The following is a 57671-nucleotide window of genomic DNA, read 5'->3' as shown; positions in this document are numbered from 1 at the left end:
CAACACTAATAATAAAATACGCATCAGACGTCCCCTTAGGTTTTTAATACAACAGATTAATGGATAAAAACTAAGCCACACTGATTGAGATTACTACGTTATAAAAGCTTTGGTATATAAGCAAAATCGGCTCATACATTGGTAATATATCGGTATGATATCTTATATTACGTCAACTGGCTTACTGTCCGCCTGCTACTTTTTCGTTTACCGCTTCACGCAATGCTTTGCCCGGCTTAAAGTGCGGAATGGCTTTTGCAGGTACTGGTACGCTTTCACCGGTTTTAGGATTGCGCCCCATACGAGCACGGCGATGATGAAGACAAAAACTGCCAAAACCGCGCACCTCTACTCGACCATCATTGGCGAGCGTGTGAGTCATCAAGTTTAATATTTCGCGTACGGCATCATCGACAACGGTATCTGTCATCGTGTCACAATTTGCACTCAGATTGCTAATAAATTCGGACTTATTAATTGTTTGCTGCATTATCATACTTGCCTTGTTCATTGATAGATAAGATGATGGAAATAACTAAAATGATCACCACAGATATTATAAAACACTAGCTGACAACCATGCGATTGCTGACCAAATATCTGTTCATTTATAATGACTTGGATCTAATTTTACATCTCGTTACTCGAAGTTGCAAATGATAGCGGATATTGAGGCAAATTGGAAACAAGAGTTCCTCCAGCAAGTGAAAAACTGGCGTAATTAGCGTTAATAGCAAATTTTAGCCATAAAAAAAAGCGACCGAAGTCGCTTTTTTATAACATCATAATATTAGCGGTAAATAGCTTACTGCATTTGCTCTTTGATCAAATCACCAATCGTTTTTGGCTGTGCATCAGAACCGGCAGCAGTACTAGTTGTGGTAGTGCTACTTAGCTCTTTAATCGCTTGACGCTCTTCAGCTTCGTCTTTTGCTTTGATTGACAAGCTGATGTTACGAGTTTTGCGATCTACACTGATGATTTTCGCTTCAACGTCATCACCAACGGTTAGATGCTTAGTCGCATCTTCAACGCGGTCACGTTGAATCTCAGAGGCACGTAGATAAGCTTCAACTTCATCAGCAAGTTCGATAGTAGCGCCTTTAGCATCTACTTCTTTTACTTTACCATTAACAATAGCACCACGGTCATTGTTAACTAAGTACTCGTTAAATGGATCTGACGTCAATTGCTTCACGCCTAGGCTGATACGGTTAGCTTCTGAATCTACAGACAATACCATTGCTTCAACGGTGTCGCCTTTATTGTAGTTACGGATAGCGTCTTCGCCAGTTTCGTTCCAAGAGATATCAGATAAGTGAACCAAACCATCGATACCACCGTCTAGACCGATAAAGATACCGAAATCAGTGATAGATTTGATCGTACCAGTGATTTTATCACCGCGCTCATGTTTCTTATCAAACTCATCCCATGGATTGGCTAGAGTCTGTTTGATACCTAAGCTGATACGACGACGTTCTTCATCGATATCAAGGATCATTACTTCCACTTCATCACCCACTTGCACAACTTTTGATGGATGGATATTTTTGTTGGTGTGATCCATTTCTGATACGTGTACTAGACCTTCGATACCTTCAGAGATTTCAGCAAAACAACCATAGTCAGTCAAGTTGGTTACGCGAGCTTTAACAACGCTACCTACTGGGTATGTGCCGCCAACGTTATCCCAAGGATCAGTACCTAGCTGTTTTAGACCTAGGCTGACGCGATTGCGCTCACGGTCAAACTTAAGTACTTTAACTTTAAGGTCTTGACCAACTTCAACCACCTCAGATGGGTGCTTGATACGGCGCCATGCCATATCAGTGATGTGCAATAGACCATCAATACCACCAAGGTCAACGAATGCACCGTAATCAGTTAGGTTCTTAACGATACCTTCGATCTCGATACCTTCTTCAAGCTTGTTCAATAGCTCTTCGCGCTCAGCTGAGTTTTCAGCTTCCATAACGGCACGGCGACTAACTACCACGTTGTTACGTTTTTGATCAAGTTTGATAACTTTAAATTCTAACTCTTTACCTTCTAGATGCGTCGTATCACGGATAGGACGTACATCTACTAAAGAACCTGGTAAAAACGCGCGTACTGAACCGATATCTACGGTAAAGCCGCCTTTTACTTTACTAGAAATAATACCTTTAACGATCTCATCATTGTCAGAGATTTTTTCAAGGAAATTCCAAGTCTCAACGCGTTTGGCTTTTTCACGTGACAGTAAGGTTTGACCCATACCGTTATCAACCGCTTCAACCACGACGTCAACAGTATCGCCAACTTCAACTTCAAGTTCGCCTTCTTCGCTTAAAAACTCTTCACGAGCGACGATACCTTCAGATTTTAGACCCGTATCAACAGTGATCCAGTCGTTATCGATGGCCACAACAGTACCGGTGATAACCGAGCCACGCTCGATATCCAGACCTGTTTCTTCGATGCTCGCTTCAAATAGTTCAGCAAATGATTCCATTATGTCTACCTTTGTATAGCCGTATCCTGTCCAGCACAGTACGGATCAAATTTATGACTGTATAAAACGAGAATACTGGTTTTATATCCTATGCAGTCATATATAAAAACGTTTGTTGCTAATAAGCGAATGGGTCTGCGAACTCATTAGCAACAACTGTCTTCTATTAAAATGCGTTGTTTTTATTAATTGATATCCTTTAAACGATATTTTTATCGCTCGCTAAAGAATATCAGCATCTACTACTGTAATTTTATACTAAAATCAAGCCTATAGGAAACCTTTTCATACTTACCAACTTGTTTTTATTAACTATTAAAGCAGATACCCTTGTCCTGACAATACTGTTTTACCTGCTCATAAACCGCATCAGCGTCTAAATCAGAGCTGTCTAATAACAGTGCATCTGCTGCAGGCTTCGATGGTGCCGTCGACCGGTTTTCATCACGCTCATCGCGTTCTTTAATCGTCGCTAGAATTGCTTCAAAATCGGCTGTTTGTCCAGCATTTGATAGCTGTGTGACACGGCGCTCGGCACGCGCGTCAGCACTAGCAGTCAAGAATACCTTGACGTCAGCGTCTGGGAACACAACTGTACCCATATCACGACCATCAGCAACCAATCCTGAACGCGTTGCCATATCTTGTTGTAGCTTGAGCAATGCTTGACGTACCTTAGGAAACACGGCTATCTGTGAGGCATAGCCGCCGATCGTCTCGTTACGAACCTGTTCACCGACTGCCTCACCATTAACGACAATATCAACACGCCCTGACTCATTGTTCGGTATAAACGATATTTCTAGACTTTCGGTCAAGGTCAATACCGCATCTTCATCAATTGGTTGACTGGCATCAGCAGCAATCAATCCAGCTTCGAATGCTTTCAGTCCAACAATACGATACAACGCACCCGAATCAAGCAGTTGATACCCTAGTGCCTGTGCTAAGCGCCACGTAACTGTACCTTTACCTGCCCCACTTGGTCCATCGATACAGACCACAGGATAGCGTAATGAAGTCATTTCACTATTATTGTTCGTATTAGGGTTAGCAGCAGTCATAACACTCACTTAATAGTCGACATTTTTATAACGAAATAAATAACAATAGAAGCGCAAATAAGGTCTCTTTTACTTATTTATCAAAGACATACAAATAAAAAAATTTCATCAACAACTAAATAGAGCGACATTATAGCAAACAAAGCGACCTATCACTAGCAGCAAGAATCATATCTTGTTAATCACTGCTGTTACACTTAGCTTTTGCCGCTTTTCTGCGCTGACGAAAAAAATCTTTTAGCATCTGGCTGCTGTGCTCACGGCACAGGCCCGTATCAACTTGCATATGATGGTTATAAAAAGGCTGTCCAGCCAAGTTCATTTGGCTACCAACCATGCCAGCTCTTGGCTCATGCGCTGCATATACCAATCTATCTACGCGCGCATGAATCATCGCGCCCACACACATAGTACAGGGCTCTAGGGTCACATATAATGTCGTCTTTGATGGCAAACGATAATTCTGTATGCGTGCACAGGCATCTCTTAACGCAACTATCTCAGCATGCGCTGTCGCATCCCAGCGTCCGATCGGCTCATTAAAGCCTTGGCCAATTATTTGCTGATTATGTACCAATACAGCCCCAACTGGCACCTCTTCTCGCTCAGCACCTTGCTTGGCAAGTTTTAACGCCTCTGTCATCCACTTAATATCTTCAACTGACCAAAATATAGCCGTTTTAATCTGCTCACCTAGCAGTAGATTAGCATGGTTACCTAGGCTATCTACTGGATGGTAAGGTAATGTATAAGTGTTTATAAAATGCCTCATTACTGTGGTAGTTGCCAGTCGATAGGCGTCAATCCATATTGCACCAGATAATCATTGGTTTTGGAGAACGGTTTAGAACCAAAAAAACCACCACGATTAGCAGCAAGCGGTGATGGATGCACAGCGGTCAAAATCAGATGTTTGTCAGTATTGATATACTTACCCTTCTTCTGAGCTTTACTGCCCCACAAAATAAACACCGTATGCTCAGTTTGCTCGTTAATGACATCAATGACTGCATCAGTGAACTGCTCCCAGCCTTGGTTTTGATGGCTATTTGGCTCCCCCTCTCTTACGGTCAATGAACTATTTAGCAGCAATACCCCTTGCTGCGCCCAATACGTTAGGTCGCCATGTTTTGAGGGCGCGATACCGATATCGTCTGCCATCTCTTTTAATAGGTTGTTAAGGGACGGTGGCTTAGGGATAGCTTTAGGGACAGAAAAGGACAGTCCCATTGCTTGCCCAGGGCGATGATAAGGGTCTTGCCCCAAGATAACTACCTTCACTTGCGATAAAGGCGTCAAATTAAAGGCATTAAACATCAGCTGTGCTGGAGGATAAATACTATCCTTTGACTGATACGCTTCTTTCAAAAAAGCGCGCAGGCTATCCATATTGTCGGACGTCAATTCTTCAGCCAACGCCTGCTTCCAATCTTCTGGCAAGCGCACATTGTCCAGAATCGCTTGCTTTTGCGCGACTGTTTTTGTGGCTTGTACGTCAAATAATTCCATGATGAATCCTTTTTTATTTGTTATCAGGATGCGTTAAGGTTGATATTAACAAAATATCGGGGTTGCAAGGTCATATATATTAGCAATAAAAAAACGGCTACTACAGTAACCGTTTTATCATGGCTCAAAAAACAAACTAACTGGCTAATGATTCAGAGTCGGGACGCGGCTCATGAGTCTCAACCACCGTCAGCACAATACGACTGTCCGATGATCCTTTATCTGACGACTTATCAAGCTTCACCGTATCACCATTTGCTTCAGACTCTAAGGTTAAATGTACAACCCCGCCATTGACCAAATCACCAAATAAAATCATATTTGCCAAAGGCTTTTTGATTTCATCTTGAATCAGGCGTTGCATAGGGCGTGCGCCCATCAAGCGATCATAGCCTTTGTCTGCCAAGTACTCACGTACCTCATCGTCAATCTCTAAGGTCACTTGTTTATCATCAAGCTGTACTTGTAGCTCAACCAAGAACTTATCGACTACAGATACAACAACTGAGGTATCAAGGGGATTGAACTGGATAATCGCATCAAGACGGTTACGGAACTCAGGCGTAAACACACGTTTCAGCGCCTCAGTATTATCGCGGCTATGATCTTGCTGCGTGAAGCCCATAGAAGATCGACTGATACTTTCAGCACCGACGTTGGTTGTCATGATAACAATGACCTGCTTAAAGATTGCCACGCGACCATTATTATCTGTCAATGTACCGTGATCCATCACTTGTAATAACAAGTTAAAGACATCCGGATGGGCTTTTTCAATCTCATCAAACAGTAATACACAATGCGGATGCTGATTGATTTTCTCAGTCAATAGACCGCCTTGGTCGTAACCAACATAACCAGGAGGGGCACCTATCAAACGTGAAGCAGTATGCGCTTCCATATACTCTGACATATCAAAGCGCACTAGCTCAACGCCAAGCAAATTTGCCAATTGACGAGACACTTCCGTCTTACCAACCCCTGTCGGACCAGCAAACATAAAGGAGCCGATTGGCTTATCTGGTGCTTTCAGACCAGCACGAGACAACTTAATTGCATCGGCTAAAGTTGCAATCGCTTCATCTTGCCCAAACACCAGATGCTTTAGATCACGATCTAGATGCTGAAGAATGCTCTTATCATCGCTCGATACTGATTTGGGCGGAATACGGGCAAGCTTGGCTATAATTGCCTCGATATCTGCAACATCAATTTTTATCGGCGCGCGCTTGCCTTTTACATGCTTATCAGCAGACGATTTTGCACGATCATTGGCTTTTGCAATATCTGCCTCATCCTGCATCTCGTTATCATCATAAGCATCACTATCAGCCTCAATCTGCGCGTCAAAATCTTGCTCTATATCCGCAATAAAGCTTTCTTCTGCTGCAATATCATCGGCATCAGCCACGACCCCTAAACGCTTATAAGCGCCCGCCTCATCGATAACATCAATGGCTTTATCTGGCAAAAAACGCTCATGAATATGTTTCGCTGATAATTGTACCGCAGTCACTAATGCTTCATCGGTATATTCAACGTTATGAAATTCTTCATAACGTGGTTTAAGACCGCGTAAAATATCAATGGTGTCATCAACACTGGGCTCTTTAACATCGATTTTTTGGAAACGGCGTGATAAAGCATGGTCTTTTTCAAATACCTGACGGTACTCAGTAAAGGTCGTCGAACCAATACAGCGCAGCTCACCATTGGCAAGGGCTGGCTTAATGAGGTTCGATACATCCATATTGCTGCTCATTGACGAACCGGCACCGATAATCATATGAATCTCATCGATAAATAAGATCGCATTGGGCTTTTTCTTCAGCGCATCAAGCAGCGATTTCATACGTTTTTCAAAGTCACCGCGATACTTGGTGCCAGCAATTAACGAGCCGATATCAAGGCTATAAATCACGCAGCCATTCAACGGTTTCGGTGCTTTATCATTGATAATCAGCCATGCCAAACCTTCAGCAATAGACGTTTTACCAACACCTGGCTCACCGACCAGCAATGGATTGTTTTTACGGCGGCGACATAATACCTGCGCGGCGCGTTCAATTTCAGGACCACGCCCAATCAATGGATCCGTTTTACCTTCAGCTGCACGCTGATTTAGATTGGTTGCAAATTCAACCAACGGATCTTTACTGGTTTTCTCTGAGGCACTACTACGGCGCTCACCTGTCATAGAAGCACGCGGCTCAGAGGATTCATCTTTATCTTGACCATGTGATAGGTACTGAGTCAACTCAAGACGACTGATACCCTGTTTTTTGAGCAAATACACTGCATATGTATCATGTTCTGAGAACATCGATACCAAAATATCTGAGCCTTCAACCAAGCGACCGCCACCAATAGACTGCACATGAAAAATAGCCCGTTGCAGAATACGATCAAAGCTTTGAGTCGGCTGCGGTGATTGTTCCGTATCCGGATCGACCGTTGGCGTATGCTTATTAATATACGCCTCAAGCTCAGTACGTAGTGCTGTGACATTTGCATTACAGGCCGTCAAGGTATTGGCAGCGTGCGTATTTTCTAAAAGTGCCAGTAACAGATGTTCAACAGTGAGATACTCATGCGATTTTTGGCGCGCAAGTGTCATTGCTAAACGCAAAGAAACTTCAAGATGACGACTTAACATAACGGCTTCCTACGGTTATACCTATCTTTATAATTGATAGCTTTATGAATGAGTTAGTAAGTAAATCAGGGCGGTAGGTGGATTGTTCAAGGGCAATATAAGTATTATTAAAAGACCTGGTTAAATACTGACTTGCATAACTTGGCTATGAGCTTCACTTTTCTTTATCTCAACATGATACTCAGATATAGTCAATCTATTAACGCATACTAAAATGTATCGAAGTGTCCCTAGAGCATTTATCAATGACAATATACACTCAAAAATAATAGCGTATAGCTGATAAAACTACAGACAATTTAAGAATTTGGATAATGCAAAAAGAGAATAAAGACAGGCAATAATGAGACAAACAACGATATAAGGAGAAGTAAACCAATTTAAAAAGAGGAGCAGAGCAAGTTTGTGATTAAATAAACTTGCTCTAAAAATGTTGAAACACTATGTTTTTTAGAAAAATCAAAGATGTACAGCTAGGAGATAGTAGGATTAAGACAACCAAATATCATCAAACATGCGGGTAAAGCTTTATTCGCCTTGATGCGGTTCAATTTGGGTCAATAACGGATAACCTTCACGGTGCGCCAGACTGTTAACTTTTTTGGCTTTGGTCTCAGCAATATCTTTTGGATAAATACCCGCAATACCTTTACTGCTATTATGAATCGTCAACATAATCTCAACGGCCGAATCCATACTATGACGGAATTCAGACTGTAAAATATAGACGACGAACTCCATCGGCGTATAATTATCATTGTACATCACCACCGCATACATCGGCGGCTTGGCCAATTCCGGCTCTGCCACCAATACATCAGCCTGCGGCGCTGTTTCACCATCAGGCGCGTCCACTTGCGCAAGACGCACGGGCAGATGTGGAAAATGCCAATCAGATGTGATTGGCGTCGCTATTGCTATCGCTTGTTTTATCATAATTAGAATACAGATGAATCAATAGGTTTAATGAATGCTTGTCTTTACAAAATATAAAATTATCAAAGACAAAGGGTAATAATCGGTTGTTGGCAATCAGCTACGACAACTGATGCTTAGTAAGACTTAAGACTAAATAAAACTTAAGGCTCAATAGGGCTTTCATCGACTTCTGGCAAATCTAATAGTGATAATGGCATATTATCAACTTTAGCACCAAGCTTCCAATCATATAGCTGCTCGACTTCTTGACCAGCGGCTTTTAAATTCAGCTTCACTTGCAGCGGTTTAAAACCTGCTGGCATTGTAAAGCGACCACGTATACGTGTTATACCTTCAATGGTGTAGCTGACAGGGTCTAATGGCACTTCCACAAAATCATCGTCATCAAGTAATGTCAACGTTGGATTTAAACGCTTGGCTTTACCATCGCTTGCCAGCATCCCAACATCAAAACCATATTCAAAGGCATTTTCAGGCAAGGGTTCAATCTTTGCACCCAATATCTGCAAAGGCATGCCGCCCTTATCACTTACAATCTCAGCATAAAGCTCATTTAGCTGCGCCACTTGTTTGTTTTCAACCATAATAGCTTGTTGGTTCTCACGTAACTCTTTTAAACTTGCCAGACTGATTTCCAGCTCTTGTTTAGAAGTAGCAACTTCATTGATCGCTATTTTATGACTGACACGCAAATCTTTTAGCTCTTGGAGCGACTCTTTACTGTTGATGACAGCTTGCTGGGTTTCATTTTGCATTGAATAATAGCCACGTTGGTAACCAAGCTTGTGACCAAATAATAGAGCAACAACTGCCGTCACCAATATCGCAATGACAAATAACGCTAATACCATTGTAGAGGCGCCCTGCTGCGAGTGAGTAATGCTATAATGCTTCACAGCATGATGCTGACTGTCAGAGTCCAGCAATGCACCCTGTAAGCTACGCTCCAATTCATAAGAAACAGAGGTTTGGCACGATGGGCGTGCTGGCGGTGAGCAAAAGCGTAGTACACTCTTAAAACGCATTTAGGCAGGATCTCTTAACAGGAAAGGCAAGTTATTATAGCGGAATTTATAATCAATACCTAGTATCATAAATGGGGATCATTTAATCGCAAATAAACATCTGTTAGGGAACAATGGGCGCAAAATTTAAACCAAGAGACTCATCAAAGCCAAACATGACATTCATGTTTTGCACCGCTTGCCCAGCTGCCCCTTTGACTAAATTGTCTTGTACGACAATAACAGTTAATTCAGCACGCTCATTATTTTGATGGATAGCAATACGCAATCGATTGCTAGCACGGACACTACGGGTATCAGGATACAGCCCTTTTGGCATTACATCGATAAATTGCTCTGATGTATAGCTTTGCTCAAACACCTGTTGCCAATCTATCAAAGTACCAGCATCAGTTAGCTCCATATGAATAGAGCTCAGCATACCGCGTATCATCGGCACCAGATGCGGCAAAAAACGAATACGATGATTAAATTGACTGTCTAATAACTGGGCAACGCCTTGCTCAATCTCTGGCAGATGACGATGACCTTCAACACTATAGGCTTTAAAATTGTCTGTGCTTTCAGCATAATTCAATGCAAGACTAGCTTGGCGACCAGCACCAGAAACGCCAGACTTGGCATCGATAACAATACGAGGTTCAATCAATGCTGTCGCCTGTTGATTCTGCAAATCTATAATGGGTTTTAAGCCCAAAATAGCGGTGGTTGGATAACAACCAGGGTTACCAACGACCAAGGCATTGGCAATTTTGTCGCGATTGACTTCAGGCAAACCATAAGCGGCGGTTTTTAGCAGCTCAGGACAGGCATGTGACTGCTGATACCAGTGCTCAAACTCACTCAATGACTGCAAACGAAAATCTGCCGCCAAATCAATGACCTTTACCCCCGCCTTGGTCAACGCTTCTGCTTGCTTCATTGCAACGCCATGAGGGGTTGCAAAAAACACCACATCGCACTTTTGCAAGGTGGATAGCGTTTCATCACCTAAGTCACTAAAGACAATGTCTGAGATACCACGTAAGCTTGGATATATTTCATCAGCGCGCGTGCCTGCTTCGCTACGCGAGGTTAGCAAATCAATAGACACTTTAGGATGGGCAGACAATAGACGTATCAACTCAATACCTGTATAACCTGTGCCACCGACAATCGCTGCTGAAATCATAACATGTCCTTTTTTGCTACTTTGCTATTGCTTAATGAATACGAGAGGCAGGATCAGCCATATCGCCAATCCCCCCTCAAATCTTACTGTTTAAATCTTATAATCATGAACCGCATCGATAAAGACCTTGGCATTGTCAGGATTGACCCACTGGGTAATACCGTGACCTAGGTTTGCCACATAGCCGGTCTTTTCGCCATTTGCATAAGCGCTATCGAGCATCGCATTGACTTCAGCACGGATGGTTGCAGGCGAGCCATACAAAGTGGCTGGGTCTAAATTACCCTGAATGGCTTTGCTACTTTGTAGTTTTTTATAGTGCTTCGTTAACTGACGCTGGCTGTCAGTTAATACTTGACGAGCACGATCAATCGGCATGGTCCAGTCTAAACCCAAGGCATCCGCTTCACTATCCGCTTGAATATCAAGCCACAAGCCGCCGCCTTTGGTAAACAATACCACAGGCACTTCCGGATGGCGTCGCTTTAATTCAGCGACAATACGCTTATTATAAGCATGTGAGAAATCGACAAATTGACGATGACCTAGCGCGCCGCCCCAACTATCAAAGATCTGTAATATCTGCGCACCAGCAACCACTTGCGCATCCAAATAATCAATCACAGACGTTGCCAGTTTATCTAACAACTGATGTAAAAACTCAGGATTACTATACAAAAAGCCTTTGGTATAACGATAATCCTTTGAGCTACCGCCTTCAACCATATAAGTCGCTAGCGTCCATGGGCTACCAGAAAAACCAAATAACGGCACTTGTCCATTTAGCGCCGTACGAATACTGGTGACTGCACGCATGACATAATCTAGAGAATCATTGACATCAAGTACAGGCAGTCTATCCAAATCAGCCTGCGTACGGATAGGATGTTTAAATTTTGGACCTTCGCCTGTTTCAAAATACAGACCCAAGCCCATTGCATCAGGAATAGTGAGGATATCACTGAATAAAATAGCAGCATCCAAATCATAGCGACGTAATGGCTGCAAGGTAACCTCTGTCGCACGTGCTGTATCTTTACACAGGCTCATAAAATCACCTGCTTCAGCACGGGTCGCTTTGTACTCTGGTAAATAACGACCCGCTTGACGCATCATCCATACTGGCGTGGTGTCTATCGGCTCAAAACGCAGCGCTCGTAGCAATCTGTCGTTTTTTAGTGGCGCAAAGTTTTGCTCAATCGAATGATTATTATCTACAGCACTCATGTACAAATCTCCAAAACAGCAATATATCTAATGAACATAGCGCTGAATAAATGACGTTAAAGAAAAGAATAGTAAAACGCTTACTATAAAAACACTTATTGAGCAATAAATACTAAAAGTGTTACATGGTTAAAGCCAAATTATCACGGTGTACCATCACCACTCGCTCTTCTTTGTTACCAAAAATACGATCAAACTGCTCAGTACGCTCACGCGCAACGCGGCAAGCATCGCGTGAGGAGAAGTTAACTTGTCCAACCGCGATGCGCTCACCGGTATCTTGATGGACAATTTCAACCACATCGCCTTCATCAAAATCACCGCGCACTTCAGAGACACCAACTGGTAATAAGCTTTTTTGATGCTCAACCACTGCTTTGGCCGCGCCTGCATCAACGATTAAAGTACCTGACATGCGCAAATGCGCAGCAAGCCACTGTTTACGTGCAATGATTTTATCTTCATCATTGGTGGTCAATAACGTACCAACCGCTTCGCCTGAAACCACGCGAGTAATGACATCATCGATAGCGCCGCTTACGATGACAGTTGGGCAACCACCCATAGCAGCCAAGCGCCCTGCACGAATCTTGGTGAGCATACCACCGCGACCAAGCTTGCCACCATCACCAGCAATATCGAACAAATAATCTGCCATTGCACGCTCTTGACGAATCATTTTGGCATCAGGATTATCACGAGGATTGTCAGTAAAGACACCTTCTTGATCGGTTAAGATAATGTATAAATCGGCATTGACCATCGCCGCTGCCATTGCACCTAGCGTATCATTGTCACCGAACTTAATCTCATCGATGGTAATGGTATCGTTTTCATTAATCACTGGTAATACACGCCATTCTAACAGCTGCGTTAGTGCGCCTGTAGTATTAAGGTAGCGGCTACGGTTGGACAAATCATCATGAGTTAATAGCAACTGCGAGCTTTGAATACCATGTTGAATAAGGGCTGACCACCATGTCTCAATCAAACCCATCTGACCAATAGAGGCGCAAGCTTGTAGCGCCGCCAATTTTTTTGGACGCTCGTCAAGATCCATACGTACCACCCCTTCAGCAACTGCACCTGAAGATACTAACAATACCTCAACGCCTTTTTTATGCAGCTTGGCAATCTGCTTTGCCCATTCGTATATAGCAGTTCGATCAAGCCCTCGACCATTATTGGTTAATAACGATGAGCCAATCTTGACAATAACGCGCTGAATATCAAAGTTACGAGCTTGCTTAACAAACCTTGCTTCTTCTATCGTGTTCTCTATGCCAACTGCCATATAAACTCCTGTTTCTAGGCCAAATTAAGGTAAATTAATTACGGGGATGGGTACATAAAAACGAAATCCCATTAAGGGACATAAATGACTTCGACGCCATCATCATCATCGTCATCAAAGCTACCATCATCATTTAAATCGATACCTTCGCGCGCCGCTTTACGAGCAGCACGATACGCTTCACGCTGTGCTTCTGTATTTAGACGTACTTCTGCCTCTAAGCGCTCAAAACGCTCTTTTTGCGCTTCAGCAAACATAGGATCTTCGATTTCACGTTCACGCTCGCGCTCAATCTCATTCATCAAGTGGTACTTGATGGCATCAACGCCTTCACCAGTGAGTGTGGCGGTACGAAAAACAATGCCTGTCCAGCCAAGCTCTGCCACGATATGAGTACAAAGCGCATTTAACTCGTCTTCTGGTACCTGATCGATTTTGTTTAATACCAAAATCTGTGGCAAATTGGCCAATTCAGGAGAAAAGCGCTCAAGCTCATTTAAGATAACGCGGGCATTTTTGACTGGGTCACTACCATCGATAGGCTTGACATCTACCAAGTGTAACAGACGACGCGTACGAGCGACATGCTTTAAAAAACGAATGCCAAGTCCAGCGCCTTCTGATGCGCCTTCGATCAGACCTGGGATATCCGCCATGACAAATGAGCGATGACGACCGATATCGACCACGCCCAAATTTGGCACCAATGTGGTAAATGGATAATCAGCAACCTTTGGTCTTGCAGCAGAAACCTGACGGATAAAGGTCGATTTACCAGCATTAGGCAGACCAATCAAACCCACATCAGCCACTACTTTTAACTCAAACTTAAGAACTTTTAATTCACCTTCAAAACCAGAGGTCGCTTTACGCGGTGCTTGGTTGGTTGAGCTTTTGAAATGGGTATTACCCAAACCGCCGTCACCGCCTTTGGCAATCAGTAAGGTCTGACCAATTTCAATCAAATCGCCCAACACTTCATCAGTTTCAGTATCGACCACAGTCGTACCGATAGGCACTGGCAAGAATAGATCATCAGAGCCTTTACCTGAACAGTTTCTACTATGACCATTTTCAGCGCGCATGGCGTCATAACGACGGGTATAACGGTAGTCCACTAGGGTGTTGGTGTTATCTTCTGCAATGACATAAACATCTCCGCCCTTGCCACCATCACCACCATCAGGTCCACCACGTGGGACATATTTCTCTCGGCGAAAACTGGCGATTCCGTTACCACCGTCACCTGCTTTTACCGTTACGACGGCTTCATCAATAAATCGCATCTTACGTTCCTTTATTTACACTCTAGTTTATAAGCAAAATAGCAGCCATATACGGCATCATTTACCTATATTATCTTTTGAAAATGGAAGTCTCTCGTCTATATTGTGCTATATCATTGCTTTATTTATGACAATAACACCCGATAACCAATTGGACTATCGGGTGCGGTATATATTGGCTTCAAACATCACGACTGCTGTACAGACCCTTTATGCTGGAATCTGTGCGTAGCTAATACCAGCCATCTGTGTGGCTAAGCGTAATACCTGAGTGCTGTAGCCCACTTCGTTATCATACCAAATATAAACGATGGCATGATTGTCTGTCAAAATAGTCGCTTGTGCATCAATGATACCCACATGCGTATCACCAACAAAGTCAGTCGACACCGCTTCTGTCGAATCAGTATAAGCAATCTGTGTTTGCCACTGACTGCTATTAGATACCTTGCGCATAAATTCGTTCAATGCATCAGCACTAGCTGGGGCTGTTTTAAGATTTAAGTTCAAAATCGCTAAGCTGACGTTTGGCGTCGGTACACGGATGGCATTACCTGTGAGTTTACCGCTCAGTTCTGGTAGCGCTTTGCCAACGGCTTTGGCAGCACCGGTACTGGTAATAACCATATTCAATACCGCACTACGGCCACGGCGATCCGCTTTATGATAGTTATCAATGAGGTTTTGATCATTTGTGAATGAGTGAATGGTTTCAACGTGACCGTTTTCAATACCGTACTCGTCATTTAAGACTTTTAATGTTGGGGTAATGGCGTTGGTGGTACAGCTTGCCGCACTGACGATGGTATCTTCACCAACCGTATCATTGTTTACACCATAAACAACGTTCTTAATCTCACCACCAGCTGGTGCTGTTAATAGTACTTTTTTCACACCAGTCGATTGCAAATGCTTACCAAGGCCTGCTTCGTCTTTCCAGATACCCGTGTTATCAATCACTAACGCATCATTGATACCGTAAGCTGTATAATCAATCTCGCTTGGGTCTTTAGCATAGATGACTTGCACAAAGCGACCATTAATAATCAAGCCATTGTTTTCATCATCAACCACCACGCCACCAGCAAAGCTACCATGAATCGAATCACGCTCTAGCAATGAGGCGCGCTTGGCCAAGTCGCCTGCTGCTGCAGGACGTACGACGATGGCCTTTAGCTGTATGCCTTTGGCGCTTGATGCTTGTGATAATAGCAAGCGAGTTAAGATACGGCCAATACGACCAAAACCGTATAGCACAACATCAGTCGCTGCATTGGTAGTCGTGGCATCAGTGTTCACTGCCTGAAGTGCTGCTTGTAAATCGCTGTCATTAGCAATTAATTGACCAACATCAACCTGCGCAGACTGAAGCTTATCGTTAGCCGCTAGCGCTTTAACCATAGCTAAGGTGTCAGCGATAGCAATAGATTTAGCGTCTTGGTTACGCAGCGCTACTTTTTGGTGCAATGCCAATATTTGACCAACTGACGTCGTATTTAACGTGTCACCGAACAAGGTCACTTGTACGTCTTGCTCGTTATAGAGCTTGTTCAATAGCCCCATCAGCTCAATCGCTTGTTGCTCTTGATTATTATAGTTGCTTAAGTGGTCTTGATGTAATTGGCGTAAGGTATCAGCGTTGCTCACGAGAAACATCCTTATGGTCAGTAATGTGTGATCAATAAATTATAGAGAATACAGATTAGGTAGGTTATATGTGGTCTAAACAATCACTCTAGTGTAGCAACCGCACAGTATCGGTGTCAGTTATTGAGGTAGAGTATTGAGATCGCCTAGATTTTAGCCTAAAACGGCCTATTTTGCCAGTGATAACCGATCTGCTAACGCTTATAACGCGTTTTATTGAGTTATACCAGTTATTATAAAAATAAAGGCAGCTATATATGCTGCCTGATTGATTGTTGGTGATTGCCATTATCAAATGGTGGATGATAGAGCGACACTACCATTTAATCCAGTATCTAGCAAACTAGTAATATTAGATTGGCAAACTAGTAAATAATGCAGATTACGGATACAGGCTTACTGTCTGCTTACTTTGCGGGGTTAACTTAAATTCTTTTAGGTTATAACCCTGTTGCTGGGCAATTTGACGGTATTTGCCGTAAGTTTCTTGACTTACATTTGGCGAACGCGCCAATAACCATAAATATTTTTTATCAGGCGTCCCTACTAAAGCAGTCTTGTAATCAGCATCGCGTGCTAGTACCCAATAATCGGCACGGCCAACGGGCAACCAACGTATCCAAGACGGTAAGAATGTGACCTTTAATTTACTGCCTGTGCTATCAACTGGTTTAGCTAAGCCATCAGCAACAATACCAGAGCCGTCTTGTTCTACGCATTTATTGGTCACTATAATGCCTGAGCCGTCAGTTTTTTCAGTATAAGTCGCCGTAACATCACTGGCACAATTGCGCTGAAAATACATGGGCAAACGGCCGATCTCATACCAAGTTCCGGCGTACTTTTTTAGATCAACACTATCTACTGTAGTCGGTGTGCTTGCAGACTTATGAATGATATCACTTGGCTTAATTAACAACGTCTTTGTGGTCATTCTATCCGTCGTGACTGTAGCCGCTCTATCAGCAGTCGCAGTGACTGGTGGTGTCGCCGCATACGCTGAAAACGCAGCCAATGGAATAATAATGGCCAAAGCTATACCCGTATGCTTAATAAGTCCGTTCATAAATATGCGCTCCGGTATCTCTACAGTGCTGTCTGTGTTTTTAGGAGATAGACACTTAGAAGGTTTGACTAATGACTGCTCAAACTCCTCAAAAACATTTGAATTAACAGAATTGGCTTTAATCGCACTGTCTGAAAAATCGTTGCTATCATTATTGTTAGTGCTATCAGTAATATCAATGTCATTAGATTCATCAGTAATATCAATGTCACTAGATTTTAGCGAGCCTATCGTGGTTTTTTTGACACTTTTATAGCCAAAAAACATATTATGTTGAGGCAGATCTTGTATCAGACTCTCTGCATATTCATCATTACAGCTTACATGGTTATAACTGGCATCATTACTAGCACGGTCAATGTTACGAGCCAGTATTGCCTCATCATTATTCATTTGATACGTAGGTAGCTGCTCAGTATGTGGCGATTGAGAACCAGCTGCCTCAGCATCAGACCATGCTGCATTAGGTAACTTATTGGTTTTCATAGGGATACCATTTTATTGATAGGGATTATTAGGAACACTCTATCTACTTAATCTATTTAGAAGATTATCTGTTGGGGAAATAAAATAATGACAACTTTGAAATTTGAAAGCTGCCACCATTAATTATTGTCGTCAAGAGTCTTCAGTAAGTAGATAATCTATATAAAGTTTGATTGAGCGCCCTTTGATAATTAATGATTCATGATAATGGCAAAGCCCTATTCAAAACAGTGTAGCAATGTAGGAAAACGCAACGGTTTGTAAGTAATTCTGTTTATAAGATATGAGAAGTTACATTTTTCTTAACCGATAAACAACCTCCAAATCAATCACTTATCTAGCACTTTTTTTCTAAGAAATTTGTTATTTGCTCCATGATGCGCTGGTTCTAGCAGTGTTTAGCTGATAGTGCTTAGATGGCAGTACTTAGATGGAAGTGTAATACCTAAAAGTATACTCATACCACTAGAAACTATTTTAAAAACTCACGAATACCAGCAACTGCACTGCCTCCATGTAGCACGGCTTGTTTATAACTCATAGGTGATAGACCGCCTAAGCCAATAACGGGCATATCTGCTAATTCTGCTAATTCTGACCACGCCTCCCAACCTAATGGCGGCGTATCGGGATGGGTTTGCGTGCACTCAACGGGTGCCAAAAAAATACCGATAATGGGCGGCAGCTGTTGCTGCAATCGAGCATACGCCAGCTGATTGGCAGCAGTGATACTATCTGCATCATGACAGCTGACGATTAATGGCAAGCTTGTAGACAAGGCTGAGTGCGACATAGGCTCAGCGACGCTGCCTGAGTATTGCATAAGCTGTGTCTGTGTTAAATGCGCTGCTAAGACTTGACTACTTATTGCTATGGGCTCTAAATCATGGCAATCAGTATCACTAGGAACAATGGCCTTAATATCAGGGCGTCGTTGTAACAGCTGCTTGATGCTGCTTTGTGCCCCTGCTGCTTTCGTGCGTATATAAACCCAAGCGTGAGCCGTTAGGTGCTCTTGATGGTACTGTTCCCATGCTTCCATAGGATAAGGGACATTATCAAAATGCGATAGTGGATACGTTACTGTTATCTGCATAGGCAACTGTAACCATGCAAGGATTGTCTTATTGGCAGCGGGTAAATCATAATGTCCTGCTAGTAGCTCGGCCTTCTCTACCCATGTTAGCTTTTGTCCTTCTAGCCCATAGCTGAGATTTTTATATTGCGTATATTGTTGTGCGGTCACTTCGATACGGTAAACCTGTAAGCAGACCTGCTTATCACCATAGTCATGATGCAGTCGCCCCAGTTTAACTGCCGTATTGCTTTTAATATCTATACCTGTCTCTTCAGCAACTTCTCGTATCAGCGCTTGTGTTGCGGTTTCATGAGCGTCAATCTTCCCGCCTACAAACTCATAACGGTTGCCTTGGTGCTGAGCCACCGCCCTAAATCCTAGTAGATACTGATCTTGATAATGAATCACAGCAACCGCCACATTGACGGTCGTTATTGAAGTGTTCGTTATCGCGTTACTTTGCCTGATTGTCATCCTATTTTCCTTTGATGCTGCTAATTTTAATGGTTAAGAATAATTGAATAAAAAAGCAGTTAGATAAGTTTACATAATCGCTGTCATTTATTTTATAAATTTGCTTGCAAAATAATCCAATCTAAATGATAATTATTATCGTTAATAGATTGTCTTCTATCTATCTTTATTGGTTTGAATATTTGCTACTTTGCTATCAAAAGGAATTTACCATGAGTCTGGTTACCTCTCGTCATTTGAACTTTCGCGAAAATCGTCTGCCTACTTTACAATCACAGCACTTGTTTGCTTTGACTAAGGAGGTACGTATTGAACATGAAGGCGAAGAATATCGCCTACGCTTAACGCGTAATAATCGATTGATTTTAACCAAATAAATCCTCTTAATGCTCATAAAAAAACGCCTTTTTATAAAGGCGTTTTTTTGATTAAATATCGATAAAGGACGAGTTTATAGGCAGTTTTTTTAGTCAACTAATCTCTCCAACTGCCTATCTACTAAAGTCACAGCATCTATAAAAGTAGCTCTTTAAGTACAACTTTTAGAACTGCCAACTATAAACCACATCCACAGCATTTTCAGCCGCTGACGTTGCCTCTACATAGATACGGCGGGTCAACTGGTAACGTATCGATAAGCTGTTTTGCGCATTAAAGACACCCACCCCATAGCGGATATATAAGTCAGGGGTCACATAACCGGTGACATTGACATTGGTATCTTCACTGCTGCCTGAAGCATCAACCGTTAAGCTTTGGAAGCCAAACGCTTGACCGATCTGATTGGTCAAATTACGGGTACCGCTCAGTCCAAAGCTAAGTCCGGCGGCCGCCAAGTTATTGGTAACTTGCGATTTAAAGCCTTGCTCACTGATTTGAGTGGCGCTTTGATTATTAATACGACCCGTAATCAAGGCATTCATCGCCTGCTGCTGCGTCAGTCCTGCATTATTGAAAACAATAATATTAGGGCTTTCAGTATTGCCTTTGACACGGACACCCACTGTTTTACCGCTGATATTTTTGACCGCTTCGATACTTAGATTCGGTTTCATCACATCGCCGTTAAAGCGTGCTTGACCATAATTAAGCTCAAGGTTTTGACCAAAAGCATTAATATTGGTACGACGTGAGACCTGTACCACGCCTTTTGCACGCATGATGCCTGTACCGCTTTGCGTGACATGTATGGCACCTGCTAGAGGAATCACTGCACCAAAACCTCGGAAGTTAATATCATTACCCAAATCGATACCGATATCAGCATTGATTGACCAAGGTTTTGAGATAGCCAAAACCTCATCAATATTGCCGATAAGACGACGATCAAGTACGACAGCGTCCTCGGTCTGAGTAATGATGTCTTCACTAGCCTCTGGCGGACGAATGGTCGCTGATGGCACACTGACTGCCCCAGTAATATTAACGTAGCGATCGGCAGGACGCACGATAATATCGATATCAGGGTCAACACTCGCCACCAATAATGGCGGCTGGGTCAATATCAGCCCTTTACCCTCAATACTCAGCTTAGCCTGTAACTTTTGCTGCCAATCGACAGTACCAGTAACGACCCCTTTACCTGTGCCACTATTGAACATGCCATCGATCGTTGCTTGAGTACCACGGATTTTGGCAGTAGCATTCACTTTTCTCAAATTGACAGGCAAATCAAGCATGGCCATGCGACCATTCGCTAACTTCACATCGCCATAAAACTGTGGCTTATCCAGTGTACCGCCCAAACCGCCTGCCATAGTGATATTACCTTCGAGCACGCGCATACCAGGGAAGAAAGGTTTAAAAATAGCCAAATTAAGCTCATTTAGCACAAGCGCACCGGAGATAGGTTTGGGCGTCTTATACGGATCGACGATCACTTCTGCGTAACCACGAGCACCGCCGCCCGTATTGATATCTGAGCGTATTTTTAGACCATTTGGTACCGACACCGCAATGAGCGAGATACGCTTATAAGGTAAAGTAACCGGCAAGCTATCACCGTCTTGAATCAAACCAATCTTACCGTTGTCAGAATACAGCGTGGTATTGATCGTTGGTGGTCGACCACGTTGCCAGCCAATAATTGCTTTACCATTAATCTTGCCATGCCAATCGATATCTTTTGGTAAAAACGCCGAAAATAGCGAGGTGTCTAGTTTTTGTATTGCCAGATCAACTTGTCCACTGGCAGCTGAAGCGATAAGGTTTTCACGTAAACACAATTTGCCTGTTTGGTCAGTCGCTTGCCAACAATGTGCTGCCAGCTGTACTTTTAACTCTGTGCTGTTTTTACCTTGTTTCTTAGGCAAATTAACAATCAGCTGCGCTGGCTGCAATTGATTTAGGGTGGCATATTTGGATTTAACTTGACCTTTGCCAATAACACCTGACCAACTGAGCTTATCTCGATTAAAGCCACCCTTAAGCCTTGCTGAGATATCAAGCTTCTCATTCGCCAAATCTAAATCAACCAGATGAGCTTTTTCAGTACCATTAAAGGTTGCACTAAGGTTTTTAAAACTTTGCCCACCAGCCTCTAAGCCTTCGGCGGTGACAATAAACTGGCTTGGACTGTTTGCCAAGTTAACCAGTTTGCCACGTATGCGACCTTGACGTAAGATAAAGCCCGGTAGCGTAATGCGCTCGCCAACCAAATCAACATAGATAGTCGGCAATGCTTGTCCCGCTGGCTGTGATAAGGTAGCGCCGCCCGAGACTTTACCACCTAACTTGTCTGAGAGCTGGTCAAGGCTTGTGATATTGATTTTAGCTTGTAGCTGTTTGGCGTTACCATTAGCAGTGATATAATTATCACCCCAACGCAGTACCAAATTATTGGCATTTAGGCTTTCGATTAAGGCGTTAACTTGCTTATATTGTGCCTGCGCATCTTGCTTTTGCAAACGTTGAAAATAGCTCGCCAAGTCTTTTGGTAAATGCAGTTTTGCCGTCAAGCTGCCTTTGGCGCTAAGCGCTTGACCTTTTAACATCCCACTCAAATTGACCTGTTTGATATCAATCGTCTGCTGGGTATCGCCCCAACGGCCACTGGTATCAATAGTGCCGGTAATCGTACTCGGTATATCCTTGAAGAAATAACCCAAATTAAAGCGATCCATGACCGCATCAATATCCCAAGCAAGACCTTGGCGCATATCAATGCTACCTTTAGCATCGATACTGCCTGCTGCGCCCACATGTCGCAAACGCTTGATGCGAATGATCTGAGCATTACCACTGGCATCGATAGTCAGCTTGCCTGCTGGCAATCGCTCAGCGTCTAACACCCCATCAAAGTTTACAACGAAGTTTTTCAGTACGCCTTTTGCCTTAGCATTGTTAGCATTGTTAGCATTGTTAGCATTGTTAGCATTGTTCTTAGGCGGACTTTGCCACTCACCACTGGTTTTTAGATCACCACTGATAATGGCGGCATTGTTGGGCAAGAAATAACCGACATTAAATTTATCAAAGCGCCCATCTAGCGTCCAGCCGATATTGTTACGTAGGTCAATGACACCTCTGGCTTTGACCGCGCCTGCTTCACCATTATAATTTAACTTGCGAACGCTGATCAGATCGGGCGTACCAGCGGCATCGATGGATAAGCGACCTTTTGGTATATCAGCCGTATCAATTTGACCATCAAAACGCGCATCAAAAACCGACAGCTTACCGCCGATAATATCAACACTGGCATCGCCGCCACCCGTAATGCCAATACCACGACCTTTTTGCGTGGCATCCAACTGTGCCTGCAAAGCCGTATTATTAAAACTAATAATATGCCGCTGACCTTTGACACGGTTTTTTGTGATATTGAGCATACGCCCGCGAGCACTGATACGCCCAGTTAGGCGCTCAAGTGGTATGTCGCTGCGGTATTTTTTGGGCAATAAGCCATTGGTGCGGGCATCAATCTGCCACGTAAGCGGACGTTTTTTATTTGCCAGTTGAATCTGACCTGTTCCCGATAAATCGCCGACTACGCCTTTGTAGTTAAGACGGTTAATATCGATGATGTTACCCGCTTTACGGAGACGTACATCATAATTGCCCTTAGGCGCAGCATTTAGCTCATTAATAACCGCCTTACCATCGACAGAGAGGTTTGAGCCACGGACAATTACCTTTGCTTGCCCACGAAGGCTATTGATGTTGCCAATATTAGGGATATTTTTACGCACAAGGTTCTGCCATTTTGCATCAATATACAAAGGGGCAGTTTGTTTAGATTTGACTGAGGTTTTGCCACGGACAATATTGGCATTAATTTGCTCGCCATCACGCTGACGTAACGCGGCATCCATTTCCATATTACCGGCAGTGTTTTTATGCTGATAATGAACGGATAAACGGCCGTTTAACTTTTTCGGTGCATATACTCTAAAGTCCGCATATTGCTTCGGAATGACGCGGCGCACATCAAAATTGCTGCCGCTTGCTCTTACCTTTGCATCAAAGCTGCTGTTCCAATCCAAGATACCTTGCAATATCAAGTTGCCAGCGGCCACATCTGCATCTAAGCGATCAACACGTAGCTGACGATTGGCAAGAATAGCGCGTCCTTGATAATGCCCTGAAGGAATATCTTTTGCGCTCAAGTCAGTATTAATCCGCAAGCGCACCTCTGATAGAACACCGGATGCGGTCGCCATACCATTTTTTAAGTGAATGTTCTGACTGTCCGCATAAGGAATTAGAATATCATCCCATTCAAGTTTTGCCTGAAACGGTGCGTCAGGATCTAGACCTTGCACCACAAAGTCACCATTGACCGCACCATCATTGTAGCGGCTACTAACCTTACCAACGGTGCGCTTTAAGGTGCCTGTAGCGGTGATATTTAGGGGATCAATGTAGGCTTTTTCTAGAGCGCTGACCTCTACAATCGCACTCAAATCTAACGGATAATCGCCCTGTAAATCGGCATGACCCTCCAAAGCGCTGACTTTGACAATATCGCCATATTGCAAACGACCGCGGCCAACCGTCACCATACTGCCAACCCAAGTCAAATCACGGGCTTCAATATCGTGCACAACAATAGGGTCACGGGTGACTTGTTTATAAACGATGGTTTTTACTTTGGCATAATCAAAACGCAGATTGACCGGTAAGCTTAAGGTTCTATAATCGAATGCTTCACCGGTTGGGGGTTTTTTATTGATAATTTCAATGGTTTGTATGTCTGCATCCCGCAAATGTACTTCTTTAGCGAAGATGGCGCGCCAACCTATTTTGACATAAGCTTTATCCACCAATATCTCAAGATCTTCATTGGCAACCACATCGATATCAGTAAGCCACAAACCATCGCGCAGATTGCCGCTACCGTATTTAAAATCAATACCGGTTTCTGCACTGATTTTCTCTAAGATAAACTTAGTGCCCGACTCAGTACCTGCCGCATATAAGAAGATAGCAAACATAATTGCTAGCACGATAAGAATCAGTACCAGCAATTTGAGCACGAATGACAATGGATACCAACGTCTTACGGCGCGGGCATCTCGTTGTGCTGGATCTTCATCTAATGGCTTATTAGGCAAGGTATTTTTGGTCGACATGACACTCAGCTACGTTAACAAATGATTACCAGCAATCGCTAGAATAAAAAATACAAGGGTTTTACTTATATATCTCTATAAAAAATATATCTTTATAAAGGAGAGCCAATAAACAGATGCAATCTGACTGGGATGCTCTCTTCTGTTACGCCAGCCGCGACATCGACGCGCACGACGCCAACGGGCGATGCCCAGCGGATACCGACGCCGACGCCGACTTTGGTATCTGTCTCAAAGTCTTTGTCATAAGCGTTACCAATATCGGTAAAAACAGCACCGCGAAAGCCGGGTTTAAACTCATAGTTATATTCTGCACTACCAACCGCGAGGATTTGTCCACCGGTCAGATAGCCTTTATCTAGTGGCGACAAGCTTTCGTAGTCATAACCACGGATACTTTGGTCACCACCAGCAAAGAAGCGCAGCTTATAAGGCACCTCATTAAAGTCATCTGCCCAAATATAACCGGTATTGATACTGCCAAGCACTTGATGCTTATCATCAGCACCAAAACTATAAATACCGCTGACGCCAGCGCGAGCGATTGCCAGATTGGTATCGCTAAGCGCTTTATCAGCACCCGCTTCAATCGAATAATACTGGCGGATACCGCTAGTTGGATTGGTTGCACTATCTACATCTGTCTTACTGATGCCATAACCAAGCAATAAAGCTTGTTGTCTAGGCTTTGAAGACGTAAAGCGAATAGGAAGCTCATTTAACTGTGCTTCATCCTCTATACCCGTTTCTAGCTCATCTAAACGGTAGCGCAGAGAGTAGCTGCGATTCCAGCCTGTATCGCGGCGGATATTACGCGCCAGCGACCCTTTTAGCGTTTTGGTAGACAAATCAAAATTGCCTTCGCCTTGATTAATCGCCTCTTCTTCATAAGTCAAACTTGCTTCAAGCTTGTCATTCAAAGGGTGTTTCCATGGTCTGCTAGCATAGACACCGACATTTTTGGTAATTCTTGAAACTTCTGTCTCAAGTCCTGCCTGATAGCCTTTACGATTGAGCAGATTATAATCTATTTTTGCGGTTGCACGGACGCCCGTATCTGTCCCATAACCGATACCCACCTGAGCATCACGCGGTTTATTCGCCGCCACGAACACGTATAGGGGGACTTTTTTACTCTCTAATACTTCTTGCGGTGTTTTACGCCCTGCCAATGTTGGCGGTACAAAGTTCTCATCCGCCAGTATACTTTTCTCATCAGGGAATATTTTTTGTGCAATGTCACTAATAGCATCACTGATTTTGCCTAAGATACTGCTTGAATCTTGGTCTTTTTCATCCAGCACCCGATCATTTGGCAAACGGCTTAAGCGTTCAGCTTTTCGTTTGATCGCCTGCAGCTTCTCAAGCGTCTCTTCATCGGCTTCAAACTCGATAGCGGCGATATCAGCTGCATTTACCTTTTCTCCACTATTGATATAAAGCTCGCCATCATTGCTCACACCTTCTATTTGGCGCGCATTAGCAGCATTGCCCACATCATCATCTGTGGTTTCAATCGCAGTACCAGCATTTGGTGAGTTATCAAATGCTAGGGTAGCACTTTCGGTGCGCTCATCGGGCGGCAAAATCGACTCAACGTTGATGGTATTAAAATAACGGGTTGCCGATAAATCGTTACTAAACTTGGTCACCGCAGGACGATAAAACGGATCGCCCTCTTTAAAATCAAATAACTGTCTTAACAAGGACAATTCAACGGGCAGTTTTGCCGGGTCACGGGTCAGTGTGCCTGATTCTTTATCATAAGTAAAAAACACCACGTCATCAAACTCGTAACGATCGCCAGTATTGTAAACCAGCGAAACATCCGCTGTGTTATCAGGTAAGATAATATCGACCGATTTATTTAACCAATACTGGTCAAAGTAACCGTAAGTATTACTGAGCGACTCAAGGGCAGCTTTGCTGTCTTTATAGACGCGGTGGTTAAAGATATCGCCTTCTTTTGGTGGCAGATCTTTTTCAAGCTCAGCGAACTCCTTTTGCTCACTGCCTGCACCGCGAATGTCGACAATACGGCTATCAACGCGTACTGGCTCACCAAGACTTTCAATGATGACATCAATCGTATCTGTATAAGGCTGTCTTAGACGCAAGGTCACATCGTAATAACCCACTGCTTTTGCAGCATCCAATGCGGTTTGGCGTAAACGCGGTAGTGCCGCTGTAAAATCAACGACAGACTGTACAGTGGTATCATCAAGCGCCGCCTTGATATTCTTAATAGGCTGCACATCATCATCAGCTTTGATCAGTTTTGGCTTAGCAGCCTTATTAGTGCTGTTAGCTGCGGCTTGTTGTAAGTAAATCGTAGTATCTACATGTGGTAGCGCCAATGAGCCTGAATTAAACAACCGATTATAGAGACGCTTAACGATATTGCCTTTGTTACGTGCTATCGGGCTTGGCGTTTTGGCTTGCTCGATACTTTCGCTAACAGCTTCGGTGTCGTTTTGATAATCTGGCAAATAGTCATCAGGATTGATCGAGTTTTCTGTAGTGTTTGCTTGATTGACGTTGACTAACATATCGTTATCCATCATCGCACCGGTATTACCACTACTGACAGCATCACTAACCGTAATAGGACGCGCCATGATCTCTGCAGTTTCAGCTTGCTCAGCAGCGCTTTCATTGATACCCAATGTGTCTAAATTACTAGGGGTCGGCAGATTGGACGCATCTAGCGCTACATCTAACCCGATCGGCGGCGTGCGATCGTCTAAGGTAGCGATTGGTGCATTAAAACCATTGTTATTGCCATTGCCAATTCTATCGATATCTTGCGCGTTTTGACTATCCATAGCCGCAAGCTCTCGATCAATCTCTGCAGGGGTCATCATCTGATAGCCCTGCTGCTGGATCGCGGCAGCTTGCTGCTCTAGGTCTTGATTTGTCTCAAACGTTTGAACATCATCAAAATTATTATCAGGCGTGCTAGCTGAGTTTTTCGTGTTTGGCTTCTTGATACCTAATGTTTGCTCGCTATAATCATCCAATACGGACTGCTCGATAATACCTTGTTCGACCGCTTTTTTTAGGCGCAGCGCATCTAAGGCTAAATCCAGTTCACTATCCCCAGCAGAAACAGATGCTTTGGAAGTTTTTGGCGATGGCGCTGTGGCAGTCTTTGCCGTTATTTGGCTGTTTGTAGTACCATTATTGACATCAGCAGTAGCGGCAACAGCAGCAGGGGCAAAACCACAGCCAAAGCCAACTAAACTTGTGGTCAATGCACTAAAAAGCGCGGTACGGGTAAAACGGAGACGGGGGACATCATAAGCTTTGCTCGTCGCTCCAAATTTGATTGCCCTATTTTGGCAATCTAAGAGCTCAGGCAACTTATGCGCTGGCATTGAAGGCTGATGTTTCATATTCATTCCTATTCCCTCACCAGTGCAAGGTTGCTGATGCTGACGACTGCTAGAGCTTGACGGTAAATACAGTGATGATAACCATCGTAATGCGCTCAAGCTATTTTTTAACTGCCAACTTATTTATCTGACGATTTAGCCTACCACTGAAGCATTAGTATATAAAACATTTCTTACCTCAGAGCATTTTGGCGCTGACGAACCTTTGCTACGCGTCACTCTATTAGGATTTAGTCGGCTAAAATTTACAAATCATAACTTAGTTAATTATGAAATCATAGCATTGGACGTATGTATTTTTGCCAAAGCCTTGCTATTATACGGCTTAACATTGATAAAACCTATGCCATATTTAGTTAAGTTTTTGATAGCGTTGATAATTATCATAATACTGATAACGACTTTACTCTGCTTTGCTTCACTTTTACTTGTCTTGACCTATTTGTAGGAATTTTCATGGCCAATCAGTTTCAGTTATTTAAGCGCCGCCGTTTTAGCGCCATGTTTTTTACTCAGTTTTTGGGGGCGTTTAATGACAATATTTTTAAGCAAGCCCTGATACTGGTTCTGACCTACACAGCGGCAAGTCAGCTCGGCGTTGAGGTCAGTATTTTAAATAACTTAGCGGCTATGTTATTTATTTTGCCGTATTTTTTATTTTCAGCGCTGGCAGGACAAATCGCTGATAAGTTTGAAAAGTCTAAATTGACCCGTTTGACCAAGCTGCTTGAGCTGTCCATTATGGTGATTGCGGCAGTGGGTTTTGTATTTGAGTGGTATGCCTTATTATTTGTCGCCTTGTTTTTGATGGGCACACAATCTACCTTTTTTGGACCGATCAAATATGCCTATTTACCCCAAGCGATGCAAGAGGATGAATTGGTGGGTGCCAATGGTCTGTTTCAGATGGGTACGTCACTTGCCATATTACTCGGTATGATTATGGCGGGTATCCTAACCCAAGTGCCACAGCCGCTATATTGGATCAGTCTGACCGTCTTAGTCATTGCGATATTAGGGTATTTTTCCGCCCGCTCTATACCCACTATGCCAGCGATGCAACCTGATCTAAAGGTCAATTGGAATATCTTTACCACCAGTGTATCAACGGTACGCTATTTATATTCGTTACGGTTTTTATTTTTTGTTATCTTGGGCAATAGCTGGTTTTGGTTTTATGGCGCCACTTTTTTGACCCAAACACCTGAATTTAGCAAAGTGCTTTTGCACGGCGATGAGTCAGTGGTGATTTTCCTACTGACTTTATTTTCCGTCGGGGTGTCTATCGGCTCATTGCTGTGTAAAAGGCTCACTAAAAATCAGGTCAGCTTACGTTTATTACCCTTTGGTATCGCCGGTTTGAGTATCTTTGCGATCGATTTGTATTTTTCACTATCTGGATTGTCAATAAATGGGAATACTGAGACTTTAATCGGTGTGAGCGGATTATTTGCCATCTCTGGTAGCTGGCGTGTGTTTGTCGATTTATTCTTTTTGGGCTTTAGTGGCGGCTTATATATCGTCCCTTTATATGCATCTATGCAGGCTTATGCGCCCAAAAGCCATCGGGCGCGCATCGTTGGTGCCAACAATATCTTCAACGCCATATTTATGGTTGGTTCAGCGATTTTTTCTATCGTGGTATTAAATAGCTTAGGGATGTCACTACCGCAGTTATTTCTTGTTACAGGCTTACTCAATATTGCCTTTGGAATATTTTTATACATGAAGCTCAACAAACACATCAAATATGCCAGCATCCAAACTCATGATGATCCGCTAAATAGGCATGATTAAAGGGTTTGAAAATTTGAGCCGATAGTATGCATAACACTTGTCATTATCAATCGATTGCTGAGTACAGTATTATTATAATGCCGAGCGTTGATATTGTTTGCTATAGTAAGCGCTAAAATTGAGTAGTATAAATAGTAGTCGCTGCAAAGCTTTAAAAGCCCATAGCAACACGTCATTACGTCATTCATAACCAATAATTGCCATCAGGAGTGAATCATGGCTTTGCGTCCCTTATCTAAAATCGACCATTTGTTGCTTGGGGTAGACAAGGCACTGCGAGCGGTCGTACCGCATTCCAACCCGAGTACCCGTCCGCTACCTGTGAGTAGTGATGAGATTCCTGAGCTGAGTATCACAGAATCACGGCACGTTGCAGGGCTGATGCGTATCAATCATACCGGAGAAGTATGTGCGCAAGGGCTGTATCATGGGCAAGCCTTTACAGCAAAAGATGATAGTGTCAAACAAGCCATGCAGCAATCTGCTGAAGAAGAAGTCGATCATCTGGTCTGGTGCGAGACACGTCTAAGCGAGCTTGGTAGCCATCCAAGTGTGTTTACGCCCCTATGGTATGGTATGTCTTTTGGTCTTGGCGCAGTCGCTGGTGCTATCTCTAATGAGTTTAGCTTAGGATTTGTCGCTGAAACAGAAGCGCAAGTTAGTGAGCATTTACAAGATCATATTGGACAACTGCCCCCGCAAGATCAGCGCTCAAAAGAGATATTGGCACAAATGGATAGCGAAGAATTACATCATCGTGAGCTGGCACTCGCTAGTGGTGGCGCTGCACTATCGCCACTCATGCGCCATACTATGCGCTGGATGGCAAACCGCATGAAAGCCACGGCTTATCATTTTTAACCGAGTTGTTTTGACCACCATAGGGCAACAAAAACTGCCTCAGTAATGTCTCTTAACACTCCTACTACTGTTCGTATTAAGATTAATTTGCTAGGGTATAAAAAATTTGTACGATTTTTTTCCGTCACTGTTCTGTCACTGTATGGGTACGATATCGATATCACGCCGCTATCAAGCACTGGGTTTATCGATAACGACCAAATAGACCAAACAACGATTAAATATTAAATAAGGTAACTATCTTTATGAACGACATCAGTCAACCAACCCACACTCAAAAATCGCCTAAGTTTGCGACTTTAACCGCCTTGGCTGCCGCTTGTGCCATGATGTTGTCTGCGCCTGTAAATGCTGCCGAAGCAGATGCTTCAGCTACCGCAAATGCCGCTGTGCCAAGCGCCGTCGACTCAAGCAAGCGTGTGATTCGTCTTGCTAGACCAAATGCCGCTGTTAACGCTGTTCAGCTTACAACCGCTCAACCAGCAGTAGCAGCAAGTACCGCTGTAGATGTAAGTGCTCAAGCAAATCTCAATGCTAGCCAACAAAGCAGCGCCCAAGTTAATAACACTCAAACGCATAATATACAGCCTGTGCGTGCGCCGCAAAACAGTGCTCAAAATCAAGCCGTCCAACCCAATCAAAATACTGAGCTTACAGGAACAACGCGAGTGTATGAGCGTGGACCTATCGTTGCAACGGGTATTGACTTGCGTGGTGGTCAGCTATCAAACATCCCAACGCCGCAGGTACAAATTTCAGACATCAGCTTTGTACCCACTACTTTAATTGCGCAGCAAACTGGTCTTGGTACAGACAAACTGGATGTCAGTTTACTCGATGATTTTATTAAAGAAACATCACCCTATGCGCGTCATTATCCACCAAACTTTCCCAACCGCACCCAGCGTCATTACGCGCGTGAAAAAATTAAAGTACTAACCGACTGGATTGAGCCTTATGCCAAATCGCCTAATGCGTCTTACGATGTGTTACTGCGTGCAGCTAAGCTCAATGGTATGGGACGTAACTTAGATTTAGGGTCGGAATACACGGTACGCGGTGGGCAGTATATTGACCGTGCCATCAAACTCAAACCAGATAGTGGTGAAGCCAACTTTATCTACGGTATGATGCTCTCAGAAGGCGGCGGTTTTAAAGAAGGTCAAAAGTATCTTGATCAAGCGGTTAGCTTAGGCTATACCGAAGCAGAGCAAAGCCTAGCACAGTCGGATGTCTTGAGTGATCGCCGTGAAAAAGCGCTAGAGCGTTTACGTCGTTTGGAGCAGACAGTCCCAGACAATACGGTTATCCGTCAGCAAATCAAGCTAATCGAAGATGGTAAATTTTATATTTGGGATATCCCAGCATCAAACATCAAACCAAATATGTAAGTCAAAACCTTATGAGGGTGACGTATGATAAATACGTCATCAACATTAGATAAAAATATAGTGAATTCAGTATTAAAACGATACAGTGGGACAGGGATAAATTTTACGCAGCCTCTGTCGGCGTAGGCACAGCAAGCCAGAAAAGTTTATCCCAGTTCCGCGTTACAGTATGGCGTATCTATTTTATTTGGAATCGACTATAGTTAAAAATCAAAAATCTAGCGCCTTTTTTATATTGAGCACACAGCAATATAATAAGGCGTTTTTTTTGTATCCAATATAAAGGCACACAAGATAAAGGCATGTGAGCCATGTAAAATAAACTACCCTCACAATCTTCCTTTATTTTTTATTCGTCCCCTATCCTTCTTTATTATTTAATCCTGTTAGCCGTGCAATTCTCTTTAGCACCCTATCCAACTAATTTAGCAAAACTTGAATATAAAGCGCGAAATACGATAGTCGAAGCATCAAACTTCCGCTACACTCATTCTAAGATAAGTGCTGTTTCAGCATACCTGCCTGTCCATTATTCACTGGAACTACCTATGATTTTCGCTGACCCTGTCAATAATGCGCTAACAGCCACCCATCAATATAAGAAGCCTTTAGCGATATTGGCACTGCTATCAGTTATCGCGATATTGCCCGCTTGTAGCACTGTCTCTGTCAATAGACAGGCATCTGCCAAGACTATTTCGGCGCAGCGAGGCAATATTGTCACTGACAATAAGCTTAGTAGTGATACCGCCTCATTATTATTGTCAGCAGGGCTTAATGAGCAAGCCTGTATGCAGCAATTTGAGCTATGCTTAACGCAGCTGTCTGATAGCATGCTTAATAGGCATTATCGCCCAGCACTGGCCGCCTTTGCAGAGCTACACTATGCAAAATCGCGCCAGCTTGCTACCTCAAAAAGCTGTAGCAACGCACTCGCCCGTCCGCCGCTTGATCCCTATTATGCCAATGCGCCTTTGGACGATGCTGAAGCTAAAATGCAGCAGAGCAAAACAGAGTTATGCTTGATAGATTATCAAGCGCGGCTCTTTGATGCCATCAAATCCAGCTATACCTATTTATTCTATGACAGCTTAGCGCATGATTTTGAAGGAGCTGATGAAAAGGTAAGTGGCGGGCGGGCAAAAAATCGTATCCCAAGCGATATCGATATCCAAACTCAAGATATTTATAATGCCGCCAGCAACGATGTTATTACTCAGCTTTATCAATCAACAGGCAATATGAACCAGTTGATGCGCAATGTAAAAGTAGAGCATCTTGCTACGACCGCTAACGCCAGCATACATGACAGTAATGAGCTTGCAGCTATTGCCAATCACTCGCCCCTCATAGGACAGCCGACCGATCAAGTCAAGGTAATGAAGGTGCAAGTAGACAACTACCATCTAAACGTTTATTTGCCTAATGAAAACAACTATCTTAAAAATGCCAATGAGAAAAATTCTGCACTGGCAGATCTTGTATCAACTTATGAGCTGCGCTTGTCGGGTCTAAACTCCATTAGTAAGCGACCGGGTTTGGGTATCAGCTTAGTGGCATCATTGGACGATCGCTATACCACCACCATTCGTCAGTTATTACTCGCTTCGCTCTCAGGACAAATCGGTCAAGAAGCGGTCAATGACAGAATGAGCAATAATAATGCAAGCAACGCTGCAAAAAATGCTCAAGAAGACGACGCCAGCTCACGCATATATCCTACTGGGCATCTATTGATGACGGGATTGATCAAACCTACTGGCACAAGTGTACTCGACACTCTAAGTAGCGAGCAGCTCGACATCCATTTATATAACCCTTATCGCAGCGAGAGCGCCTCTATCTTGGGCGATGACTATCCACTGGCCGCCAATTTCTCTGCTGGCTATGGCTTATGGTTGGCAGAAAACCAGCTCGATGGTGTTGGCTATCTAAACCTTATCACGCGGCAAAAAGAAGCCAGCTTACCTAAGCTCTTTATGCTTGAGCCTTATGACCCTAACAAGCGCGTGATTATCATGCTCCATGGTCTGGCATCAAGTCCAGCAACGTGGGTCAATTTGACCAACGATATTTTTAATGATGATAAATTGCGTAATAACTATCAGGTATGGCAAATCTTTTATCCGACCAACCTGCCCATTTTAGAAAATCGTTATCAAATTCAAAAACTTATCACCGCCACTTATCAGCAAACCGATCCCACAGGCGCAAACCTTGCCAGCAAGAACAGCGTGATTATCAGCCATAGCATGGGCGGTATCATTGCGCGCATGATGTTGTCTGATGATAATTTGGCAAATAACCTAGATGCCTTAGACGACAACCGTTTATTAGCCAACAACAGCCAGCGTCAGGTTGACGCCATGCTCAAGCAAGCATTGACCAATAAAGAGCTACGCAACCGCTTTGAATTAAAGGCGCTGCCGCAAGTTGATACGGCCGTATTTTTATCATCGCCCTTCCAAGGTACTGACTATGCTGATCGCTGGTTTACCCGTGCGTTACGCCGTATTATTTATCTGCCTGTAGGCTTAGTAAAAACCGTCACCGACAATTTGGCAACCATTGCGATAAAAGGTGACTTGGCAAATAACCCGTTAGGGGCGCTGTATCTGCAAAATGGTGCCAGTCAATTGAGTGACAAATCCTCTTTTATTCAATTAACCAAAGACATTAGCATCAATAAGCGCATTACTTATCATTCGATCATCGCTAATAACGATGCTGATATCACAAGAGGTTTGGCAGCGATGCAACCGGCAGGCGTCAAGCTTGATTTGTCGCAAGCAGTCGCAGAAGAGGATGATAGTGAGATTGAGACCGTTGATACCAGTATGACTAATAGTACCAGTAGTATTGAAAATCCAGATAATGCAGAGGTTTCAGCTGCTGGGGTTGATGTAGTTGATGTAGAGACTGCAAAAGACGTGCTTGCTAAGCCAGATGCCTTGCCACCTGAAGCACTGGTCGCAGCTGTGACAGTCAATGAGGAAATCAGTCAAACACTAACTGAGCGTTTGTCAGATGGTATCGTGCCTTATACCAGTGCCCATCTTGATGGGGCAGCATCTGAGACGGTGATCAATGGCGGTCATAGTATCCAAGAAAATCCGCAAACGATTTTAACCTTACGGCGTATCTTGCATCAGCAATTACAACAATAGTTCATAGTAAACAATAAGCTGATTATTTTTATAGTAAATTTTTCAAGAAATCGGATAAAAACGCATTATTAAAAAATGTGTTTTTATATTACTATTTTGTATCTATTGATAACTTTATTTTAACAATAGCGGCAACATGAAGCACACGCTATTACATTGTTAATCATTTATGACCAATAGGTATGTGATATGCCTTGATAGCAACTTGCGCGTAAGCCTACTCAAGCGCATAATGCTTAAATAGAAAAAAAATTAATAACGCCATAAGAGACATATCTTATAGTTTATAAGGACATAAATTATTTACTTTAACTACATAGTAGTGCTTAGATTATCATAGATAAGGTGTTGTCTAGATGACAACGATAGCCAGTTTACATTGACTATTGTTCGTAACACATTATCCTACTGACATCCGTATCAACGGACAGCTACGAACAATGATTTCAGCGTAACATGGAAGCAAGCGCTATTCAGCTAAAATATAAGGGTAACCGCTTATGTTCGCTACATTTATGATTGACCAGCTTGATGCGCTGATGCTTGCGCGTATCCAGTTCGCTTTTGTTATTTCATGGCACATTGTGTTTCCAGCTTTTTCTATCGGACTTGCCAGTTGGCTGACGGTTTTAGAGTTTCGTTGGTTAAAGACCGGTGAGCCTATTTATGCCGAAGTCTATAAACACTGGGTAAAAATATTTGCTGTGGTGTTTGGTATGGGCGTGGTATCGGGCGTGGTGATGTCCTACCAATTTGGCACCAACTGGGCGGTGTTTTCGGATAAAGCAGGTAACGTGCTGGGTCCATTACTCGCTTATGAGGTCTTGACCGCTTTTTTCTTAGAAGCATCATTCTTAGGGATTATGCTCTTTGGCTGGGGCCGCGTTAGTAAACGCATGCACCTTGCTTCAACAGCAATTGTTGCCATTGGTACACTGATATCAGGGTTCTGGATTTTGGCTGCCAATAGCTTTATGCAGACGCCACAAGGTTTTATGGTTGGCGCCGATGGCCTGCTGTATCCTACCAATTGGTTAGAAATCATTTTTAATCCCTCATTCCCCTATCGCTACGCCCATATGATGACCGCCGCTTTCTTGACGACGGCCTTTGTTATCGGTGGCATCGGTGCGTATTATCTGCAATCTAAAAAACATGTCGAACATCGAAAACATGGTCGTGTCATGCTCGGTATGGCAATGGTGATGGCTATTTTTGTGGCCCCAGCACAAGTGCTGATTGGCGATATGCACGGGCTTAACACACTAGAGCATCAGCCTGTCAAAGTCGCGGCTATGGAAGGGCTTTGGGAAAATGAGCGCGGTGCGCCGCTGATATTATTCGGTATTCCCGATCAGCAAGCAGAAAAGAATCACTATGAAGTTAAAATACCTTATGTGTCCGGTTTGATCTTGACCCACTCCTTTGATAAAGAAGTTAAAGGGCTTAAAAATTGGGCGCCAGAAGATCGACCTTTTGTTCCCGTTGTCTTTTGGGCGTTTCGTATCATGGTTGCCATTGGTATGCTGATGGTATTGGTAGGATTATTTAGTCTATATAAATACTTTAAAAAACAGCAGTTTAATTCTGATAGTATCTGGTTTCACCGCTTATGGATGATGATGACGCCGATGGGCTTTATTGCCCTATTAGCTGGTTGGTTCGTCACAGAAACGGGTCGTCAACCATGGACAGTATATGGCGTGATACGGACAGCAGAGAGCATGTCTCCGGTTGCTGCCCAGCAAGTAGCAACGACGCTGATTGGCTTTATCGTGCTATATGTCTTTGTATTTGGTGCAGGCAGCTTTTATATTTTACGCTTGATTGCAAAAGGTCCACAGCCGTATGAAGACCCTGCTGATGATAACTTCTATGAGCACTCTATCACTGAAGGTCAAGGTCGCACATTAAGCGGCGATAACAATGCCAGTGACAAAGTAGAAGATTTGGATCAGCCTGCCGATGACGTCGAAGATGGAGGGTTACGCTAATGTTTAACTTTGGTGACGTATTAGATTTACCCCTCATTTGGGGCGGCTTAATAGCCCTAGCCGTTTTTGTCTATGTATTACTTGATGGCTTTGATTTGGGCTGTGGTATTTTATTCCCCTTTGCAGGCTCGGACAAAAACCGTAGCCGCATGATGAACTCTATCGCCCCTTTTTGGGATGGTAATGAGACATGGTTAGTATTGGGCGGTGGTGGTTTATTTGCCGCCTTCCCAGTCGCCTATGGCATTATTATGACAGGGCTTTATCTGCCGGTCACCTTTATGCTGTTCGGTTTGATTATGCGCGGCGTAGCATTTGAGTTCCGTTTTAAAGCAACCTCACATCGCTATGTATGGGATACTTTTTTCTTTATCGGCTCTGTGATTGCAACCTTCTTCCAAGGGATTATGCTTGGCGCTTTAGTCCAAGGACTTGAGGCAAGTAACCGCTTATATACCGGCGGTCCATTCGATTGGTTCACGCCGTTTTCTGTGATATGCGGTATCGCCTTGATTATCGGTTACGCACTGCTTGGCTCGACATGGCTCATCATTAAGACTGAGCATAAGCTACAAGTCTGGGCGCGAAAAGTTTCTGGCTGGATGCTATCAGCATTGGTGGTAGCCATGATTGTCGTTACCGTCTTTATGTATTTCTCAGACATTGATGCACTAGAAGGCTGGTTTAGCTTCCCAGGGTTATTGTACCTAGCACCGATGCCGGTGATTGTCATAGCCCTATTTTTCCTTATGCGTAAGGATTTGACTTCAGAGCGTGAATATCGTCCATTCTTGTTGACCGTTGCGCTGTTTTTGATGGGTTATATCGGCGTATGTTTTGCGATTTTCCCTTACATCGTACCGTATCAAATGACCATCTATGAGGCGGCAGCAGCGGATACCTCGTTATCCTTTATGCTGATTGGGGCTGGTATTATGTTACCGATTATTTTGAGCTATACCGCATTTGCCTATTATACGTTTAAAGGTAAAACAGATCACGAGCACATGTATTAGGCGGCACTCTATATTCTAAGTTTTCAGGAGAATACGGTTTAGGAGCATATCATGAAAAATCTTAGTAAAAAACAATCGCAATGGGCATGGTTTATTGGTTTATATATCGCAGGTTTTCTGACGATTTTCACCATCGCCCAGCTGATTAAACTGGCAATGGGCGTATAACGTATAAGTAATTTCCCCATTTAGCTACTCATAAAAAACCGCAGCGCTAATCAATGATTAGCGCTGCGGTTTTTTATGACCTATTACTACTGGATGTTATAAATTAAGCACCGCAATGTTCGCTGACACCTTTATTTTCTATAAAGGTATTTACCTGCTCTAGGCGCTCAGGCGTACCAACATCTATCCAATTATCCGGCATGATCTCAGCCGTCACTTGAAATTTCATCATCACTTGTCTAAGTAGTGGTCCAAGGGCGGCAGATTGACCTGATACCAAGCCATCAAATAAGCGCGGCGACACCACACTGATACCAGCAAAGGTATACTTATCGGCGTCACCAATAGGCTGCTCGCTTGCTAAGCCGTTATTAATGGCAAAGTCGCCACCATCATTATGCTCAGGATTATCAATCAATAATAAATGGGCGCGCTGGTCTGCGCTGAGCTCATACGAGGCTAATCGACTAAAATTAAACGTCGTCCATACATCAGAGTTGACTAAGATAAAGGGCTCGTCTCTTAACTTCCCCGTCTGTAGGGCTTTAAAAATACCGCCTGCTGTCTCTAACGGCTCATCTGCTTCAAGCGACCAATGCAACTGTACGCCAAACTGAGCGCCATCGCCAAGCGTGTCCATCAACTTATCAGCCAGCCAAGAAGCATTAATTGTAATATCAGTAATGCCAGCAGCTTGTAGTGCTTTGATATGCCAAACAATAAGCGGCTGCCCGCCTACTTCCACTAGTGGCTTTGGCGTCTCTAACGTCAATGGACGCAGGCGCGTGCCCTTACCTGCGGCCAAAATCATGGCTTGCGTTATTACTGACATAAGTAATCCTTATTCTTGGCGAAATTTATAGAAGACGACTGTTTATCAATGGCGTTGATGACATGGGCATTAGATGTATTGTTGCACAAATTTGGCTTGATAAGCAGGTAATACCTCCTCTCTGACCCATTCATTAAACGGTACTATAGCTTGCTGTAGCTGGGGATTGCCATGCATACTTAACCATTCTAACTCAAACAGTAAGTCGCGCATGACTTTAGGAATATCCGCTAAATAACGACTTTTCCCATCACGCTCATAAAGTCTGATAAAAATACCCAGCACTTTTAGATGTCGCTGTACGCCTATGATATTGACCTGACTCTCAAGTTGCTCAGCACTGTCTGCTGTTGCCAGTCCTGCATCCTTTTGTAACTGCCAAAAGTCGTGAATCCACTGCGTTATTTGCGGCTCTGACCATTCGACATAGGCATCACGCAATAATGATACCAAGTCATAACTATGGGCACCAATCACCGCATCTTGGAAGTCAATCACCCCTAAGCGCGTATTGTCTGCCTGATCTTGCATCAAATTGCGACTATGATAATCACGATGCACAATGACCTGCGGCTGTAATAAGATCTCTTCTATCAAAGCCAGTTTTAGGTTTCCCCATAATGATGTCTCAAGTGTCACGCCGATATGCGGGATAAACCAGTCGCTAAATAAGTCCATTTCACGGTTCAGCATGGCCGCATCATAATCAGGCAGCTGATACTGAGACTTGGCGGTCTCCACCGCTATCTGTTGTAGCGCAACGAGGGTCTGCATCGCTGATTGATAGTGGTCATTTACTTGTGCTGGTGTCGCTTCAATCAGTAAATGAGCAAACTCTACTGCACCAAAATCTTGCAAAACCAAAAAGCCTTTTGTCACGTCTTGTTCGATCAGTGTGGGCACATTGATGGCTTGCGACATAAGATTTGCCACAGTGATAAACTGCTGCATCGCGTCTTGCTCGTCAGCCGAATCCATGACAATATAACGCGCATTTTTTGCCATCTCATCTGTGTTGTCAGTTGTCAGCTGAATACGGTGATAACGACGAGCGCTGGCATCACCCGGCAAGCTCTCAAGGGTAAAGGATTGCTGCTCGAAAACTTGCTGCAACCAAGACTCTAAATGCTGCTGGCGCGTATTCATGGCAGGTATCGCAGGTTCTGATATGTGTCTATCGGTAATCGTGTTGTCGGTCATAAAAAGCATCGCAGGTTAAATATAAGTCGTAAATGACTAAATGAGTGATAAGTAGGACAAATACTTGCTAAAATAGTGAGCGCTTATTGCACAGTCACTGCTGTCTTAAAAACAGCATGGCTATCTAATAAACTTTGATAATTTGATAAATAGTGTAGCTGATTTGGTTTTTTTTGACTATGATTAGTCGTCATTATATGTAAAACGTCTCAATTTTTAAGATTATATTATTTATTATTCGTTTATTAAACGCTGCCGCTGTCGAAAACAGGCTTGATAGACGATTATTGCAATCCAATAGGCTCTACAAATCATAGGTGTGCCCTTGTTATATTCTCCGCTTTACCAAAGCATCCGGTTGATTTTATTTGGCGCGCTAGGCTTATCAAGCCTAAGCGTGAGTGCCGCTATCAATCAGACTGACTCGATGATGCCTGAGCCACTGGTGACTGATAGCTCAAACCAGTATGACGATACCGTAGCAGCTGATGCCAATATTGAGACAGGTTTTTATAATGAAACCAATCAAGATATCCGCTATCAAAGCGACCAAGGCGACTATGGGCAGTCAACAGACTATCAGAAATCCACTTTAGCCAGTGATGCTACGCTAGGTAATGACGTGGCTATAAATAGCAGTAATATTACTGAGATTAATGAGCGTACAAATAACAACCAAGAGAGTCGCATTGCGCCCGTAAATACCAGCAGCTCATCAAAAGCTGGTAGTCGCCGAATTGATACCAATGACGAGAGCATTCAAGAGAGCCTCAAACGCTTAGCAGAATTTTATGAGCTGACACCAGATAAGAAGAACAATACCGACACTCGCGTAAACGATGAAAAAAGCAATACTTTAAACAGTCTAACGCCTGTAACGACCAACATTCCAACCGTAGGCAGTAATCTGCGCTTGCTGCCACACACTGTCGATAGCGCGGCGCGCTGTGAAGGTCAGTGGGTTTATCCTAAGAAGAACCCTAACTACCAACGGGCTGTTGATGAAGCAAGCGCTAGTAGCGGGCAACCAGCACCCAATTTAAATAGGCTGCCCAATAATCAAGCGCCGCTATTTGCAGAGTCAGATTATGGCTATTACGATAATATCGATTATGCCGAGCTATCAGGTAACGTCATCATTGACCAAGGTACTCAGCATATTGAGGCCGAAAAAATCGTATTAGACTTAAGCAACGGGGTAGCAGCGGCGCAAGGTAAAGTGATGTTTACTGACCAAGCTACGGGCAATGTCTCTGTCACGGGAGTGCAAGATCGCGCTCAGCAGAACGGTAAAGCCAGCCTTACTGATAAAGCGACACAAGGGGGTCTTATTGGGGTCGCTGATAATTTAAATTACAATACAGAAACGGGGCAATCTACCGCTACCAATGTGGCTTTTGCCAGTGTTGATCTGCAATCACACGGTTATGCCAAGCGCTTGAACCGACCGAATGAGAGCCAATATGAATTGGATGAGGTCATGTATAGCACCTGTCCTCCTACCAATCGCAAATGGCAATTTGATGCCAAAAGCATCGATTTAGATACTGATACAGGACGCGGTGAAGCCTACAATACGACCTTCCGTATTGCTGATGTGCCCGTGTTCTACCTGCCTTATTTTAACTTTCCGATAGACAACAGACGCGGTAGTGGGTTTTTGTTGCCTAACGCAAGCATTAGCAGTGAAAATGGGCTTGAAGTCGATGTCCCTTACTACTTTAACCTAGCACCCAACTACGATGCCACGCTAAGCACACATATTTATACCACTCGTAATCCGATGCTATCTGGCGAGTTTCGCTATTTAACGGAGAACTATGGCGAGGGTATCTTTAATGGTTCCTACTTGCCTAATGATAAAGAATACAATGGCGAAGATCGCCGCAGTTTGTTTTATGATCATTACTGGTCATCTACTAGCATCCCGCGTCTAAGTGGTGAGGCCAAATACAGCTACGTGTCTGATGCTGACTACCTTAATGACTTTGATACGCTTGGTTTATCAGACAATACCTTGAACCTGCCGCGCCGAGCGCAACTGAATTATTATAATGACTATGTCGACGGTGAGCTAAAAGTAGAAACCTTTCAGACACTTGATGCGCTGAATAATAATGGGCAGATGTTGCAAGATAAAGACAAGCCTTACTCACGCCTCCCGCAGCTTAAACTTGATTACCGCCTGCCTTGGGCAAAGCATTTTGATATCACTGGCGTCAGTGACTCCGCTTATTTCAAAAAATCAATCGATGATGGTTCTGAAAATGAAAAAAGTGGCACACGTTTTTATAATAAACTCAGTGCCTCTTATCCTATGGAGAACTCATGGGGGTATATCAAGCCAAAGCTTAGCTTACAACATCTGTTTACCACTTATGATGAAGACAGCTTGGTCGACAACTCATTGGATAAAGATGATGGCAGTCAGTCGGTCTTTGTCCCCCAAGCCAGCATTGACGCTGGGTTGAATTTTTATCAAGCCGGCTCCCCGTTCGGCGCATTCGATGACACATTGGGTGGCTATCGCCTGCTTAGCCCACGCTTAAAATATACTTACTCACCTTACAAAGACCAAAACGATATTCCAAACTTTAATACTCGTATTGCGTCTATCAATTATGAGCAGCTATTTTCAGACAGCTGGTTTTTAGGTCATGACCGTTTGCAAGATTTACATGCGTTTACCCCAGGCGTCAACTATCGTTACATCGATGCAACGGGCGTGACACGTTTTGATGGTAGCATTGCAGAGCAGTTCTATATTGATGATGGGCGTGTTACGCTTGACAATACAAAACCCGTTTTTACCTCGTCCTCGTCAGGACTGGTTTGGGATACCAGTACGCAGCCGTATAATAATGTCTGGATCGATGTGAGTGGCGCGCTAACCAATAGCTATGATCTAAATTATATTACCACTGAGTTACGTTATCAGCCCTCTGATAATAGCTTGTTTAATGTGGGCTTTGTTAAACGTCAACGTGATGAAAATACCAACCAGCTACCACTGTCAGCATTGACAGCGTCAGCGGTTTTCCCCATTAATAATAACTGGCGTGTATTGGCTCAGGGTCAATACGACTATAACCGCAATCAAGTACTCGATTCACTGATTGGGATCGATTACGAGGACTGTTGTTTTGGTTTTGCGGTTTATGGGCGTCGTTATTATAATGACCTAAATATCGCTGACAAGCCCACACAAGCGATTATGGCAGAAGTAAGATTGAGCGGTCTTGGCAGCGGTAGTAGCCGTCTAACACGCCTGCTTTCTGATAAGATATTGGGCTTTGAGCCTGTGCAAAGCGCGTGGAAAGACTAAGCTTACAATAAGACATAAGCATAATTTATCGCCTATTATGTATGGTATAAACTGGTTTACAGTCTATTATAAACAACCCTAGCCACTGCTTATGTGTTGATGTTTTTAGTGTTAACATTATTTGATGCTAAAAGTGTCGCAAGTGGCTTTAACCGATTATCATCCGATGCAATGACATTGATGAGGAGCATCATGAGATTTTTTTCTTTACGCCCGACGAGCAAAGCTGTATTTCTATCTATGGGCTTAATCGCTGCTGTCGGTATGAGCGTTAACGCCCAAGCAGCAACGGTGAACGCTGCAAAAGCGCAAGCGACAGCCCAGAAAGACAGCGTGGCGCGTTTAACGCCTGCCAATAGTACAGATGGTATCATCGCATTAGTGAATGAAAACGCGATTTTAAAAAGCGATCTTATCGCGGCTATTGCTCAGACACAGGCACGTGCAAAAGCGGCAGGCGAACCTATTGCCAATTCAGCACAATTACAGTCAGAAGTATTAAATGCGCTTATTTTGCGTGAGTTACAGCTGTCATTGATTAAACGTGTTGGATTAACTCCTGATGAAGCGGCTATCAATAAGCGCTTAGAACAAATAGCAAAAGCGGAAGGTCTCAGCAGCATCGCCGCTTTGCAGCAGCGCCTAGACTCAGCTCAATCGGGCAGCTATGCGAACTTGCGCGCGCAGCTGATTGAAGATGCCGCGATTCAGGCTTTACAACAACGTCAGATCACCAATCGTGTTCGTATCAGTGAGCAAGATATTGATGCATTTTTGGCATCCCCTGAAGCCAAACGTTTGAATCAAAGTGAGTATCAGACTGTCCATGTTCGTGTGCCATATATGGATGACTATAGTCGCCTATCAGATGCACAGCGTAATGAAGCCTTGAAAGTAGCACAAAACCTACGTACACGCCTGCTTGTACCAAATGTCGATGTGGCTGAAGCGATAGCAGCCAGTCAAGGCAGTTATCCTATTCCATTACAAGGTGGCGATATGGGCTTTCATAAAGCCGCTGCCCTCCCAACTGAGCTATCCAGTGAAATTACCAAGCTTGAAGTTGGCGCTGTGAGTGCGCCTTTAGTTACACCTGAAGGCATTGATATTATCAAGCTTGCCAATAAAAAAGCCAGCGATACCATGCTTGTACCTCAGTGGCATACCCGTCATATCTTGGTTAAAGTCGATGAGCTACAAACCGATGCCCTTGCCGAGCAAAAAATCAATGATCTCTATAATCAGTTACGTAACGGTGCGACTTTTGACAGTCTAGCGTCAACCTATTCAGACGATCCTGGTTCAGCAGGGCGCGGTGGCGATCTAGATTGGGTTGGTGAGGATCAAATGATTGCGCCGTTTGAAGCGATGATGAAAAATACCGCGGTCGGTGACTATTCTGCCCCATTTAAAACGCAATTTGGTTGGCATATCCTTAAGATTGAGGGTAAACGCCAGCAAGATGTCAGCGATGAGTATCGCCGCACGATGGCGCGTCAAGCGCTATACCAACGCTTAGCACCGCAGGCAAAAGAAGATTGGCTGCAAGAGCTACGTGCCGGCGCTTACATTCAAGTACTGGGTTAATCGTTAAGCGGACAATAGCGATTGAAACGTGCTTAAAAGGGTATATGTTGATGCATATACCCTTTTTTATGCTTTTTGATTTTTATTTATGTGAAAATGATAGCAGGTACATAAACGCTCAAGCATAAAAACGACGAGAAAAAATATATAAATCGATAACTTAAGCACAAAGAAAAGCCCCGAACCTAGGGCGATTGGTTCGGGGCTATGGTTTTTCATCTCGTTATTATTATCTCTTCCGTGTTGACTCATCCTAAGTCATAAACAGTAATCCATGAGACAGTGGGCTGTCCTGTCCTATTATTGATACTGTCTCAACACTACATCCTTGTGTATCCTTGTGTTGATGGATGTATTCTAAGTCAATTGATTAGTAGCGACTAGAGGCTAAAGACCTTATTTAGCGTAAGCATTTGCTTACGTCTTCATTGCTTAACCAACAGAGCGTTTTGCGCCCTAAGCTTCTTTTGCGTCACCATTTTCTTCAGCTTCTTCATGCTCTTTAGATACCTTACAACCTTCTTCTTTGCCAGCTTCGATCTTATTTTCTGCCTCTTCAAAATCGGCAGCCTGTGCGCTAGGCGCATTTCCTTCTTGATTGCTCTCTTCCTCTGGCTCATATTGCAATGTGGTCATCACAGGAAAGTGGTCAGAGCCAATCGAGGGTAAACGCTCAATATCGATAACCGTAAAGCAAGCACTATGGAACAGATGATCCAATGCCCAACGTAAAAACGGATAGTCGACATGAAAGGTATTGATAAAATGGCGTCCAATGCGTGGATCTAGTAGCCCTGAAATACGTTGAAAGCGACGTGTGGTCTGAGACCAAGCAACGTCATTAAGATCACCTGCCAATATGGCTGTTTGCTTATTGTCTTTAATATGTTTACCAACCATCAATAATTCAGCATCGCGAGTCGTCGATTTATCAGCTTCTGTGGGACTCGGTGGCATCGGATGCAAGCAATACAGCCAAATGACGCGCCCACCTTGTAATTGTAGCTGAGTATGAATAGAAGGTATGTCATCAATGATCAAATATTTAATTTCAGGGTCTATCAGCTCAAGCTTAGAATACAGATGCATACCGTATAGATTATCCAAAGGTACTTTGACCGTATAAGGGTAATCAGACTCAATTTGACCAAGCGCTTTTTCCCATTTCTCATCACTCTCTAAGGTAATCAAAATATCAGGCTGTTTCTGCTGTACGAGCTCAACCAATTTATAGGTATCATCATTGGTCGTCAGTACATTTGACACCATAATTTTTAACTGATATTCCTCAACATTCGGCTTGTCTTTGGCATTTTGTACTTCTTTCTTCCATAAAATGGTATAGGGTAATACCATCCTCAACTGAAAGGATAACGTAATACTTAATGCTGCAAACAACAGCCATTGTTCTAACTGCCACTGAGGTCCAAATATCACCATACCAAGCCAAGCAATAATGCCAAGTATCATAATTTGAATACGAGGAAAATCCACACCGCGTACCCACCAATTATCAAGTGGCAGCCATCCCCAAATAGTGACAAACGCAATGAGCCCTGCCAATCCTTGCGCACCGTAATATAGAAAGGAGAAATCCATAATATGTATCGACCATTGATTGTGTTAATTGTTATGGTTATTTAGCGCCTGTAATATCTGAACGGTAACTCTCGCAATAGAGCACATACAAAAATATTCATATAAAAAATATAGCAAGTAGACAGCTTAAGAGGATCGTTAATAATGATGGTTTACTTTAGCATTCCAGCACCCCTACGCCTACTATCAGACACTAATTACCTAATAGATACTATAAAACATTACAATGATAATGCCTGTTTCGATACTTATTTCAATACCTATATAGTCGCTTTCAATTAGAACAGATAGCTATGTGGCAACGCGCAACTGGTAATTTTTTTTGGCATGCCTATGCCGACAATGGTGGCGTAACATCCGTATTTTTTGCTGTATCGTTTGAATGCTAAATTTACTATAGCCATAAGTGAGATTTTCATTTTATCAGCAGTCAACATGATTGCTCACTTATTAACAAGGTAAGACTAATACCATAACGCAAGGTTATAGCCAACATAATAAATAGTGCCAACGAAACCCTTTAAAACTAACAAAAAACCTTGCTTTTTGGGGCTATTCACGGCATTGTTATTGGTTGGCGATGCAACAATTTATTGTAAAAAGGATTGAGTTTGATGCGTGATTTAACAGTAGGCTTGGTAGGCTGGCGCGGTATGGTCGGGTCAGTATTGATAGAGCGTATGATGGAAGAAAAAGACTTTGACGGTATGACACCGGTGTTTTTTTCAACCAGTAATGCAGGCGGTGATGCGCCAAGTTTTGATGGTATTAAGCCCAGTCAACTAAAAGATGCTCATGATATTGAAGCCCTTGCTGCTTGTGATGTGATTATTACCTGCCAAGGTGGCGACTACACCTCAAAGGTACATCAGCCGCTGCGCGATAGCGGTTGGACTGGCTACTGGATTGATGCGGCAAGCACTTTACGCATGGAAGAGGACAGCATTATCATTCTTGATCCGGTCAATCGCACCGTTATTGATAGTGCACTTGCTGAAGGTAAAAAAGATTTTATCGGTGGTAACTGTACCGTATCACTCATGCTAATGGCCATCGGTGAGCTGTTTAATAAAGGCTGGGTTGAATGGGTCAGCGCCATGACTTATCAAGCGGCAAGTGGCTCTGGCGCTAACAACATGCGCGAGCTTATCGAAGGTATGGGTGTATTGCGTGATGCCGTCAAAGATGAGCTTGCCAATCCTGCCAGCGCCATTCTTGAGATTGATAAAAAAATCGCTCAGACTCAGCGCTCAGAGGATTTCCCTAAGCAATACTTTGGCGTGCCATTAGCCGGTAGCTTAATTCCTTATATTGACGCGCAGTTAGAAAACAAGCAGTCTCGTGAAGAGTGGAAAGGTGGCGTCGAAACCAATAAAATCCTTGGCAACTCTGAAGCAGATAAGATTGCTATCGATGGTATGTGTGTCCGCGTTGGTGCCATGCGCTGTCACGCCCAAGGCTTAACCATTAAGCTTAAAAAAGACATTCCATTAGAAGAGATTGAAGCAGCGCTAAAAAATAGCGGTAATGAATGGCTAGATGTGGTCGAAGACAATAAAGAAGCGGCCATGAACCGCTTAACCCCTGTTGCAGTGACGGGCACTTTAACGGTCGCACTAGGTCGCCTGCGTAAGCTTAATATGGGGCCTGAGTATCTAGGGGCATTTACCGTGGGTGACCAATTATTATGGGGCGCGGCTGAGCCATTACGCCGTATGCTAAATATCATCCGTGAGCAAAATAGCTAAACGTTATATGCTGAATTTAGATATAAAAAAGACAGCAATCGCTGTCTTTTTTTATGAATGATTTTTGCTGATAAGCAATCATGATTTCATTGCGTCACATTGCAGTGTATTGCGACACATCGCGGCGCATCAATGGCAGCGTCCATGGTAGATTATAGTGATAGCTGAGAGAACATCTTTTCATCTGTCTACCGAGCAAACTTCAATAACCAAAAAAAGCCTAACAATGCTATAATTAGCGCTATTTTCATAGCTCATATAGCGGTTATCTTATGCAATTTGTCTTACATAAAACGGCCAGCGGCATCACGCGCGCACGTCGTGGCACAGTTCATCTCAATCATGGCGACGTACAGACGCCTGCCTTTATGCCAGTCGGTACTTACGGTACCGTTAAAGGCATGTTACCGCGTGATATCGAAGCGATCGGCGCTGATATTATCCTTGGTAATACTTTTCATTTATGGCTCCGCCCTGGCACCGATATCATTGATAAATTTGGTGGCTTGCATAAATTCATGCATTGGGATAAACCTATCCTTACCGATTCAGGCGGATTTCAAGTATTTAGCCTTGGTGCGATGCGTAAAATCACCGAAGAAGGCGTGACTTTCAAATCGCCTATCGATGGCGCTAAAGTATTCTTGTCACCAGAAAAATCGATGCAGATTCAATATAGCTTAAACTCTGATATCGTGATGCAGTTCGATGAGTGTACGCCTTATCCAGCGACCCATGATGAAGCCAAAAAATCTTTAGAGCTATCATTACGTTGGGGACAACGCTGCGTTGATGAGCATAAAAAACTTGGCAGTACCAATGCATTATTTGGCATCATCCAAGGTAGTATGTATGCTGATTTACGCAAGCAGTCACTTGAAGGTTTGCTTGAGATTGGCTTTGATGGTTATGCCATTGGTGGCTTGTCTGTTGGCGAGCCAAAAGAAGAGATGATAGAGGTTCTAGATTACATCGCAGATGATATGCCAGCCGACAAGCCGCGCTATTTGATGGGCGTTGGTAAGCCTGAGGATCTCGTTGAAGGGGTACGACGCGGTGTCGATATGTTCGACTGCGTGATGCCAACCCGTAACGCGCGTAATGGTCACTACTTCGTCGCAGGCGACGCTGATAATGCAGGCGTGGTACGTATACGCAACAGTCAATATCGTACTGATGAAGGTCCATTAGACCCTGAATGCGACTGCTATACCTGTCAGAATTTTAGCCGTGCTTATTTATCACATCTGAATAAATGTAAAGAGATGCTGGGCGCCCAGCTCGCAACGATTCATAACCTGCGTTATTATCAACGTTTGATGCAAGGTATCAGAGATGCCATTGAACAAGATAGCTTTGATGAGTTCGTTCATGAGTTCTATAGTAAACGTGGTCAAACAGTGCCAGAGCTGAATTTGCGTTAAACGTTTTTAGAGCCATTCGATAAAGACCGTATAAAATAGACTGGTTAAAACATAAAAAGGGCTTAAGAAATATCTTAAGCCCTTTTTTATTCGCTAAGCTTTAGCAAGTTAAGTATCAATAATAAATGATTAGCCTACTAGAGCAGCTACGAATACTACGACAACTGCAATTGGCGCTACAAACTTAGTAACGATTTGCCAAATCTGCCAAGTGCCATTTGATAAATTAAGTTCTTGCTGAATACTACGTTGATCCATTTTCCAAGCAAAGAATACAATGCCTGCAAGACCAGTTAACGGCAATAAGAACTTACTGGTCAATTTGTCAAGCGCATCGAAGATGCCGTTACCCATAATTGTGAAATCGCTCCATAGGTTAAACGACAATAGTGCTGCGATACCCAATATCCAGATCACAGTACTAGCAGCAATAGTAGACATCGTACGGTTCATCGATGTACGCTCTTCTAAAAACTCGACACTTGGCTCTAGCAATGATATCGATGATGTCACAGCAGCGAAAGTAATCAATAAGAAGAACAAAGTACCGATAATTGTACCACCAGCCATGCCACCAAAAGCTATCGGTAGACTGACAAAAATCAGACCAGGACCTGATGCAGGATCAAGACCATTACTAAAGATGATTGGGAAAATTGCCAAGCCAGCGGCTAAAGCGATGACCGTATCTAGGATAACAACCGTACGAGCGGTTTTTAGCAAGTTCACTTCACGACCTAAGTATGAACCATACGCTACCATAATGCCCATACCAATAGATAGAGTGAAGAAGGCGTGACCTAGTGCAGCAAGCATCACATCAACTGTCAGCTTACTTAAATCAGGCGCAAATAAATAATTAACTGCTTCGCCAAAACCACCATTTACGACGTTGTAGCCAACGATGATAAATAAAATCACACCCAGTAATGGCATCATGATTTTCGCAGCGTTTTCAATACCGCGTGTCACACCGATACCGACGATAAGCGCGGTAATGATCATAAATACAGTATGCCAAATAGTCAATGTACCTGCTGATGCTAGCATTCCATCAAAGGTTGCCGCAACAGAATCACTGTTTTGACCGGCAAAACTGCCTGTGCCAACTTTAGTGATATAATTCAGCGCCCAGCCACCAATGACACTATAAAAAGATAGAATTAAAAACCCACCTAAGATACCGGTAGCACCCACAATACCCCAGCTACTAGACTTGCCTTCACTTACAGCAACATCTTTAAAAGTATTAATAGGGTTCTTTTGACCGCGGCGACCAATTAGCCACTCAGCAACCAATACAGGAAAACCAACCAAAGCAATACAGAACAAATAGGCAATAACAAAAGCTGAACCACCACTCTCACCTACCATATAAGGGAACTTCCAAATGTTTCCTAATCCGACTGCCGAGCCTACTGCTGCCAGTACGAAGCCGAAACTTGAGCTCCACTGCGCATGATCTTGTTTATTACTAGCCATTTTTTCCTTCCTCATGCTTCAATTAATATTGCTTATAATCATCCTTGATTATTATAAATAGCTATCCATAATGTCTGACTATTTACTCTACGCATCAATGTGACGCATCTAGCAACATTAAGAAAGAATTGTTTACATTGTTGTAGAGGCTCAGTTTCTGCTAAGCAACCAAAAAAGTCAAGTATTCATAAATATAAAAAGCCATAACTAATAGTTATGGCTTTTTATATTTATGATTCATGTTGATAAGCTCTGGTATAAATATTAACCCTAACTTCAGGGGCAGTTCTGCTCTATCAAAGTGACATTTAGCGCACGACACCGCGGCGACTTTTCTGTAGCGAATCGATTAAAAACTCAATTTTTGGCTCTTTTGGTAATAACTCTTGCTTTAATACTTCAAGCGCTTGCACCGTGGTTAATCCAGTTCTAAAAATAACTTTATAAGCTTGACGCAATATATTAATGGTTTCTTTGGACCAGCCTTTACGGCGCATGCCTTCAATATTGAGTCCGTGCGCCTTGGCAGGATTACCTGAAACCATAGTAAACGCCGCCACATCTTTTAATATCAATGTTGCGCCGCCAACCAAACTGTAATCATCGATCGTACAAAACTGGTGAATGCCCGAGTTACCACCAACAATAATATGATTACCAATGGTAACGTGACCAGCAACGCCGACATTATTAGCCAACACATTGTGGTCACCGATCAAGCAATCGTGAGCCACATGGGTATTGACCATGAGCAAGTTATGACTACCAATCTTAGTCAAGCCACCATCTTGCGCAGTACCACGGTGTAAGCTACAGGCTTCACGAATGGTATTATGATCGCCAATCTCAAGCCAAGTGCGCTCACCTGCATATTTTAAATCTTGAGGATCTTCACCAATACTGGCAAATTGATAAAACTGATTGTGCGCACCGATACGAGTCAGCCTTGTAACCACCACATGGCGATGCAAAACGGTATGGGCGCCAATTGTCACCTCGTCGCCTACGATACAATAAGGACCGATGGTCGCGGTTTCATCAATCGTAGCAGACGGTGAGATGAGTGCTGTTGGATGGATCTGACTCATAATAGAGGCCTTTGTATCATCGAATGCAGATAAATTAGTAGGATAAATACAGACAGCTTAGTGTAGTAACGACTCTAAAGCTGTCTCTGTTAAAAAAATGATGATAATGAAGAGAAATTAACATCATGGTGTAAATATTTTATGCATTGTTCAAAGTAACTAATGCCGTTTATTGCTCTTGGCGGGCAATCATAATTTGTGCACTAACCGCAAGTTCATTTTCAACATGTACAGTACAATCAAACTTATAAATACCCTGCTTTTGCATCACAATTTTAGAGCGGATAATTAGCTGATCACCTGGGATAACGCGGCGTTTAAAGCGCACTTTATCAACCCCTGCAAATAAGTATAAATAGCCATCTTCTGCCGTCAGCCCTGCACTAATAAAACCAAGAACGCCTGATACCTGTGCCATGCATTCAACCATTAGTACGCCTGGCATAATAGGCTCATCAGGGAAATGCCCATTAAAGAATTCTTCGTTAATTGTAACATTTTTTATACCCGTGATGCATTCCCCTGGTGTACAAGAAACAATCTTATCTACCAATAGAAACGGATAACGATGCGGCAAATAATGCTTTAAAGTATGATAAGTTAATGGCAATGTTAACCCTTGTTCAGCCAAGCTTTTGATGTCTTCTGCCGCTGGGGTATCAATATTGCTAATGCTCATAGTCGTGCTTCCTTGCTGTATTTTAAGTCTTGCTTGAAAGTAAGTCTTTGCTAATTTTTTAGGAGGATAAATTGTCTAAATATAAATCTTCTTTAATTCTATGATCTGTTCAAAATAAAAGTAATGCGTTATAGCTATGTATAGCTGCTATGCGCGAATGGGATAAATTCTTCTTACTTGCTATGCCTACAAAGGCTACGAAAAATCCATCCCAGTCACAGTTATCGATTTTAAAAGTGATTCTACTATAAGGCTTTAAGTGTTAGTCACGCCCAAGCTTGCGAAAACGAACAGCAGCACGCCGCCAGTTAGCGGTTGGCATAGCAGCTGTTCCAGACGAATACGATCCAGCGGTGGTAATGGACTTAGTGACCATGGTCATCCCAGATAAGGTAACATCATCTACGATGACAATGTGACCTGTAATCCCAACGGCGCCGCCAATAATACAGCGTTTGCCAATAGTAGTACTACCTGCAATACCTGTGTGAGCCGCGATAGCGGTACCATCACCGATACGGACGTTGTGTGCCACTTGTACGAGATTGTCAATAATAACATGATTCCCGATCACCGTATCATCGATGGCACCGCGATCAATACAGGTTTGACTGCCAACACGTACATGATCGCCTATCACTACACGCCCTAACTGTGCAATACGCTCCCAGCCTGTCATACTAGGATTGCTGGTGGGTGCAAAACCAAAACCTTCTGAGCCGATACTCACGCCAGCATGCAATCGGACATGACTGCCAATGATGCAGTCGTGCCCTATTACCACTTGTGGTTTGATGACGCCATCGGTGCCGACGACAGTACCGTCTTCAACAGTCACCTGAGCTTCAAGCACGCAACGATCGCCAATCTGTACCTGCTCACCGATGACACAAAAAGGGCCGATAGCTACCTGATTGCCGATCACTGCACTGTCGGCGATGACAGCCGTCGGATGAATGCCACTTACTAGGCGCTGACGAGCGAAAAGCTGGCTTGCGCTGGCATAAGCCAGATAAGGGACAGCAACGATTAAAGCTACCGTACCATCTGGGACTTCATGGCGATGATCCGCGGTGATGAGTACAGCGCCAGCCTGAGTGTTTGCCAAACTTGTAAGATAATGAGCGTTGCTCAAAAAACTTAACTGCCGGCTATTAGCCGTCGTTAAATTACCGATACCCTCTAAGCTTAGAAGGTACTGCTTAGCGTTTAGCTCAGCTTTATTAAGGACAGGCTGACGCTGCTCAATCTGGGAGATAAGTTGCTCAATCGTTATCATAGTCAGTATTAGTATGGGTATGAATAAGAGGGTCGCCAAGTTGAGATATCATCTTGACGACCGGCTGAATCTAACAAACGCTTCAATTACCTAAAGGGCTAAATAACAACTATAAAACCCTTTATATAGTAATAGGCAATGAGTGGCTACTTAGAAAGTATTACCAATTTGGAACTGGACCTTTTCAGTCTCATCACCTTCTTTATCACCGATAGGTACGGCATAGCTTAGAGAGATTGGACCAATGGGCGTATACCAAGTGACACCTAAACCAGCACTAAAGCGCAATTTATTATCTTGGGTCAGTAATTTTACAGGACTACCATCTTTATTTTCATAAGGAGCACCTGTTTTAGGGTTGATAAAGTCACGATCTTCTTTATCCGTGGTATCAAACACCTGACCACCTTCAGCAAATAGTACCGGACGTACTTGATCTGCCCAATCGCCTTTAAATGGCATCGGCAAAATCAATTCAGTACCAAAGCTGACTAGCGCATTACCACCAACCTCTTCGTCTTGAGCATAACGTGTCTCTTTATCAATTGCATCAGCATAACTTTGTGATTTAGGCCCTAGTGTTGATGCTTCATAACCACGTACTGAACCATAGCCACCGGCATAGAAGTTTTCATAAAATGGTAAATTATTACCATAACCAAGCTTGGTATAGCCGCGAGCAACCCAGTCTTTATAGATAGGTTGATAGATATTGCCACGATAGACCAACTTCTGATAGCCAGCATCACCCATACCAATGGTCGCATCGACTGTATGGCTCATGCCTTTATTTGGGAAAACGGGGCGATCTAATGTGCTGTAATCCCAACCAAATAGCAGGTTATAACTTTGATAATCATTTTTAAAGCCAGTACGATCATTATCAAAAGGTGTCGTTTCACCACCATCGTCAAGAATCTGCTGAACGCTTGATATACCTAAACGGCTACCGCCACGTACTGTAGTGTTATCGACGTTTAAGCCTGCACTCACGCGTTTGGTTTCATCAACTGGATAGCTATAGTTCAGCGTCGCACCATACGCATCCGTAACATAATTACTAACGTTGCGATCATCGTACTTGGTTTCACGATAGTAGGCACTGATACCTTGTGAGACACCATTTTCTGTAAAATACGGATCCGTATAGCCCAAGCTATAAGAATCACGGGTTTCTGAGCGCGATAAAGAAGCTTTAACACGGTCACCAGTACCCATAAAGTTATTTTGGGTCAAATCTAACTGGAAAGTAACACCGCCACTTTGTGAATAACCAGCAGCAATGGTTGAGCTACCAGATGGCTGCTCTTCAACCGTATAATTTACATCGACTTGATCAGGCTGGTTTGGCACCGGCTTAACATCGACGCTAACGTTTTTGAAAAACCCTGTACGCATCAGACGCGTACGTGACAGCTGAATCTTATCACTAGATGCCAGCGACCCTTCTAACTGACGCATTTCGCGACGTAATACTTCATCTTGGGTCTTTAAATTACCGGTAAAGTTGATACGGCGCACATAGATAGGACGTGCAGGATCAATATAGTAATCAATATCGACGACTTTGGTCTCGTCATTGATACGCGGTACGGGTCTGATTTGCGCTAAATAATACCCTTCATTACCATAACGACTCTTAAGCGCGGCTGTCGTGGCATCAAGCTTGGCTTGTGAATACTTGTCTTTAGCATTAAAAGTCACCAGCTCTTTTAGCTCACTGGTTTCAAAAGTTGGCTTACCTAAGAAATTGATTTCGCCAAATTGATATTGCTCGCCCTCGCTAAGACTGACTTCGATAAACACATTGTTCTTATCTTCGCTGATATTGAGCACGGCATTGTCTACTGAAAAACGCACGTAACCATCATTTAGGTAAAGGGCTTTTAGATTTTCTAAACTTGCCGCCAGCTTCTCTTTCGCATAGCGATCAGATTTAGATAGCAAACGCGTCCAAGAGCTTTCTTTTACGGCAAAAACTTCTTTAATTTCTTTATCGCTAAAGTGTTTATTACCAATGATATTGATATCGACGACTTTGGCAGGCTTACCTTCAATAAAGCGCACGTCAAGTTTGACGCGGTTACCATCTAGTAGCGTTTGATCAACTTCAATATTACTGTTGTAGTAACCTTGGCTGATATATTGCTGTTGTAGCTCGTTGGCAACGCCTTGTAGGGTTGCTTGCTTGAGCACATCACCAACAGACAAGCCTGCATTACTCAGACCTTGCTCAAGTCCTTCTTTTGGAATGAGCTTATTGCCATCAAAATTCACTTCAGCAATTGTCGGACGTTCAACAACATCAAAGCGTAGCTTGCCACCTTCAATACGGCTTTGAATATCAGCAAAGTTTTCAGTCGCATATAGCGCCTTGATACTGGCAGCCAAATTGGCATCATTGACCGTATCGCCCACCGTAATCGGCAGTACTGGATATAAACTATCAGGTGTTAGGCGTTGTAGACCATTAAAGCCAATATCAGTGACCACAAATTCTGCAGCGTGAACCGGCATACTCATCATTGCTACAACTAACGGCAACCCAGCCGCGCTCATAAATAAAGGCGTACGCATAAACACTATCCGTCAATAAAAAACTTGCTTAAGTTAAGTTGAAAAGCACTTCTTGCCCAGACTCTGCTGC

General features: G+C 43.3%; 38 protein-coding genes (1 of these 38 running past the window's edge). 12 read left to right on the top strand and 26 right to left on the bottom strand.

Annotated elements, in window-relative coordinates:
• The 16 genes from ABYU67_RS03285 to ABYU67_RS03210 form a co-directional block, all read right to left on the bottom strand.
• Positions 1–24 carry the beginning of a lipopolysaccharide assembly protein LapA domain-containing protein gene (locus ABYU67_RS03285; protein WP_372843588.1) on the bottom strand. 405 nt of this gene lie to the left of the window's left edge, so the window shows 24 of its 429 coding nt (coding positions 1–24); its start codon is at positions 22–24; its stop codon lies off the left edge, out of view.
• A gap of 157 nt (positions 25–181) precedes the next feature.
• The gene (locus tag ABYU67_RS03280) at positions 182–490 is read right to left on the bottom strand and encodes an integration host factor subunit beta (protein WP_041753160.1); all 309 of its coding nucleotides are present in this window, start codon (positions 488–490) and stop codon (positions 182–184) included.
• Positions 491–805: 315 nt separating this feature from the next.
• Positions 806–2497 carry a 30S ribosomal protein S1 gene (rpsA, locus tag ABYU67_RS03275; RefSeq protein WP_011513998.1) on the bottom strand — a complete coding sequence of 564 codons (1692 nt, stop codon included), beginning with the start codon at positions 2495–2497 and terminating at the stop codon, positions 806–808.
• A 308-nt stretch (positions 2498–2805) separates the two neighbouring features.
• A complete protein-coding gene (gene cmk, locus ABYU67_RS03270; RefSeq protein WP_372843587.1) occupies positions 2806–3561 on the bottom strand; it encodes a (d)CMP kinase in 756 nt (251 codons plus the stop codon).
• Positions 3562–3739: 178 nt separating this feature from the next.
• Positions 3740–4333 (bottom strand): tRNA adenosine(34) deaminase TadA, encoded by a 594-nt coding sequence (gene tadA / locus ABYU67_RS03265; RefSeq protein WP_372843586.1) that lies wholly within the window; start codon positions 4331–4333, stop codon positions 3740–3742.
• On the bottom strand, positions 4333–5070 hold the full coding sequence (locus ABYU67_RS03260; RefSeq protein WP_372843585.1) for a uracil-DNA glycosylase: 738 nt from the start codon (positions 5068–5070) through the stop codon (positions 4333–4335). Before ABYU67_RS03260 ends, tadA begins: the two co-directional genes overlap by 1 nt.
• A 136-nt stretch (positions 5071–5206) precedes the next feature.
• The gene (gene clpA, locus ABYU67_RS03255) at positions 5207–7726 is read right to left on the bottom strand and encodes an ATP-dependent Clp protease ATP-binding subunit ClpA (protein WP_372843584.1); all 2520 of its coding nucleotides are present in this window, start codon (positions 7724–7726) and stop codon (positions 5207–5209) included.
• Positions 7727–8254: 528 nt separating this feature from the next.
• Positions 8255–8662 carry an ATP-dependent Clp protease adaptor ClpS gene (locus tag ABYU67_RS03250; RefSeq protein ID WP_372843583.1) on the bottom strand — a complete coding sequence of 136 codons (408 nt, stop codon included), beginning with the start codon at positions 8660–8662 and terminating at the stop codon, positions 8255–8257.
• A 143-nt stretch (positions 8663–8805) separates the two neighbouring features.
• Positions 8806–9690 carry a hypothetical protein gene (locus ABYU67_RS03245; protein ID WP_372843582.1) on the bottom strand — a complete coding sequence of 295 codons (885 nt, stop codon included), beginning with the start codon at positions 9688–9690 and terminating at the stop codon, positions 8806–8808.
• 103 nt (positions 9691–9793) lie between these two features.
• Positions 9794–10861, bottom strand: a complete 1068-nt coding sequence (argC, locus tag ABYU67_RS03240; RefSeq protein WP_372843581.1) for an N-acetyl-gamma-glutamyl-phosphate reductase — start codon at positions 10859–10861, stop codon at positions 9794–9796.
• Between the two features lie 90 nt (positions 10862–10951).
• Positions 10952–12088, bottom strand: a complete 1137-nt coding sequence (gene hemE / locus ABYU67_RS03235; protein WP_372843580.1) for a uroporphyrinogen decarboxylase — start codon at positions 12086–12088, stop codon at positions 10952–10954.
• Between the two features lie 121 nt (positions 12089–12209).
• On the bottom strand, positions 12210–13382 hold the full coding sequence (proB, locus tag ABYU67_RS03230; RefSeq protein WP_372843579.1) for a glutamate 5-kinase: 1173 nt from the start codon (positions 13380–13382) through the stop codon (positions 12210–12212).
• 71 nt (positions 13383–13453) lie between these two features.
• Positions 13454–14668, bottom strand: coding sequence for an Obg family GTPase CgtA (gene cgtA / locus ABYU67_RS03225; RefSeq protein WP_372843578.1), 1215 nt, complete (start codon positions 14666–14668; stop codon positions 13454–13456).
• Between the two features lie 210 nt (positions 14669–14878).
• Complete coding sequence (locus ABYU67_RS03220; RefSeq protein ID WP_372843577.1) at positions 14879–16324, bottom strand: glyceraldehyde-3-phosphate dehydrogenase; 1446 nt, start codon at positions 16322–16324, stop codon at positions 14879–14881.
• A 373-nt stretch (positions 16325–16697) separates the two neighbouring features.
• Positions 16698–17867 (bottom strand): lipocalin family protein, encoded by a 1170-nt coding sequence (locus ABYU67_RS03215; RefSeq protein ID WP_372843576.1) that lies wholly within the window; start codon positions 17865–17867, stop codon positions 16698–16700.
• Between the two features lie 472 nt (positions 17868–18339).
• Positions 18340–19419, bottom strand: coding sequence for an NUDIX domain-containing protein (locus tag ABYU67_RS03210; RefSeq protein WP_372843575.1), 1080 nt, complete (start codon positions 19417–19419; stop codon positions 18340–18342).
• Between the two features lie 212 nt (positions 19420–19631).
• Between ABYU67_RS03210 and hemP the strand changes: the two genes are divergently transcribed.
• Positions 19632–19796 (top strand): hemin uptake protein HemP, encoded by a 165-nt coding sequence (hemP, locus tag ABYU67_RS03205; protein WP_372843574.1) that lies wholly within the window; start codon positions 19632–19634, stop codon positions 19794–19796.
• Between the two features lie 165 nt (positions 19797–19961).
• Here the strand turns inward: hemP and ABYU67_RS03200 are convergent, their stop codons facing one another.
• Both ABYU67_RS03200 and ABYU67_RS03195 read right to left on the bottom strand, forming a co-directional pair.
• Positions 19962–24992 (bottom strand): translocation/assembly module TamB domain-containing protein, encoded by a 5031-nt coding sequence (locus ABYU67_RS03200; RefSeq protein ID WP_372843573.1) that lies wholly within the window; start codon positions 24990–24992, stop codon positions 19962–19964.
• A gap of 92 nt (positions 24993–25084) precedes the next feature.
• A complete protein-coding gene (locus ABYU67_RS03195) occupies positions 25085–28393 on the bottom strand; it encodes an autotransporter assembly complex family protein (protein ID WP_372843572.1) in 3309 nt (1102 codons plus the stop codon).
• A 450-nt stretch (positions 28394–28843) separates the two neighbouring features.
• Here ABYU67_RS03195 and ABYU67_RS03190 point away from each other — a divergent pair, with 450 nt between their 5' ends.
• The 7 genes from ABYU67_RS03190 to ABYU67_RS03160 all read left to right on the top strand — a co-directional run bounded on the left by ABYU67_RS03190 (position 28844) and on the right by ABYU67_RS03160 (position 38781).
• On the top strand, positions 28844–30184 hold the full coding sequence (locus ABYU67_RS03190) for an MFS transporter (protein ID WP_372843571.1): 1341 nt from the start codon (positions 28844–28846) through the stop codon (positions 30182–30184).
• 222 nt (positions 30185–30406) lie between these two features.
• Positions 30407–31045, top strand: coding sequence for a 2-polyprenyl-3-methyl-6-methoxy-1,4-benzoquinone monooxygenase (gene coq7 / locus ABYU67_RS03185; protein WP_372843624.1), 639 nt, complete (start codon positions 30407–30409; stop codon positions 31043–31045).
• A gap of 245 nt (positions 31046–31290) precedes the next feature.
• Entirely contained in the window at positions 31291–32436 is a 1146-nt protein-coding gene (locus ABYU67_RS03180) for a tetratricopeptide repeat protein (protein WP_372843570.1), read from the top strand.
• Positions 32437–32984: 548 nt separating this feature from the next.
• Positions 32985–35603 carry an esterase/lipase family protein gene (locus ABYU67_RS03175; RefSeq protein WP_372843569.1) on the top strand — a complete coding sequence of 873 codons (2619 nt, stop codon included), beginning with the start codon at positions 32985–32987 and terminating at the stop codon, positions 35601–35603.
• Positions 35604–36103: 500 nt separating this feature from the next.
• The gene (locus tag ABYU67_RS03170; RefSeq protein WP_372843568.1) at positions 36104–37597 is read left to right on the top strand and encodes a cytochrome ubiquinol oxidase subunit I; all 1494 of its coding nucleotides are present in this window, start codon (positions 36104–36106) and stop codon (positions 37595–37597) included.
• Positions 37597–38613, top strand: a complete 1017-nt coding sequence (gene cydB, locus ABYU67_RS03165; RefSeq protein ID WP_372843567.1) for a cytochrome d ubiquinol oxidase subunit II — start codon at positions 37597–37599, stop codon at positions 38611–38613. Before ABYU67_RS03170 ends, cydB begins: the two co-directional genes overlap by 1 nt.
• A gap of 51 nt (positions 38614–38664) precedes the next feature.
• Positions 38665–38781 carry a hypothetical protein gene (locus ABYU67_RS03160; RefSeq protein WP_020443792.1) on the top strand — a complete coding sequence of 39 codons (117 nt, stop codon included), beginning with the start codon at positions 38665–38667 and terminating at the stop codon, positions 38779–38781.
• A 103-nt stretch (positions 38782–38884) separates the two neighbouring features.
• On the opposite strand, the gene murU is transcribed toward ABYU67_RS03160, so the two are convergent.
• A complete protein-coding gene (gene murU, locus ABYU67_RS03155; protein WP_372843566.1) occupies positions 38885–39613 on the bottom strand; it encodes an N-acetylmuramate alpha-1-phosphate uridylyltransferase MurU in 729 nt (242 codons plus the stop codon).
• Between the two features lie 69 nt (positions 39614–39682).
• Positions 39683–40813 (bottom strand): aminoglycoside phosphotransferase family protein, encoded by a 1131-nt coding sequence (locus ABYU67_RS03150; RefSeq protein WP_372843565.1) that lies wholly within the window; start codon positions 40811–40813, stop codon positions 39683–39685.
• Between the two features lie 325 nt (positions 40814–41138).
• On the opposite strand from ABYU67_RS03150, the gene ABYU67_RS03145 reads away from it, so the two are divergent.
• Both ABYU67_RS03145 and ABYU67_RS03140 read left to right on the top strand, forming a co-directional pair.
• Positions 41139–44138 (top strand): LPS-assembly protein LptD, encoded by a 3000-nt coding sequence (locus ABYU67_RS03145; protein ID WP_372843564.1) that lies wholly within the window; start codon positions 41139–41141, stop codon positions 44136–44138.
• A 192-nt stretch (positions 44139–44330) separates the two neighbouring features.
• On the top strand, positions 44331–45725 hold the full coding sequence (locus ABYU67_RS03140) for a peptidylprolyl isomerase (RefSeq protein ID WP_372843563.1): 1395 nt from the start codon (positions 44331–44333) through the stop codon (positions 45723–45725).
• 456 nt (positions 45726–46181) lie between these two features.
• On the opposite strand, the gene ABYU67_RS03135 is transcribed toward ABYU67_RS03140, so the two are convergent.
• Entirely contained in the window at positions 46182–47324 is a 1143-nt protein-coding gene (locus ABYU67_RS03135; protein ID WP_372843562.1) for an endonuclease/exonuclease/phosphatase family protein, read from the bottom strand.
• Positions 47325–47938: 614 nt separating this feature from the next.
• On the opposite strand from ABYU67_RS03135, the gene asd reads away from it, so the two are divergent.
• Positions 47939–49072: an aspartate-semialdehyde dehydrogenase gene (asd, locus tag ABYU67_RS03130; RefSeq protein WP_372843561.1), complete on the top strand. Its 1134-nt coding sequence runs from the start codon at positions 47939–47941 to the stop codon at positions 49070–49072.
• 272 nt (positions 49073–49344) lie between these two features.
• Positions 49345–50496 (top strand): tRNA guanosine(34) transglycosylase Tgt, encoded by a 1152-nt coding sequence (gene tgt, locus ABYU67_RS03125; protein WP_372843560.1) that lies wholly within the window; start codon positions 49345–49347, stop codon positions 50494–50496.
• Between the two features lie 129 nt (positions 50497–50625).
• Here tgt and ABYU67_RS03120 read toward each other — a convergent pair whose 3' ends face one another.
• From ABYU67_RS03120 to bamA, 5 genes are all read right to left on the bottom strand, one after another.
• Positions 50626–51978 carry a sodium-dependent transporter gene (locus tag ABYU67_RS03120; RefSeq protein ID WP_372843559.1) on the bottom strand — a complete coding sequence of 451 codons (1353 nt, stop codon included), beginning with the start codon at positions 51976–51978 and terminating at the stop codon, positions 50626–50628.
• A 308-nt stretch (positions 51979–52286) separates the two neighbouring features.
• A complete protein-coding gene (lpxA, locus tag ABYU67_RS03115) occupies positions 52287–53066 on the bottom strand; it encodes an acyl-ACP--UDP-N-acetylglucosamine O-acyltransferase (RefSeq protein WP_372843558.1) in 780 nt (259 codons plus the stop codon).
• A gap of 169 nt (positions 53067–53235) precedes the next feature.
• On the bottom strand, positions 53236–53745 hold the full coding sequence (gene fabZ, locus ABYU67_RS03110) for a 3-hydroxyacyl-ACP dehydratase FabZ (protein ID WP_372843557.1): 510 nt from the start codon (positions 53743–53745) through the stop codon (positions 53236–53238).
• 262 nt (positions 53746–54007) lie between these two features.
• The gene (gene lpxD / locus ABYU67_RS03105; protein WP_372843556.1) at positions 54008–55024 is read right to left on the bottom strand and encodes a UDP-3-O-(3-hydroxymyristoyl)glucosamine N-acyltransferase; all 1017 of its coding nucleotides are present in this window, start codon (positions 55022–55024) and stop codon (positions 54008–54010) included.
• Positions 55025–55174: 150 nt separating this feature from the next.
• Positions 55175–57601: an outer membrane protein assembly factor BamA gene (gene bamA / locus ABYU67_RS03100; protein WP_372843555.1), complete on the bottom strand. Its 2427-nt coding sequence runs from the start codon at positions 57599–57601 to the stop codon at positions 55175–55177.
• Positions 57602–57671: the final 70 nt, after the last annotated feature.

It is taken from the genome of Psychrobacter sp. (genome assembly GCF_041554015.1).
Taxonomy (GTDB): domain Bacteria; phylum Pseudomonadota; class Gammaproteobacteria; order Pseudomonadales; family Moraxellaceae; genus Psychrobacter.
Note: the sequence above shows the minus strand (reverse complement) of the source record. Positions and strands in the feature narration are given on the sequence as shown.

Bases quoted from the DNA above. Each gene is read 5' to 3' on its own strand.
- ABYU67_RS03280 (WP_041753160.1), bottom strand. From the start codon at position 490: ATGCAGCAAACAATTAATAAGTCCGAATTTATTAGCAATCTGAGTGCA.
- rpsA (WP_011513998.1), bottom strand. From the start codon at position 2,497: ATGGAATCATTTGCTGAACTATTTGAAGCGAGCATCGAAGAAACAGGT.
- cmk (WP_372843587.1), bottom strand. From the start codon at position 3,561: ATGACTGCTGCTAACCCTAATACGAACAATAATAGTGAAATGACTTCA.
- tadA (WP_372843586.1), bottom strand. From the start codon at position 4,333: ATGAGGCATTTTATAAACACTTATACATTACCTTACCATCCAGTAGAT.
- ABYU67_RS03260 (WP_372843585.1), bottom strand. From the start codon at position 5,070: ATGGAATTATTTGACGTACAAGCCACAAAAACAGTCGCGCAAAAGCAA.
- clpA (WP_372843584.1), bottom strand. From the start codon at position 7,726: ATGTTAAGTCGTCATCTTGAAGTTTCTTTGCGTTTAGCAATGACACTT.
- ABYU67_RS03250 (WP_372843583.1), bottom strand. From the start codon at position 8,662: ATGATAAAACAAGCGATAGCAATAGCGACGCCAATCACATCTGATTGG.
- ABYU67_RS03245 (WP_372843582.1), bottom strand. From the start codon at position 9,690: ATGCGTTTTAAGAGTGTACTACGCTTTTGCTCACCGCCAGCACGCCCA.
- argC (WP_372843581.1), bottom strand. From the start codon at position 10,861: ATGATTTCAGCAGCGATTGTCGGTGGCACAGGTTATACAGGTATTGAG.
- hemE (WP_372843580.1), bottom strand. From the start codon at position 12,088: ATGAGTGCTGTAGATAATAATCATTCGATTGAGCAAAACTTTGCGCCA.
- proB (WP_372843579.1), bottom strand. From the start codon at position 13,382: ATGGCAGTTGGCATAGAGAACACGATAGAAGAAGCAAGGTTTGTTAAG.
- cgtA (WP_372843578.1), bottom strand. From the start codon at position 14,668: ATGCGATTTATTGATGAAGCCGTCGTAACGGTAAAAGCAGGTGACGGT.
- ABYU67_RS03220 (WP_372843577.1), bottom strand. From the start codon at position 16,324: ATGTTTCTCGTGAGCAACGCTGATACCTTACGCCAATTACATCAAGAC.
- ABYU67_RS03215 (WP_372843576.1), bottom strand. From the start codon at position 17,867: ATGAAAACCAATAAGTTACCTAATGCAGCATGGTCTGATGCTGAGGCA.
- ABYU67_RS03210 (WP_372843575.1), bottom strand. From the start codon at position 19,419: ATGACAATCAGGCAAAGTAACGCGATAACGAACACTTCAATAACGACC.
- hemP (WP_372843574.1), top strand. From the start codon at position 19,632: ATGAGTCTGGTTACCTCTCGTCATTTGAACTTTCGCGAAAATCGTCTG.
- ABYU67_RS03200 (WP_372843573.1), bottom strand. From the start codon at position 24,992: ATGTCGACCAAAAATACCTTGCCTAATAAGCCATTAGATGAAGATCCA.
- ABYU67_RS03195 (WP_372843572.1), bottom strand. From the start codon at position 28,393: ATGAATATGAAACATCAGCCTTCAATGCCAGCGCATAAGTTGCCTGAG.
- ABYU67_RS03190 (WP_372843571.1), top strand. From the start codon at position 28,844: ATGGCCAATCAGTTTCAGTTATTTAAGCGCCGCCGTTTTAGCGCCATG.
- ABYU67_RS03180 (WP_372843570.1), top strand. From the start codon at position 31,291: ATGAACGACATCAGTCAACCAACCCACACTCAAAAATCGCCTAAGTTT.
- ABYU67_RS03175 (WP_372843569.1), top strand. From the start codon at position 32,985: ATGATTTTCGCTGACCCTGTCAATAATGCGCTAACAGCCACCCATCAA.
- ABYU67_RS03170 (WP_372843568.1), top strand. From the start codon at position 36,104: ATGTTCGCTACATTTATGATTGACCAGCTTGATGCGCTGATGCTTGCG.
- cydB (WP_372843567.1), top strand. From the start codon at position 37,597: ATGTTTAACTTTGGTGACGTATTAGATTTACCCCTCATTTGGGGCGGC.
- ABYU67_RS03160 (WP_020443792.1), top strand. From the start codon at position 38,665: ATGAAAAATCTTAGTAAAAAACAATCGCAATGGGCATGGTTTATTGGT.
- murU (WP_372843566.1), bottom strand. From the start codon at position 39,613: ATGTCAGTAATAACGCAAGCCATGATTTTGGCCGCAGGTAAGGGCACG.
- ABYU67_RS03150 (WP_372843565.1), bottom strand. From the start codon at position 40,813: ATGACCGACAACACGATTACCGATAGACACATATCAGAACCTGCGATA.
- ABYU67_RS03140 (WP_372843563.1), top strand. From the start codon at position 44,331: ATGAGATTTTTTTCTTTACGCCCGACGAGCAAAGCTGTATTTCTATCT.
- ABYU67_RS03135 (WP_372843562.1), bottom strand. From the start codon at position 47,324: ATGGATTTCTCCTTTCTATATTACGGTGCGCAAGGATTGGCAGGGCTC.
- asd (WP_372843561.1), top strand. From the start codon at position 47,939: ATGCGTGATTTAACAGTAGGCTTGGTAGGCTGGCGCGGTATGGTCGGG.
- tgt (WP_372843560.1), top strand. From the start codon at position 49,345: ATGCAATTTGTCTTACATAAAACGGCCAGCGGCATCACGCGCGCACGT.
- ABYU67_RS03120 (WP_372843559.1), bottom strand. From the start codon at position 51,978: ATGGCTAGTAATAAACAAGATCATGCGCAGTGGAGCTCAAGTTTCGGC.
- lpxA (WP_372843558.1), bottom strand. From the start codon at position 53,066: ATGAGTCAGATCCATCCAACAGCACTCATCTCACCGTCTGCTACGATT.
- fabZ (WP_372843557.1), bottom strand. From the start codon at position 53,745: ATGAGCATTAGCAATATTGATACCCCAGCGGCAGAAGACATCAAAAGC.
- lpxD (WP_372843556.1), bottom strand. From the start codon at position 55,024: ATGATAACGATTGAGCAACTTATCTCCCAGATTGAGCAGCGTCAGCCT.
- bamA (WP_372843555.1), bottom strand. From the start codon at position 57,601: ATGCGTACGCCTTTATTTATGAGCGCGGCTGGGTTGCCGTTAGTTGTA.